We start from the raw sequence: 42,944 nt of genomic DNA, 5'->3' as shown, positions 1-42,944 counted from the left end.
TCGCCACCCATTTCCAGGCCACCCTCGACCTGGTCGAAACCCTTGACTGGCTACGCGCCGTCCCCGACCACCAAGATCTACGAGACAGAACCTAGTCCTGACGCCCGAAACGCGGAACTCTCCGCGAGCGGAGTCACGGATTCCAGTAGACGAGGACCCTGGCCTGGTCGAAGCGTCGATCCTTCAGGTCGGCACGCTGGATCACCCAGTGGATGCTCGCGCCGCCTTGTCTGCCGCCGTGAAACTCGGCCAGCAGAACCCAGTCACCGTGGTCGGGTGGCCCCCCACCACCGCGCACCGACCCGTCGTGCCCGGACCGGCCCGAGGGGTTGGCGCCCAACCACGCGGGGTTGAAACCGTTGCAGTCGGTGCCGTAGCCGCCCAACAGCAGCGGCGTCGTCCAGCCTCCGAAGGAGAAGGCGCCGTCCGGCACCTTGCCCAGGACATCCTTCCACACCTCGGTCATCTCTTCGAACGGAGGATCTCCCGGCAGCGGCGGAGACCACGGGGGCCCAGGTATCGTCTTGACGTAGGGCAGAGAGATGTCTGCGGTGAGATGCAGATCGCCCTGCGGGATCTCCGCGTAGACCTCGGCGAACTCCTCGTCGTCCGGAGGGAAGTCCGGCGGATACTGCTCCCGCTCCTCGACAGCCACGCCTGCCGGCACGTACCTCACCTCGCCCCAGCCGCTCTCCTCGGGCCAGCCGAACAGCAGCAGTTGGCCGTCGGACGGTAGTGGAAGATCGGTCACGTCTGCCGGAAGGGCAGCGCAGTCGATGGTGGCGATCAAGGGGAATTCGGGGTCCTCGGCGTCGGCCGGAAGCATCACGGGTCCACGGATGGCGCCCACGACCAGCCCGTCACCTCCCTGTGTCAGGAGGGCAGACGGGCGGGCGAGCCCCAGCCAGCGCTCCACGTCGGCGGCGGGGATGTCGCGGCGTAGCGCCTCGGCGCGGACCTGATCGAGGATCTTCACGTTTCGGGGAAGCACGGGAGCACCGTAGGTCAACCGTGCGACGTTCACGACCCGGCCGGATGCTGGCCGGCCGGAAGGCAGACGCCCCTGCAATCGATACCGCGATTTGCCGTCAGCGGGCGGTAGGTAAGAGCGACCGACCATAGCGTCCGAACCACGGAGTTCCGCGAGCGCGTGATCTGTGGGAGGCGACAGTGCAGACAACCGAAGGTCTGGTGCTACCGGGCGAGCGGGCCCCGGCCACCGTCAACGTCGACCGCTGGCGGGCGGGGCTACCACCGGAGGCGTGGCCCGACCCCCTGTCAGCGGACGGGGAGCTGTGGCGGCGCGACGTCTTCGCGGTGGCCGACGCGTACCGCGCGGGGTCCGCGAGCCCACGTCAACTGCTGACGGCAGTGCTGGCCTGGGCCTACGGCCCCATCGGGTACGGCCCGTGGCGCGCCGCCAGGTCGCTCGACGCCGACCCCGAGGGCAGACGCCTGGCGTACGCGCTGGAAGAGATGTCCACGCCCGCGCCCGACGAGGAGGCGTTGCGGACGGCGTACCGCCGCTTCCGCGACCCCGACCACGCTCGTCTGCCGTGGTTGGGGCCGGGCCTGTTCACGAAGGTTCTCTACTTCGCCGGCTACCGGCGCGGGGCGGGCGGTGTGCAGCCTCTGATCCTCGACCGCCTGGTGGCCGGCCTGCTCCCGGCCGAGGCGGGTGTCGGCCGCCGCAACGGCTGGTCATCCGAGGAGTGGCTGGCCTACCTCCGGTGGGCGGCCGAGCAGGCTCGGGTCAGGGGAGTGGAGCCGGACGCGGTGGAGATGGCAGTCGTGCCCGACCGCTGAGGTGGCTATCGGGTGGCGCGGAGGCGGGTGTCGAGGGCGTCGAGGTCGGGGACGAACCAGATCTGCCCGCCCTGGTTCGACTCGTGCACCAGCGCGCGCAACGCTGAACTCTCCGCGAGCTGCGCCGAGATGTCACCGACGACGGCCAGCCGCACCCGGTAGTTGACGAACTTCTGCATCACGTCGCCGGCGAAACGGGTGCCCAGCGAGAAGAAGCGTGCGTCGAGCCGGTTGGCCGGCACGGCGACCACCTGGGCGCCGAGGAACGCCGCGCCGATCAGGTCCAGCGCGTCCTGCTCGGTGGCCACCGGCGGGCCGTCGGGGTCGCAGACCAGCACGGGCACTCCGGCGCGTTCCTGGATCTCGTCAGGCATCGTGGACCTCCCGGTCGAGCAGGCCGTTGTCGGCGTTGAGTACGGCGTCGAGCAGGTGCAGCAACTCGGCGGTAGCGGCCGGGTCCCCCAGGATGATGATCTTCAGGCGATGGCGTTGCTCGTCGTACACGGTCTGCACCCGCAGCGGGTTGGCCTGGTCGTGGCCGGTGTTGGCGCTGGTGAGCACGAGCGTGCCGAGCCGGTCGGCGGCGGCCCTGTCGACACCGTCGACCTGGACGATGCTCGACACCTCCGCCTGCCTGGCGACGCTGGACACGGTCGGTGCCTGGCCGGTGAGCGCGTCGAGGTCGCCGGCGGTGATCCGGTACTGCTTGCCGATCCGCACCGCGCGCAGCCGGCCCGAGCGGATGTAGCCGCGCACGGTGCGCACATGCAGGTTGAGCCGGTCGGCCACCTGCTCGACTGAGTACATTTCTTCCGTCATCGCTCCCTATTCTACCCCAGTAGGGAAGTATAAGGAGCGATGGGGGCGAGGCTCCGCGAGGCGGTCCGTCGGTTAACCCGCTCGCGCTGTCGGACAGGTCCAGTACCGTCTGGGAACCATGGACGCCTTCGGCGACGCCATCATCGGGCGGGATCACCCCGCAGGTCTGCTGCGCGCCGAGGTGGATCGCGCCACCACCAGCCACGGCGGTCTCGCCCTGGTCACCGGCGAGCCGGGCATCGGCAAGACGACCCTCGTCACGTCGGCAGCCCGCGAGGCCCGCCAGCGGGGCGCGCTGGTGCTCGGCGCCGCCTGCTGGGACTCCGACAGCGCCCCCGGCTACTGGCCGTGGGTGCAGGTGCTGCGTGCCCTGCGGCGCTCCGCCGACGACTGGGCGGTGGCGCGGCAGTCCGCCGAGCCGGCCCTCGCAGCCCTGCTCGGCCAGTCCGACGCCGACGGCGAGCAGGCCGGTCGCCTCGTCGGTTGGGCAGGCGTCGACCCCGGCCCGGACGTCGCCGACCAGGAGGCGTTCGCGCTGTACGACGCGGTGACCGCCGCCCTGGTCGCCGTCTCCCAGCACCGGCCGGTGGTGGTCGTCCTCGACGACCTGCACTGGGCCGACCCGGCCTCACTGCGGTTGCTGAGCTTCGCCGCCCAGCACACCTGGTTCGAGCGACTCCTGCTGATCGGCACCTACCGCGACGCCGAGGTCGAGTCGGGCGAGCACCCCCTGCGCCCGCTGCTGATGCCGCTGGTCGCGAAGGCCACCACGATCACCCTCACCGGTTTCACCCGCGACGAGGTGGCCGCACTGATGACCCGGACCGCCGGCCGGGAGCCCGAGGCCAGCCTTGTCGACGAGGTGCACCGGCGTACCGGAGGCAACCCGTTTTTCGTCGAACAGACAGCGCGGCTGTGGCACGCCGACGACGCGGTCGGCACCATCGCACCCGGCGTACGGGAGGCGGTGCGCCGCCGCCTCGCCCAACTGCCCGCCACCGTGGTGGAGGCGCTGACCGTCGCCGCCGTACTGGGTCGCGAGTTCCACCGTCAGGTCCTCGCGGCCTGCGCGGCCGCACCCGCGGCGCAGGTCGACCGGCTGCTCGATCGGGCGGTGACCGCCCGACTGGTGGTCGCCCGGGGCGGTGGCCGCTTCGCCTTCGCCCACGACCTGGTCCGCGAAACCCTCTACGACGGGCTGACCGACGACGACCGGAGGGCCCGGCACGGTGCGGTCGTCCGGGCGGTCGACGACCTGCGGGAGCTGACCGACCGGCTGATCCCCGCCGACCTCGCCCGCCACGCCTACCTCGCCGGCCCCGCGCTCGACCGGGCCCGGGTGGCCACGCTGCTGCTCGCCGCCGGCCGGGCCGCGTTCGCCCGGCTGGCGGGCGACGAGGCGGCACTGCACTTCCGCCGAGCCCTCGAGGTGGTCGAAGACCCGGTACAACGGGTGCGGATCCTCGTCGAGTTCGCCGAGTCGCACTACCACCACGCCGACCGGGAAGAGGTCACGAGGCTGCTGGCCGAGGCCGCCAAGCTGGCCCGGTCACTCGACGACCCGGTGCTGCTGGCCCGGGTCGCGCTCATCGTCAACCGCGCCCGCCAGGTGGACACCGCCCAGTCGACCGAAGCGGCGGAGCTGGTGCGCGAGGCGTACCGCCGCTTGATCGGCGAACCGGACGCCACCGCGCCGGTCGGCGCCCTGGTCGCCGACCTGATCACCGCCAGCGAGACGATCGCCCGTCGAGGGCAGGACGACGAGGCGCTCACCTTCAGCCTCTGGGCCCGCCACGACACGACCTGGGGGCTCGGCACCGCCGCGACCCGAGCCGCGCTCACCGCCGAGATCCGGGCCGTGGCTCGGCGGACCGGCGACCGGGAAACCGAGCTGTGGGCCACCTCGCTGCGCTGGGTGGCGCTGCTGGAACTGGGCGACCCGCGCTTCGTCGAGGAGCTCGTCACCTTCGTCGACGCCGAACGGGAGGGCGACTTCGCCCGGCACCGAGTGGCGGCGGCAGTCGACGGCGGGATCATCGCGGCGTTCCGAGGCGACTTCGCCACGGCCGACGAGCGGTTCGCCTTCCTCACCGACCAGACCGACCCGAGCTACGCCGAGTTCGGCTTCATGGGCCATCACCTGCGCTGGTCCCGGCTACTGCTCCAGGGCCGGGTCACCGAGGCCGCCGCGCTCGTGGAGGGGCTCGCCCCGACCGACTACCCGTACCGGGAGCTGCTGCGAGCGATCACCGCTGCGGAGCGTGGCGACGGCGAGACGGCGCTCCGGTTGACCGTCGGCATCGAGGCCACCGCAACCCGGTACCCGCGCCCGGTGTCACCGCTCTGGCTCCGACTCCGCGCTCAGGCCGCCGCCGCGTCCGCCGACCCGAAGCGCTGCGATGCCGCGCGGGCCGCGCTCACCCCACACCGTGGGGAGTGGATGGTGGGGCTCTTCGGCTGCGACATCAGCGGCCCCGTTGACCACTGGGTGGCGCTGATCGACGCCGCCCAGGAACGCTGGGACGACGCCATCGCCGGATTCACCGCCGCCCGGGACTCCGCCGACCGGATGGGCTCCCGAACCTGGTCGCTGCTCGCCCGCACCGGCCTCGCGAACGCCCTCGCCGGCCGAGGCCACTCCGGCGACTCGACGACGTCGACAGCGTTGCGTGCCGCCGCCGTCCAGGAGGCGACCGCCCTCGGCATGACGCAGGTGCTCCACCGGCTCGCCGCCCCGACAGCCCACGACATCCACCACCCGGACCAGGCCGTCTCGCTGGGTCAGGTTGCTGGTTGGGGCCAGGCCGTCGGGTCGGGCCAGGTTGTCGCGCCAGGTCGTGCCGCGCCGGTCGCGGCTGCGTTCAAGGGGTACGAGTTTCGGCGCGACGGGCGGGTCTGGCAACTGGCGTACGACAGTGTCGTGGCGCACCTGCCCGATGCCAAGGGCCTGCATGATCTGCACCTGCTGCTCAGCCGGCCGGGCAGCGACGTGCCGGCCGTCGAACTGCTCGACCCGGCGGCCGGGCCGGAGCTGGTGGCCGCCCGGCGAATGGGCGCCGATCCGGTCCTCGACGACGAGGCGAAGGCCCGCTACCGGCGGCACCTGGCCCGCCTCGACGAGGAGATCGACCGGGCCGCCGCCCGCGACGACGACCGGAAGGTGTCCAAGCTGGACGCCGAGCGGGGTGCGTTGCTCGACGAGCTGCGTGCCGCGGCGGGCCTCGCCGGCCGGAGCCGTCGCCTGGGCGACGAGGCCGAGCGGGCCCGCAAGACGGTGACGGCGCGAATCCGCGACGCGCTCCGCAAGCTCGACGACCGGCACCCGACACTGGCGAGCCACCTGCGCGAATCGGTCTCCACCGGAACGACCTGCCGCTACCAACCCCCCAACCCGCTGCCCTGGCAGCTCTGACCTCACCCCAACCCTCCGCGATCTTGCACTTTCGGTCGCCGGTTCAGGTGGATTCGTCACCCTTGTCGGGACAGAAAGTGCAAGATCGCGGGGGCGGGGGCGGGGGCGGGGGCGCGGGCGGGGGTGGGGGGTGGGGTGGGGGTGGGGTGGGGTTAGCGGCGGTTGTACTTGTACATGGTTAGGGTGCCGAAGACCAGGACGAAGCCGGCGCTCCACAGCAGCAGCCACATCGTCGCCGACGGGTCCGAGTCGCCGCTCATCGCTCCCCGGATCGCGGCCACCAGCTGCGTCACCGGGTTGACCTTCACGAACGCCTGGAGCCAGCCGGGCATGGTGCTCGGCTCGACGAAGACGTTGCTCAGGAACGTCAGCGGGAACAGCACCATCATGCTGACCCCCATCACCGACTTCTCGCTGCGCAGGATCAGCCCGAAGAACGTCCACACCCAGGAGAACGCGAACGAGAAGACCACCAGCAGCCCGATCCCGGTGACAGCCCCGACCACTCCGCCCTCGGGGCGGAACCCGAGCACCAGCCCGAGACTCAGGATCACCACGGCGGCGAGGATGTAGCGCAGCACGTCGCCGAAGATCATGCCGACCAGGGCGGCCGGACGCCAGATGGGCAGCGTGCGGAACCTGTCGAAGATGCCCTTCTCGATGTCGGTGTTGAGGCCGACACCGGTGTACATGGTGATCATGACGACGCTGGTCACCATGATGCCGGGCAGGAAGAACTGCAGGTAGTCACGCGGGCTGCCGGCGAGGGCGCCACCGAACAGGTACGTGAACATCAGCACCATGATGATCGGGAACGCGGTCACGTCGAAGAGTTGCTCCGGCACGTGCTTGATCTTCAGCATGGCCCGCCAGCCGAAGGTGAGCGACGCGCTCAGCGCGCTCGGCCGGGGCGGTCGGGAACCGGGCGCGAGCACAGTGGCCAGCGCCTCGGCGGACGGGACGTAGACGGTCGGCGCCCGTTCGGTGGTGGTGGTCGTGGTGTCGCTCATCGGGCTGCCTCCAGCTCGTCGTCGCGCTCGTCGGTCGGCACGGCGGGGTGGTCGGTCAGGGCCAGGAAGACCTCGTCCAGGCTCGGCTGGCCGAGGGAGAAGTTGTCGACCACGATGCCGGCGCGGGCCAGGTCGCCGAGCACCCGAGCGGCCTGGGAGCTGGCGTCGAGGTCGGTGCCGGCCTCGCCGACGCGGGCGGTCAACGCCACCGGGTCGGCGGCGAGTTGCACCGGCACGTCGAGCGCCTCCCGGAGCACCCGCTCCGCCTCGGGGCGCTGAGCGGGGTCGCGCAGTCGCAGGTGGACGGTGCCCGAGCCGATCGACGACTTCAGCTCACCCGGGGTGCCCTCCGCGATCACCCGGCCGTTGTCGACGACAGCGATCCGCCCGGCGAGCTGGTCGGCCTCGTCGAGGTACTGGGTGGTCAGCAGCACCGTCGTGCCGTGCGACACCACCGCTCTGATGATCTCCCACACCTGGTTGCGGCTGCGCGGGTCGAGGCCGGTCGTCGGCTCGTCGAGGAAGAGCAGATCCGGGGTGTTCAGGATGCTGGCGGCGATGTCGATGCGTCGCCGCATCCCGCCCGAGTACTTCTTCACCTGGCGGTCGCTCGCCTCGGTCAGCCCGAACGCGGCCAGCAGGGCCGCGGCGCGGTCCCGAGCGGCCGGCTTGCGCAGGCCGAGCAGGCGAGCCAGGAGCACCAGGTTCTCCGTACCCGTCAGGTCCTCGTCGACGGAGGCGTACTGGCCGGTGAGGCTGACCCGGGAACGGACCTTGTCGGCCTCGGTGACCACGTCGTGCCCGAAGACCCGGGCCGAGCCGCCGTCGGGTCGCAGCAGGGTGGCGAGCACCCGGACCGCCGTGGTCTTGCCCGCGCCGTTCGGGCCGAGCAGACCGTAGACGGTGCCGGCGGGCACCTGGAGGTCGATGCCGGCCAGCGCCCGGGTGTCCCCGAACGAACGGGTGAGCCCCTCTGCCTCGATGGCCGGACCGGTGGTGCGTCTACTCATGATCCTTACCTTTCGTGTCGGACGTGTTCAGGAGACGTAGGGTCGAGCTGCCCGGCCCTCGCGCAGGGCCAGACCCCACCAGCGCAGCTGGTCGAGCAGGACGCCGACGTCGCGTCGCAGCTCGTCGGTGCACCGGGCGGTCGGCTCGCCGGCGAGCAGGTCGATTCCGACGACGTCGCGCACCGTCATCGCGTGCAGTGCGGTGAAGACGGTACGTAACTGGTCGACCGCGTGCAGGCCGGTGGACCGACAGCCGTACGACACGAAGCCGACCGCTTTGGCCTGCCACTCGTCGTACGCGTAGTCGATGGCTTGTTTCAAGGGTGCCGGGAAGCTGTGGTTGTACTCGGGGGTGACCACGACGAACGCGTCCGCCCGGCCCACCTCGCTGACGAACGCCCGGATGGACGCGGTCGGCTCGGCGGGGTAGGTGGCCGGGAAGTCGTACTCGGTCAGGTCAACGACCGTCACCGTCAGGTCGTCGTGCCGCGCGGCCTGCTCGACGAACCAGTGCGCCAGCCGGTCGCCGACCCGCCCCTCCCGGGTGCTGCCGACGATCACGGCGATCCGCAACGGTGCCATGGCCCACCCCCCTTCCACAGTGAAGGCGCGAGGTGACGACAGACGCCCGCTAGATCCGATCTAGCGGGCCGTGGTTCGGGGGCGAAATGTCGGTGGGATCGGCTTGACTGGGGGTCGACGATCGGGGGAGCGCAATGGCACAGGTACGCATCGAGCCGTGGCACGAGGACGACCTCGACCTGCTGCGGCAGCTCAACTCACCGGAGACCCGCAAGCACACCGGCGGCCCGGAGACCGACGAGCAGGTGCTCGCCCGGCACGACAGGTACGTGCACTTCTCGGGCGCCGAGCAGGGCTGCATGTTCACGCTGGTGCTGGCCGACGGGGTGCGGGCGGGCAGCGTCGGCTACTGGGCCCGCGAGTGGCGCGACCAGCCGGTGTACGAGCTGGGCTGGGCGGTGCTGCCCGCGTACCGGGGGCAGGGGCTGGCCACGGCGGCGGTGCGCGCGGTGCTGGACGTGGCCCGCGCCCGACGGGACCGGCACTACGCCCACGCCTACCCCTCGGTCGACAATCCCGCCTCGAACGCGGTGTGCCGCAAGGCCGGCTTCACGCTGCTCGGCGAGACCGGTTTCGAATACCCGCCGGGGCGGATGATGCGGGTCAACGACTGGCAGCTCGACCTGACCGCCCCACCGACAGTGAGCTGAGGTCGGCGGGGCGGCCGGCGGTTCGGGTCAGTTGGGCAGGTAGGCGAAGGTGTCCGGGTTCGGGCCCTGCCGGCCGGCCTCGCCCTTGTCCAGCGCGGTGATCCGCTCCATCGCCGCGTCGTCCAGCTCGAAGTCGAAGATCCGGGTGTTCTCCTCGATCCGCTTCGGGGTGGTCGACTTCGGGAAGATGATGTCGCCGCGCTGCACGTGCCAGCGGAGCACCACCTGCGCCGGGGACCGGTCGAGCTGCCCGGCGATGTCGACCACCGTCGGGTCGTCGAGCACCTTGCCCTGGGCGATGGGCGACCACGCCTCGGTGAGGATGTTGTGCGCGCGACCGTAGGCACGGACCTCGTCGTTGGTGAAGTACGGGTGCGCCTCGATCTGGTTGACCGCCGGCACGACGCTCGCCTCGGCGGCCAGCCGCTCCAGGTGCGACACCTGGAAGTTCGACACGCCGATCGAGCGGGCCCGACCGTCGCGCTGGAACTCCTCCAGCACCTTCCAGGTCGACACGTAGTCGCCGTCGTACAGGGTCGGCAACGGCCAGTGGATCAGGAACAGGTCGATGTAGTCCATCTTCAGCGCCGCGAGGGTCGAGTCGAACGCCTTGCGGGCGTCGTCGGGGCGGTGGAAGGCGTTGTTGAGCTTGCTGGTCACGTAGACCGAGCCCCGGTCGAGGCCGGACATCCGTACCGCCTCGCCGACCTCGGCCTCGTTGCCGTACATCTCAGCGGTGTCGATGTGCCGGTAGCCCACCTCGAGGGCGGTGGTCACCGCCGAGGCGGTGTCCTTCGGCTCGATCTGGAACACCCCGAAGCCGAGCTGCGGAATGGTGGTGCCGTCGTTCAGGCTGATGTCGGGAATCGTGATTGCCACTGCGGCTCCTTCGCGTCTTCGTTACCTGTCATCCATACCCGGGCGGGTGGACGATCCACCGTCCAACCGGAGGTGACGAACGCAACGGCGGACCGGATCACCCGGTCGTGTCGAACAGCACCGGCCACGGTCGTGCCGCCGGCACCGACGTCACGGGCGGCGCGGGCACCGTGGGCTCGGCGTCGGCCAGCACCTCCGCGGCGAGTTGGCCGAACATCGCCGCCGCCGGGTGCGCCGACCGGTCCGGCCAGGCCGCCGAGGTGCGCTTGGCCAGCGGCGCGTCGGTGATCGGCCGCCAGGCCATCCGGGGTTCCCGGCGGGCCACAGCCGCCGGTTCCACTGCCACCCCGCCGCCGGCCAGCACCAGCCCGCAGAGGAACTCCGGGTTGCGGGCCGGGCGCACCCGGTCCGGGCGCCAACCGTGCTGCCGGCACACGGACAGCAGGTGGTCGTGCCAGCCGGGGGCGGTGGCGCGGGGAGCGGCCACCAGATCAAGACCGGCCAGCGACGCGAGCGTCACCTCGCGGCCGCGGGCCAGCGGCGAGGTGCGCGGGAGCAGCACCCCCAGGGGTACGTCGACAGGGGCGCCGAAGCGCAGCCCGTCCGCCGCCACCGGGTGGTGGACGAGCCCCACGTCCAGGGTCCGCTCGGTGAGCATCCGCACCTGCTCGGCGGTGGTCAGCTCGTGCAGTTCCACGTCCAGGCCGGGCGCCCGGGTGGCGAGCCCGTCCAGCAGCGAGCGCAACGTCACGGCGGGCGTCTCCGGCGGCACCCCGGCCCGGAGTACGCCCAGTTCACCGGCGCGGATCTGCCCCATCAGGCTGCGGAGTCGACCCTCGCCGGCGAGCAGTTCCTCCGCCTCGCCGAGCAGCAGCTCACCGGCGGTGGTGAGGCGCACCTGGCGGCGGGACCTGTCGAACAGCTCGACGGTCAGCTCCCGTTCCAGCCGCTGGATCGACTGGCTCAGCGGCGGCTGGGCCATCCCGAGCTGTTCGGCGGCCCGGCCGAAGTGCAGTTCGTGTGCGACCACCACGAAGTGCCGCAAATGCCGGAGCAGATCCACGGCCGGGACCCTACGCCAGCGCCACCGGGGCGGCACTGGTTACCGTGCTGGCGTGGACGTGGAGGAACGCATCGGGGCCATCTTCGCCGCAGTCGGGGTGACGGCCAGCCTGCACGTCGTGGACCTGGACGCCGTCGACCTGGACGCCGTCGAGGGCGGCGGTCTTCGGGAGGTCGGGGTGCGGGCCGACGAGCAGGTGGTGATCGCCTCGATCTTCAAGATCCTGCTGGTGCTGGAGTTCGCCCGGCAGGTCGAGGCCGGTCAGCTGGACCCGACCGAGCGGGTGCTGGTCACCGCCGCCGACCGGCTCGGTGGGTGGGGTCTGGCCGGCTGCGACGACGACGCCGAGGTGTCGCTGCGCGACCTCGCGTACTTCGCCATGTCGGTCACCGACAACACGGCCGCCGACCTGCTGCTGCGCCGGGTCGGCCCGGACCTGCTGCCGATGCTCGCCGTCGAGCTGGGGCTGACCCGTACCCGCGTCCTCGGTGGCCCTCGGGAACTCGTCGAGATGATGCTCGCCGACGTGGGCGCCCGGACCGAGGCGGAGTTCGCCCGGATCTTCCCCACGCTGCCGGCGGACCGGGTGCGGGCGATGCGGGTCTTCGACCCCGCGCACACCACGTCCAGCACCGCCCGGGAGATCACCCGGCTGCTCACGCTGATCTGGCGGGACGAGGCCGGGCCGGCGGCGGCCTGCGCGATGGTCCGCACCTGGATGGCCCGGCAGATCTTCTGGACCCGGCTGGCCGCCGGTTTCCCGCCCGGCGTCCGGGTCTCCGGAAAGACCGGCACCCTGCCCGGGTTCCACCTGGAGGCCGGGGTCGCCGAATACCCCGACGGTGGCCGGTACGCCATCGCCGTCTTCGCCCGCGCCGAACAGTTGACCCCGCGCCGCATCGACGTGGACCTGGCGATGGGGGAGGCCGCCCGCACTGCCGTCGAGGCGCTGCGCGGCGACTGATTTCGCGACCCGCCGAGCGCCGCCGTACCCCTGCTGAGCAGCACCGATATCCGGGGGCGTATCGAAGTCGACGGCCCTTGATCTTGGACCACGGCCGGGTGCCGCTGGTTGGCTCGTGGTCGACACATCACCCGACCACGGGGAGTACATCCGCATGCCCAGTCTCGACCGCCGACGCTTCCTGCGCGACGCCGCCGCCACCACCGCCCTGGTCTCCGCCGGTGGCCTCGCCGCCGGCGTCGCCACCCCGGCCCGGGCCGCGCCCTCGACCGCCGCAGCCCCCGGGCCGACCGCTCGCCGCAAGGGCGCGGTCAGCTTTCGCTGGTGGGGTACTGCCGGCTGGCGCGTCGACATCGGCGACCGCACCGTCCTCGTCGACCCGTTCCTCAGCCGGATCGACACCGGGCTGTTCACCGGGGCGTTCAAGACCGACACCGCGTTGACGGTGCGCACCGACGTGATCGACCCGCGGGTCGACCGGGCCACGACGGTGCTCGTCACGCACACCCACTGGGACCACTTCATGGACGTGCCGTACATCGCCAAGCGCACCGGGGCGCGGGTGTTCGGCACGCTGACCGCGTACCACCTGGGGTTGGCCTACGACGTGCCGTCGACGCAGCTCAGCGCCGTGAAGGGTGGGGAGGTGCTGGACTTCGGCGACCACAGCGTCGAGGTGGTCGGCTCGCTGCACAGCCGCAACCCGTCGTACTCGGTGGCCTTTCCCGGGGTTCGGGTGAGCCCGCCGCCGCAGCCGGCCACCATCGCCGACCTGCCGGAGGGCGACACGCTGGGCTACCTGCTGCGGGTCGACGGCGGACCGTCGGTCTACTTCACCGGGGCCAGTGACGTCGCCGAGCGGAACCTCACCGGCCTCGCGCCCGACGTGGCGATGGTCGCCATGCAGAACGCCACCACCACCGGCGACTACCTGCCGCGGCTGCTGGCCGGGCTGGACTACCCGAAGGTCGTGGTGCCGGTGCACTACGACAACTTCGAGACGGCGTTGCAGAACCCGCCGCCGGTCGCCCCGACCGACCGCACCCGGCTCAACGAGATGATCGCGGCGGTGCGTCGGATCTCGCCGCGCAGCCGGGTGCTGGTGCCCGAGTACGAGACCGCGTACCACTTCTGAGCAGCGTCGGTGGGGGTCGCCGAGCCGCGGCCCCACCCGGTCAGGAGGCGGCCATCTCCGCCAGGGCCCGCACCGACTTCCAGTTGCGGGAGGTGGACACCACGCCGAGCTTCTTCTCCAGGTACGCGTTCGTGAACTTCGAGCGCCCGTAACCGCCGTCGACGTAGTGCAGGAACACCTCACGGCCGGTCACCGTGAACGACACGTTCTCGCCACCAGGCACGGCCAGGGCATCCGCTGTGGACTTCTCCGGTGCGGTGGCGAGGAAGGCCACCAGCAGCCGTGTCGGGTCGTCCTCCCGGTCGGCGTACGGGTTGCCGCCGGCGATCGCCGCCAACTCCCGGGCGCTGCGCACCAGCACCGGCACCGTCAACGCCAGCTCGTCGGTCAGCGCCCGCGCGATGCCGGCGGCCAGCTTCTCCGCGTCGCGCACCGAGCTGCCGAAGGCGACATTGCCGCTCTGCAGGTACGTCTCGACGTCCTCGTGCCCGAGGTCGGTGACGATCCGGCGCAGGTCGGCCATCGCCAGCCGGGTGCTGCCGACGTTCACCCCGCGCAGCAGTGCGACGTAACGGGTCATGGCTCCTCCTCGGGTGTGGACGACCGGCTCAGCGTAGGCCGCCCGGCCCCACCAGGCCCGTCTCGTACGCGACGATGACCAGTTGCGCCCGGTCGCGTACCGCCAGTTTGGTCAGCAGCCGCCCGACGTGCGTCTTGACGGTGGCCTGGCTGAGGTTGAGGTGCGCGGCCAACTCCGCGTTGGACAGGCCCCGGGCGATCAGCGCGAGGACCTCCCGTTCCCGATCGGTCACCCCGTCGAGCTGGCGGGGCAGCGGCCGGGTGGGCTCCGGCTGCCGGGCGAACTCGTCGATCAGCCGGCGGGTCACCGTCGGCGCGAGCAGTCCCTCCCCGGCGGCGACCACCCGGATCCCGGTCAGCAGGTCCGCCGGTGGGGTGTCCTTGAGCAGGAACCCGCTGGCCCCGGCGCGCAGCGCCCCGTAGACGTACTCGTCGGATGACAGCGCCCCCCGCGCGGACGATGGGCCAGCTACCGTCGATGGATGCGATTCGCGCGCCCGGTCGGGCTGCTCCTCTCCGCCGCCGCCGTCGCGCTCTGGGCGTACGGCATGACCACGTGGCAGCCGCTGACCGAGCCGCTCGGCCCGTGGTCGGAGCACCTGCCGGGCAACAACGCCTACTGGGCGCGCGACCTGCGCTTCATGGCGATCATGGCGGTGCCGCTCGGGTTGGTGCTGGCCGGGCGGGGGCAGATGCGGTGGAGCGGCCCGGCCGTGGTGCTGGGCGGCTGCTGGATCGCGGCCGACGTGGCTGTCGACCGGGCCGACCTGATCGGCGTCGACGCGACCGTGCGCCTCGCCGTCGCCGGCTACGCCGTGCTCGGCGTGGTCGCGGCGCTGCTGCTCTGGTGGGAGCGCGCCGTGCCGCCATTGTGGGAGCCCGATACGCAGTCGGCACGGGAGCGCGGCGCGACTCCGGCCACCGACCGGCGGGTGCTGACCGGCGCGGCCTGCGTGGCCGGGGTCCTGACGCTGGTGGCGGCCGGAATCGAGTCACCGACCGACCGGGAGCCGGAACTGCACCAGGGTGCGCTGGCCACGGCGGCGCTGCTGGTGGCCCTGGCCGTCGGTGCCGCGTTGGCTGCGGCTCCGGCGCGGACCCGGGTTCGCGTCGGGCTGGCGGCCGGCCTCACAGTGGTGGCCCTGCTCGGCGTCGGGTGGGTCCGTGCCACAGCGACCGGCACACGCCTCCTGCCGGAGGCCGCTCTGGGGGCGGTGCTGCTCACCGGAGTCACACTGCTGGCCTGGGACTGGCCGGGCGGTCGGCCGATCTGGCGGCACCATGCCCTGGCCGCGCTCATCGCGCTCGTGGGTCCGGTGGTGTTCCTGGTGGCCACGGCCATCCCCATGATGATCCTGATGCCGATCGGCGCGGCGTTCACCGCGCTGGCCGGCAACAGCCCGATCAACGCCGCCGACTCCGATCTACTGGTCTCCCTGGTCGGGCTGCTCGCCGGGTTGGGAATGGCGGTGCTGCTGGCGCGGCCGAGCGTCGAGGACCGTCGGCAGCTCCGCTGACTCACTCGACGACCGGCAGCACCACCTCGTTGCGGCGCAGGAACCACGGCTTCCACGGCGGGTCGAAGCGCGCGTACCGGATGGCACCTGTCGGTTGCAGCCCGGCCGCGGTCACCGACCGGCCGAGCATGGTGGCCCGCTGGCTGAACGCCTGCTCCGTCCACCGCCCGGAGAACCGCATCGCCGCCGCCAGCCGCGCCGGAACCTCGCGGATCCGCACCCGGGCGTCCACCGGCTCGGGCACTGTGGCGGCGGTGAAGCTGGCCGGCATGACGAACTGGATCAGGTACGCGCCCGGCCACTCACCCTCGATCTGCACGACCGGCACGGTCATGGCGATCTTCTCCGAGCCGCTGGCCGCCGCGAACGCCGGCGCGGCGGAGCCGATCGGGTGCCGGGCCCGATTGGCGCCACCGATGTACGCGGCCAGCGGTCGGAACGCCTCGATCGGCGCCCGGGTGAACGACGCCTGGATCTGCATCTCGGCCACCAGGTGGGCGGGGTACCGACGCAGCTCGAAACCGGGGTGTCGGGACACCACCCGGTACGGCTGCTGTTCGGTCATCGCGCGGCTCCCAGGGTCTGCTGGGACAGACGCTACCGCCCGTCCGGCTCCCGCTCGGCCGAAGTCGGCCGCTCCGGCCCGGGAGCGAGTGCCCTGGTGGTCAACCGCCAGTACTGCCGCTTGCCCTCGTCGCGCAGCACCACCCCGATCTGCCCCAGCTCGCGGCGCAACTCCCGGGCGTCGTCGCGGCGGTCCCGCTCAACGGCCCGACCCCGGGCCCGCAGCAGCGCGTCCGCGCCGGCCGGTAACCCGGGCAGGTCCGGAACCCACAGCCGGTACGCCGACCGGTGCGGGTCGTCGTCCGCCCAGCCCCAGCCGTGCTCTCGGAACGCCGCCGCCAGTTGGGCCGCCGGCAGGTCCGTCGACTCCCGGACGAGTTCCGCGCCGTCGGCGTCCAGCATCACCAGGTGCTTGTCGGCGAGGAAGACCACCCGGGTGTCGCCCCGGGCGATGGTCCGGTTCTCATCGGAGCGGCGCAGCTGGACCTGCGCCCCGTCGACGGTGACGATCAACCGTTCTGCGGTGCCGATCCCGGCGATGACCAGGCCGGCCAGGACACCCACCCCGATGGTGCCGGCGGTGGCCTGCGGCTCGGGCAGCCGGTCCAACCACTCGATGAGGTCGCCGAACGGCACCCACGGCAGCCGGGCGAGCCAGCCCGTCGCCGCCGCGAGGAGCCACCCGGCGCCCGCGCCGAGCAGCGGAAAGCCACCCCACAGGACCGCCAGTTCCAGCGGGCCGCCGCTGACCACGGTGCGCGGACGGTAGCTGGCCATCTCCATGGTCAGGACACCTCGCGGCGCAGGGTCCGGAACAGGCCGGCGGCCAGCGGGAGGACCATCCAGACCAGCAGGGAGACCGCTACCCGCCCCCACTGCCCGCCGGTGACGGCGTCGCTGCTGAACAACGGTTCCATGGTCTTGCTGGTGTCCAGCCATTCGGACGGACCGCGCAGCGGCTTGACCATCTCGCCGAGCACCCCCCACAGGGTGGGCAGCAGGAGGTAGCCGACGATCGCCAGCGGCGGGTTGAGCAGCAGCAGACCGAAGGCGGCGCCCATCAACACGCTGGTGACCTGGAGGATCCCCGCGTTGAGGAACAGCGACCAGTCGAACTGCCAGGTGCCCGCCCCGCCGGTGGCGGATGCCACCAGCGTGCCGACGGCGGCGACGGCGAGACTGGCCAGCACCGAGGCAAGCGCGGTCAGCGACACGGCGATCAGCTTCGCGGCGACCACCCGCTCCCGGCGGGGCACCAGGGCGTACGTGGTGAGGGCGGTGCGCTGCGACCACTCACTGGTGATCGACAGGATGCCCAGCACCGGCAGCAGCACCGACACCGGCAGCAGCGAGGGGACGAAGAAGTTGAGGAAGGTCTGGTCGGCGTCCTTCGCGTAGATCAGTTGCAGGGTGACGATCGCGGCGGTAACCAGGCCGATGGTGATCAGCAGCCAGCGGCCGGCCCGGGTGTCGACGAGCTTGCGCACCTCGACGGCGCTGAGACGGAGCAGCGACGGTCGGCGTACCGGGGAGTGCTGCCGGGGCGCGACGGCGCCGGCGGCGGGCGCGGTGGTGGTGGTCATCGAACGGCCTCCTTGGTCGATTCGCCGGCGGTCAGGGTGAGGAAGAGCTGTTCGAGGCCGCCGCCGCTGGCGGGTCGCAGCTCGGCCAGCGCGACGCCGGCATCGGCCGCGGCCTGGCCGACCGCCTCGGCGTCGGCCTGCACGAGCAGGCCTTCCGAGCTGTCGGCGGCGCTCAGGTTGGCCGCCTCCAGCGCCCGACGCAGCGCCGCGTCGTCGCGGGCGCGAACCACGGTGCCTCCCCCGGCCAGCAGCTCGTTCTTGTCGCCCTGGGCCACGATCCGGCCGCCCCCGATCACCACCAGCCGGTCCGCGACCGCCTCCACCTCGCGCAGCAGGTGGGAGGAGAGCAGCACGGTGCCGCCCCGGTCGGCGAAGTCACGCAGCAGCCCGCGCATCCAGAAGATCCCCTCCGGGTCCAGGCCGTTGGCCGGCTCGTCGAGGATCAACACCCGGGGGTCGCCGAGCAGCGCGTGGGCCAGCCCCAGCCGTTGGCGCATGCCCAACGAGCACGCCCGTACCCGACGCTTCGCGGCCACCGCGTTCAACCCGACCAGGTCGAGCTTCGCGGCGACCTCGCGCCGGTCCAGACCCATCGTGTACGCGGACAGCGTCAACGCCTCGCGGCCGGTGCGCCCGGCGTGCTGGGCGGAGGCGTCCAGCAGGACCCCGACCTCCCGCCCCGGGTTGGGCAGTTCCCGGTACGGGTGTCCGGAGACGGTGGCGCGGCCGGCGGTCGGCGTGGTCAGCCCGCAGATCATGCGCATGGTGGTCGACTTGCCGGCCCCGTTGGGTCCGAGGAAGCCGGTGACGGTGCCAGGCTCGCACTGGAACGACACGTCGTCCACGGCCGGGTGCGGCCCGTACCGCTTGGTCAGGTTCTCCACGGTGATCATGCGGTTGAGCCTGCCCGCGCCGCCCGGCCATCCGCTGCGGCCACCGGTCGGTGTCGTCTCGACCTTGGTCGATCATCGGATCTCGACTTTGGTAGCTGGTCGTGTCGCCCGTCGGCTGCCTAGCATGGCGTCGTGACCAGCATCGCCGTCCCGGAGCACCCCTGGCTGCTGCCAGGGGAGCTGGTGGTGCCGGCTGAGCGTGGGCGGACGCGTCCGCGCCGAACCACCCGGGACTGGATCGTGGACAGCCTCGCGTTCCTGATCTCCGTGGTCTGGGTGTTGTTCGCCACCGCCGACGCGCTGTCGCCCGACCCGGCGATCACGACCCCGCTGCCGCACGACTGGATGACCGGCGCGGATGCGCTGATCGGGCTGGTCTGCTGCGGGCTCCTCTGGTGCCGCCGCCGATGGCCGCTCGGGCTGATGGTGGCCACGACGCCGCTAACCCTGTTCTCGATGGCGTCAGCGGTCCCGCTGTTGATCTTCTACTTCACTGTGGTGGTGCACCGGCGGACCGCCATTGCGATCGCGGTCACCGGTGCCGGCCTCGTCACCAACATGGTCTTCAGTTGGCTGCGCCCGGACCCGAACATGTCGTACTGGCTCACCGCGTCCTGGGGAGTGGTGCTCAGCTTCGCGGTGCTGGCCTGGGGGATGTTCGTCCGGGCCCGGCGGCAGTTGATCGTGTCGTTGCGGGAGCGGGCCGAGCGGGCCGAGGCGGAGCAGCAACTGCGGGTCACCCAGGCCCGCCACCTCGAACGCACCCGGATCGCCCGGGAGATGCACGACGTGCTGGCCCACCGGATCTCGCTGCTCAGCCTGCACGCGGGTGCGCTGGAGTTCCGCCCGGACGCGCCGCCCGAGGAGGTGGCGCGGGCCGCCGGGGTGATCCGGGGCAGCGCACACGCCGCCCTCCAGGACCTGCGCGAGGTGATCGGGGTGCTGCGCGCCGAGGACGACGGTGCCGGCGACGCCCCCGAGCCGCCGCAGCCCACCCTCGCCGATCTGCCGGCGCTGATCGCCGAGTCGCGGTCGGCCGGGGTGCGGGTCAACGTCAGCGACAGCGTCGCCAGCCCGGGGGAGGTGCCGGCGGCGCTGGGTCGGGCCGCGTACCGGATCGTGCAGGAGGGGCTGACCAACGCCCGCAAGCACGCGGCCGGCGCGGCCGTCACCGTCGACGTGGCTGGCGGGCCGGGCGCAGGACTGACAGTGGCGATCGGCAACCGGTGGCCGGTCGGTTCACCGGCCGGCGGCACCCTGCCGGGTGCCGGCACCGGCCTGGTCGGCATCAGCGAACGGGTCACCCTGGCCGGTGGGCGGCTCGCCTACGGTCGGGACGACAGCGGTGACTTCCGGCTGGCCGCCTGGCTGCCGTGGTCGGCGTGACGAGCCCCGCCGGACCGCCGGACGCGACCGGGCCGGCCGGAGCGGCTGCGCCGCCGGTACGCGTGCTGATCGTGGACGACGACGCGTTGGTCCGGGCCGGGCTCTCGATGATCCTCGGCGGTCTGCCGGACCTGGCCGTGGTCGGCGAGGCGGCCGACGGTGGCGAGGTGCCGGCGGCCGTCGCCGCGTACGCCCCGGACGTGGTGCTGATGGACATCCGGATGCCGCGGGTCGACGGGCTGACCGCCACCGAGGCGCTGCGTGCCCAACCGCACCCGCCGGAGGTGCTGGTGCTGACCACCTTCGACGCCGACGAACAGGTGCTGCGGGCGCTCCTCGCCGGGGCGGCCGGTTTCCTGCTCAAGGACACCCCGCCGGCGGAGATCGTGCGCGCCGTACGCCGGGTCGCGGCGGGCGAGGCGACGCTCTCACCGACGGTGACCCGGACGTTGATCGCCCACGTGACCGCCGCCGCACCCGGCCCGGTCGGCCCGGACCCGCGCCGCGAACGGGCGCTGCGGCTCCTCGCCGGCCTCAGCGAGCGGGAGCGGCAGGTGGCGGTCGCGCTCGGGCGGGGCCACACCAACGCGGAGATCGCGGGGGAGCTGTTCATGAGCGTGGCGACGGTGAAGGCCTACGTCTCCCGGCTGCTGACCCGACTGGAGCTGAACAACCGGGTCCAGGTGGCCCTGCTCGTACACGACGCCGGCCTCGTCTGACGGCCGGTCCGCGCCGGCCTGTCGGCGGAGGATCTGCTTACCGTGTACCGGAATTGAACTTTCGTCCGGTGTCCGCCGTACCTATGGCCGAGGATGTCGGTGCGGTAGGTCCGCCGTACCGCTGCCGAACTGCGGGAGGCCTGCCGTGCGAGTTGGTGAGCAGTCGACGGATCCCATCGATCAGATACTGGGTGAGGTGCCGATGCCGGCACCACTGACCCCGGAGGATGTCCGGCTCGCGGTCCGGGCGGTGGTCGTGCACACCGCCGAGGAGTGGCCCACCGGGCCGCTGTGCCGCAACGACGGCGCTTCCTACCCGTGCCGGCTGCACCGCTGGGGGCGTCGGGTGTTGGAGACACACGGGCTCAACGAGCGGCAGATCGAAGCGTTGATCCGGCATGGCAATCCGTTCGTGCACGTGCCGTTTCCGTTCACGGCGACCGGGCCGTCGCGGCAACAGGCCGCGCGGGCCGTCCCCCAGGGGGTACGGCCCACCGCTACCGGCCGGCCGGTGACTCCCCCCGTCACCGCGCCGCGCTGGCCCCGGGCGAGCTGAACGCGCTGTCCCCCTCCGCCCACACGACCCGGGGCGACACGACGTCGGTCCGGCGCGGAGATTCCCCCCTCCGCGTCGGACCGACGTCGCTCTGAGCGGTCGACTCAGTTGCCGACCCCGCAGTCCGGGGCGGACCAACTCGTCGTGTTCGAGCTGTCGTCGCTGTTGTTCTCCCGGCGTGAGTCGACGTGCACGTGATCGTCGTGGTCGGGGTAGCCGGGCCCGTAGATCCCACTGAAGCCGTTGTTGCGGGCACCGCGGGCGACCTGGCACAGCGAGGACGTCCGTGAGGTCACGTCGGCCGCGTTGCCGTACAGGTGTTGGCTGTCGGACGCGCCGCCGACCTGGTTGTTGCAGGCGCGACTGCGGAAGCCACTCGACACGTGGAGCGGCTTGTCGCCGAGGCTCTTGCGCAGCGCCTCCAGCTTCCACATGGTGCGCAGCGCGTTCTGCTTGGTCTGGTTCGCCGACAGCGGGCCGCCGCTCCACCCGCTCCCGCCGCACCCGTTGTCCAACTCGCCGTAGGTGAAGTGCGCGGGCGTGCAGTCGTTGTCCTGGAGTTGGTAGAGCTTGGCGAAGGTCTGCGGGCCGGCGATGCCGTCGGCGCGCAGCCCGTACGCCTCCTGGAACCGCTTGACCGCGGCGGCGGTCTTCGGCCCGTAGCGGCCGTCGTTCTCCACGATGTCCCGGTAGCCGGCCCACCCGGCGACCCGGATCTGCAACTGGCGGACGTCATCGCCGGACCGCCCCTGGCTCAGGGTGCGGTTCCAGGTGTAACAGCCGTCCGCGTGCGCCGCCGGTGCGGCGACCACCGTGGCGATTGCGGCCCCTGGCAGTGCCAGGGCGAATGCGACGGCGACCCGCTTCAAGGTGTTTACGCGCACAGAAGTCCTCCCGATAGGAGAGCGAATGGGGTGGCTCCAGGACATCGACCGAGAAGTCCCGTGATTTCCACCCTCGCACTGATCAGTGCCGTTGGAGGTGGTTAACGAGAATTGTGCTCACAATCCGCTCTGGCTGGGTATTGCCTGGGAATTCGGTTGATTTGCGAAACAGCCATTTCCGGCCGATCACCCCTCCTGCGGCCAAGCGCACCGAACGTCGCAATCTGCCACACGCAGGGTGATGTTCCCGGGGTGATCGCGGCCGGTAACGTCAGCCCCGGGCGGCAGACTGGCGGAGGTGCACGTGGCACGCGGTGGCGTCTTCTGTGTCGAGGGTCAGTGGCACCGTGACCTCAACGAGCGGGGCTCGGTGCTGCCCACGCTCGAGCTGCTGGAGCGGCTGGGCAAGATCCGGTTCATCCACAAGGACGCGGCCACCCGCGACGAGCTGTTCTACTTCCTGGACCGTTGGCTGCTCAAGCAGTACGCCGACCACCGGGTCGGCTTCTTCGCCATGCACGGCGAGCCGAGCCGGCTCTGCCTCACCGACTGGCAGTCGGTGGAGTTGAACGAGGTGGCCGAGCTGATGGCCGGCCGCGCGGAGGGGCGGCGACTCTATTTCGGCAGCTGCTCGGTGCTGCGCGCCTCGGACGCGGTGCTACGCGAGTTCCTGGAGGTCACCGGAGCCGCCCTCATCTGCGGGTTCACCCGGGAAGTCGACTGGGTCGAATCGGCGGCTTTCGAAACCGTGCTCCTCGACGTGCTCGCCAACGGCCAGCGCCACAATGCCGCCGAGCTGCGGATGGGCTCCGCCCACTGGGCGCCGCTCGCGTCGTACCTCGGCTTTCGGGTGATCTACGCCAACGGTCGGGCCTGGCGTCCGTCCGGCCGTCCCCGGGTGCCCACCCAGGAGGCGCGCCGCGCCGCGGCCCGACCCCGCTGACCCGCCGCCGCCGCTGCGCCCGCACCCTGGTAGGAACGGGGGATGGCACGCAGCATCGCAAGGAACACCCGGGTCGACCGGGACGGCCTGCTCGACTTCCTCCGGCCGCGACACCGCGTCGTGCTGATGACCACCCGGGCGGACGGGCGACCGCAGTCCTCCCCGGTCTCCGCCGGAGTCGACGGGCAGGGGCGACTGGTCGTCTCCACCTACCCCGAGCGGGCCAAGGTGAGCAACCTCCGCCGTGACCCCCGGGTCTCGGCCTGCGTGCTCAGTGACGACTGGAACGGCCCCTGGGTGCAGATAGACGGCACCGCCGAGGTGCTCGACCTGCCCGAGGCGCTGGAGCCGCTCGTCGAATACTTCCGCAGCATCTCCGGTGAGCACCCGGACTGGGACGACTACCGGGCGGCGATGGTGCGTCAGGGCAAGTCGCTGATCCGGATCACCATCGACGCCTGGGGTCCGATCGCCACCGGTGGCTTCCCGGCCCGTCTCGCCGACTGACCCCTCGTTCGGTGGATCCACCCGCTGGTGCGCATCGACTACGGTGAGCCGAGCAAGATCCATTGACCCGAACGGGGACCCATGAACAAGCCTTCCGCCCCTCTCCGACTGCTCGCCTGGGCGGTGCCGGCCACCCTCGCGTTCGCCGTCGTCGCGCCGGCCCTGCCGGCTCAGGCCGCCCCGGCCAACACCCCGACCCCGGCCGTCGCCGGCCCTGTCGACAAGGACCTCAACGGCGACGGCGTACCCGACCTGGTGACCGTCGGCGGCACCACGACGGGCCTCGCCTCCGGCGTCTGGGCGGCGCGGGGTCGGGTCGACGCGACCACCGGCGTCGGCACCGGCCGCGTCAAGGTCCCGGCCGTGAACATCGGCGTCCACGGCACCGGGGTCACCGGCAACGACGACCCGGCCGCGGATTTCGACGGCGCCCAGGTGATCACCGGACGCTTCTTCGGCACCGCGAACCAGGACTTCCTGGCCTACTACCCGGGTGGCGTCAACGCCGGAGGCGGCAGCTTCATCGCGGGCGTCGGCGACGGCACGATGGCCAAGCCCAACGGTGGCAGCGCACAGGTCACCCTCATCCGTGAATACCTCGTCGACGATTACGACAACTCTCCGATCCAGCTCGTCAACGGGTACACGGCCGACGGCGTGGACAGCGGCATCGCGGACCTGCTGGGCATCGTCGGCGATGCGACGAACGGCTACCGCCTCACCTACTACCCGAACATCGGGGCACCCAGCCTCTACTTCCCTCGTCTGCCGCTGAACACCGCCACCCCGACCGGCGGTAGCGACTGGCAGAACTGGACCCTGGCCAGCACCGAGCTGGCCTCGGGCGCGGCGCTGGTGCTGCGCAACGCCACTACCGGTGACCTCTACCTCTGGCAGGGCGTCACCATGACCGACAACGGCGACGGGACCGGCGCGCTCGCCTACACGCAGTACCGGCTCGCCTCCGGGTGGAACACGGGCGTCGCGATCAGCAGCCTCACCGCCGCCGATCTGAACGCCGACGGCGTGGCGGACCTGTGGGCGGTCTTCCCGGACGGCACCGTTCGGGCGTACCTGATCTCGAACCTCTCGGCCACCAAGCCGGCGAAGATCCGGGCGATCCAGGCGCAGCAGCTCCGCTGACCTGCGGTGTGGGGTCCGTCAGCCGCAGGCGACGGACCCCGCACCGGTCAGTCGACCAGGGCGGCGTACACGAGCTGGCGCAGCTGGGAGCGGAGCGGGTAGGTGCTCGACGGCATCAGCTGCGTGAACAGCAGCGCGGTGATCTCCTCGGCCGGGTCGACCCAGAACGCGGTGCTGGCCACCCCACCCCAGTAGTACTCGCCGACGCTGCTGGGCACCCGGCTGGGGACCGGGTCGTCGACCACCGCGAAGCCGAGACCGAAGCCGATCCCGTCCAGTGTGGTCTCCGCGAAGCCGCCGGTGCTCAGGGTGCCCAGGTCCTGACCGCCGGGCAGGTGGTTGCGGGTCATGAAGCGCACCGTGCGCGGCCCGAGCAGCCGGACGCCGTCAAGCTCGCCGCCGCGCAGCAGCAACTGCGTGAACCGGTGGTAGTCGGCGGCGCTGGAGATCAGGCCGCCACCGCCGGAGAGCAGCGCCGGCTTGCTGAACGCGAGCGACCCCAGGCTGTCGTAGCGGACGGCCCGACCGCTGCGCGGTTCCGGTACGTAGAGCGCGGCCAGCCGGTCGGCCTCGTCGCCCTCCACCCACCAGCGGGTGTCGGTCATGCCCAGTGGGCCGAAGATCCGGTCGGCGAAGAACGCGTCGAGGCTCTGCCCGGAGATCACCTCGACGAGTCGGCCGAGCACGTCGGTGGCGACGGAGTAGCCCCACGCCGAGCCGGGCTGGAACAGCAGCGGCAGCTCGCCGAAGGCCGCGCAGGCACTGGCCAGGTCGACGTCGGCAGGCGGGTACAGGTCGTAGCCGGCGGCCCGGTAGAGCCCGTCGACCACCGAGGTCTGCATGAAGCCGTACGTCAGGCCGGCCGTGTGGGTGAGCAGGTGCCAGACCCGGATCGGCTCGAGAGCCGGCACCGTGAACGGCTTGAGCGCCGACCCCTTGGAGTAGACCCGTAGGTCGGCGAACTCGGGGAGCCAGCGGCTGATCTCGTCGGTCAGCTCGAACCGGCCCTCCTCCCACAGCATCATCGCCGCGACCGAGGTGACCGGCTTGGTCATCGAGTAGATCCGCCACAGGGTGTCGGCTTCGACCGGTGCGCCCGACTCGCGGTCGCGCAGCCCGTACGTCGAGGAGTGCGCCACCTCGCCGCGCCGGGTGACCACCACCTGCCAGCCGGCCAGCCGGCCGTCGTCGACGTACCGGCCGAAGTGCTCGTCGATCCGCGCCAGCCGCGCCCTGTCGAAACCGATCTGATCCGGGTCCTTGCTCCGAGCCACACTCACGCCGCCGAACCTACTCGCCGGTACACCGGCGCGGGAAGGGGGCCGGCACCGGCCCGCCGGCGGTCGGCTGTCGGCGGCGCCCACTAGCCTGGCCGGATGCCGGAGTTGACCGAGGACGTGACGTTCCGCAACGAGGACTGGTACGGCGAGGAGCTGACCGACCGGCACTTCGTGGGTTGCGAGTTCTTCGGGGTGGACCTGACCGAGGCGGTGAGCAGGGGTGCGGTCTTCACTGGGTGCACGTTCGGCAACGTGGCGTTCAACGCCTCCCGACATGTCGACTCCGCCTTCACCCGTTGCGTGTTCCGGCGGTGCAACTTCTTCGAGGCCGAGTTCACCGGCTGCAAGCTGGTCGGCAGCACCTTCAACGAGTGCGATCTGCGTCCCTTGACGGTGGACGGCGGTGACTGGTCCTTCGTCGCGTTGCCCGGCGCCGACCTGCGTGGCGTCCGGCTGACCGGGGTGCGCATGCGCGAGGCGGACCTCACCAGGGCCAACCTCACCGGTGCTACGGTCACCGGTGTCGATCTTTCCGGGGCGCAGTTGACGAACGTCCGGCTCGGTGGCGCCGACCTGCGGGGCAGCGATCTCACCGCGCTGGACCCGACGGTCGTCGAACGGGCCGGCGCCGTGATCGATGTCGAGCAGGCAGTGGTCGTCGCGCAACTGCTCGGCTTCCGGATCGGCTGACCCGGAAAGGGCCTCTGGTCTGCCCCGGGTGCCCGTCCGGGCGGCCGGGTTGTCCGGCAGCGTCCCATTGTGGGCTGGACACGTCCGGCAGTCCGGATCTAGCGTGTCGTCCACGCCCGGGTAAACGTGAAACTGCCCACAGTGGTTGGTGTGGTCCTCGGCGGTCCAGACGGCCGGGCGGCGGAGTTGGAGGGGTCGGTGGCGGACGAAGACCGCACGCGGGCTGGTTCGAGGGCTGGCGACACGCCGTCGAGGCACCGTCCGCGTGCCATTACCGCCGGGAAGACCCGCAGTGTGTTGCGCCGCGCCCGACAGCGGCGGCGCTGGGCGGTGGAGGGGACGGCCGTACTCGTCTGCCTGGTGGTGTTGATCTCGTATCTCGCCACCCGGTCCGGTCCGGCGCCGGACGACGGCCAGGCACGTCAGGGCGGCGTTTCCGCCCGTTCCCCTGGTTTCCCGGCCGCCGAGGGGCGCACCGGCGAGGCGGGGCCGGCGACGCCCGGCCTGCGTCCGCGCCAGCGCCCACCCTCACCGGACCCGACGCCGTCGGCCAGCGCGCCCGCACCGCCACCGCCGAAGCCCGGTGCGCCGCCACTGACGGTGAGCCGGGGCGAGATGCCCGCCATCGTCGACCTCACCGCCGTGGGCACCCGGGACTGGGTGCACTGGGGGGAGCGCGGCGGCAGGTCGACGAACCGCAAGCGTTCCGGCTCCGGCGAGATCATCGACGGGGGTGGCCCGGGCCGGCGGGTCGGTTGGGACGGCAACCAGGAGTACGTGCGCTGGGCCGACGGCACGCCGGAGCGGTCGACGGATGGCAGCTCCAACGGCGTCTACGCCTGCGGTGCCGGGAACGGGTTCAACCTCGCCGTCGCCGGCAGTGGTGAGCCGCGCACGGTCCAGCTCTACGGTGGCACCTGGATGGCTCGGGGGCGACTGGAAGCGCGGCTGTCCACCGGCGGGCCCGCCAGCATCGCCCGACTGGAAGACCCGTACACCAGTCAGAGCGCCCAGTTCACGATCCGCTTCACTCTGCCGAAGGGTGCCCGCCTGCTGTTGAACTGGACCGTCGAGAAGGTCTTCACGCAGCACTGCGGCAACGTCGGCCTCCAGGCCGTGACGGTGCGTTGACTGACTGACTGATCGCTGTGCGGTCGGCCAGCGGGACAGTTTGTCCGTCGCGGACTGTCGAACGCGTCGTAACTTTCTGCTGTCCCCATCTCACGATCCAGTGTGGAGGCAGCCGATGAGCAGCAGCACCGCCCACCGCGTCCGTCGTGCCGCTTCGTCCGGCACCGGTGAAGCGTCCGGGGAGGTTCTTCGCGACATCCCCCTGCCGCCGTACGTGACGGGCGAGGACACCCAGTTCGCCGTACGGGCGGTGGTGGTGCACGCCCCCCGACGGTGGTCCGGGGGCGTCGTCTGCCGCAATGACGCCAGCCCGCACCCGTGCCGCCTGCACCGCTGGGGCACCCGGGTGCTGGCGCTGCGCGGGCTGCGGGCCGCCGAGATCGCCGCGCTCATCGAACGCGGTGACCCGACGGCGGTGGTCCCCCCACCCGACCGTCCGGCCTGAGCCCTCGCCGGGCCGGGAGGCGCGTCCCCGCCTCCCGGCCATCGCTCAGCAGGTGATCGGTTTGACCCAGGAACACTCGACGCCCTCCGGGGTACGCGGCGTCTCCGGCACCGCCGGCGGTGCCACCCGTGCCGTCGACGCACCACCCTCGCGGAAGCCGGCAAGCGCCACGGCGATCTGGTCCTCAAGCGACTTCACCGACGCCGTCAGGTAGTTGTTGAGCAGGATGGAGAACGCCAGCAGTCGCCCATCGGCGCTGGTCACGTAGCCGGAGAGCCCGGAGACACCGGTCAGGCTGCCGGTCTTGGCGTGCACGTTGCCCGCGGCCGGAGTGCCGGCCATCCGGCTGCGCAGGGTGCCGCCGACGAACCGCTCCGGCTGACCAGCGATGGGCAGCGCCCCGTACCAGGTCGCGAACCACGGTTCGGCGCGGACGGCGCTCAGCAGGTCGACGAACTCGGCCGCCGGGATCAGGTTGCGCCGCGACAGTCCCGAGCCGTCACGCTGGCGCAGTCTTCCGGTGTCCATTCCGGTGTCGGCGACGTACTCGCTGATCGCGGTGAGACCGGCCGTCCAGGTGCCGGAGCCGGAGAGCACCCGACCGATCTCCTTGGTCAACACCTCGGCGTGCCCGTTGTTGGACAGCTTCAGGAATGGCGTCATCAGCTCGCCCAGGCTCATCGAGTCGTGGCGTGCCACCGGGTGGGCCGCCTCGGGGGTGGGCTGGCCGAGCACGGTCCGGCCGAGCACCCGGACGCCGTGTCGGTGCAGCGCCGACCGGAACACGTCGGCGGCGTAGCCGGTGGGTTCCCAGACGGTGACCCAGTCGCTGGCGGGCTCGTCGCCGACGGCGATCTGACCGGTCACCACCACGGTGTTGCCGCCGTGCCCGCGCTCGATCGAGATCGAGGTCTCGCCGTCGCTGACCGTCTGGGCGCGGTTGTCGACCGTGACGTACCCGGTGGCGGGGGTGGTGGTGACCACCGGCGGGGTGCCGGCCCGGTCGGCCGGTGCGGCGTGCACGATCACGGTGCCCGCGTCGTAGTCGGTGTCCGGGGCGACGGTGAGCGCGGAGACCTGCGCGGCGTAGTAGTAGGGCTCGTCGTCCCAGGTCCAGTCGGGGCCGAGTCGGGTGTTGTCGTAGCGGGTGTCGTCGGCGACCAGGTTTCCGGTGACCACCCGTACGCCGTCGGCGGCGACCCGCGCGGCGAGCGCGTCGTAGTCGGCGGCGAGCATTGTCGGATCGCCCCCACCGCGCAGGTAGAGGTTGCCGGAGAGCAGGCCCGCACGGCGCTTGCCGCTGGCGAGTACGTCGGTGCCGAAGCGGTGCCCCGGGCCGAGCAGCTCAAGGGCCGCGGTCGAGGTCAGCAGCTTGGTGTTGGACGCCGGGACCAGCCGGCGGTCGCCGTTGCGGTCATAGAGCGTCTGGCCCGTGCTGGTGTCGACGACGACCACCGACGCCTGCGCGCCGGCCAGCCGGGTGTCGGCGAGGATCGTGTCGATGGTGTCGTGCAGGCGGGTCGTCGCGGGGGTGGGCGATTCGGCTGTGGCACCGGGCGCGGCGGCGGTGGCCGCGGTGGCAACCAGCGCGAGCAGCGCGAGGGCCCGGGGAAAGTGACGACGATGCATCCGCTGATGCTGTCACGGAGATATTCGCCGGAGAAGGCCCTCAGGCGAAAGATATTGCCGCCCGGACTACTTCGGCCCGCCGACCGACCTTTCGTGACCACCCCAGTAGTGCTTCTGCGCCCCCATGACCATGGGCGCGACGAGCGCGGCGAGCGCCCCGCCGAGCAGTGGGAAGACGATGAACACCCAGAGCTGCCGAAGGGCTACGCCGCCCTCGAAGACCGCCGGGCCGAACGCGCGGGCCGGATTGACCGCAGCTCCGGTCAGCGTCACACCCACCAGTTGGGTCGCGGCGAGGGCCAGGCCGATGGCCAGCCCGGCGGTGCCCGGATTCTCGCTCCGGCTGGTCACCACCAGCACCACCAGCACGAAGAGGAAGGTCAGCACGACTTCCAGCACGGCTGCCCCGCCCCGGTTGATGTGCGCGCCGTAACCGTTGGTGCCCAGGGCCCCGGTCTGGTCCGCGACGTCACCCCACCGGGTGAGCGCCCAGAGCACGAAGGCCGCGACTGTCGCGCCGACGAACTGCGCGATCCAGTACGCCACCGCCCCGAGTACCGAGATCTTGCCGGAGAGCAGCACACCGAGCGTCACCGCTGGGTTGACGTGACTGCCGGAGAGGGGACCGATCGTGTAGACGAGGGCCACCATCACGAACCCGAAGGCCAGCGCCACCACCACCACGCCGCCCTGGACCCGCGCGGCGACCGCGCTTCCCACTCCGAAGAACACCAGCAGAAGCGTGCCGAGGAATTCGGCCGCGTACCGACGGAAGTCGCTCATTCACTCAGCGTAAGTGCAGCTCAGGTGGCCGAAGCCGGAATGGCCGTCTGTGACCGGCGCGACGGTCGAGGACGGGCACAGCGGTGACGTCCGGCGCGTTGTAGCCCACGTGGACACCCACTCCATGGACGTCGTGGTGATCGGTGCCGGGCAGGCCGGCCTGAGCGCCGGCTATCACCTGCACCGCACCGGGTTCGCGCCCGGCAGCGGCTTCGTCATCCTCGACGCCGACAACGGGCCCGGCGGCGCCTGGCAGCACCGCTGGCCGACGCTGGTCTTCGACCGCGTGCACGGCTTCCATGACCTGCCCGGGCTGCCGCTCCCGCCCACCGAGCCTCGGCGCCCGGCTTCCGAGCAGGTCAGCGCCTACTTCGCCGCGTACGAGAGGGCCTTCGACCTGCCGGTGCGGAGGCCGGTGCGGGTCCGAGGTGTGCACTCCCGCCCGGACGGACGACTGGACGTGCGCACCGATCGGGGCACCTGGACCGCCCGGGCCCTGATCAACGCCACCGGCACCTGGACGCGACCGTTCTGGCCGCACTACCCGGGCCGGTCGACGTTCCGGGGACGCCAGTTGCACACCGCCGACTACCGGGGGCCCGCCGAGTTCACCGGCCTGCGCGTGGTGGTGGTCGGCGGCGGCACATCGGCCGTGCAACTGCTCGGCGAGGTCTCCACAGTCGCGGCGGCCACCACCTGGGTGACCCGCCGGCCGCCGACGTTCAACGACGAGGAGTTCGGCCCGGAACTGGGTCGCGCCGCAGTGGCCCGGGTGGACCGGGTGGTCCGCTCCGGCCGGCCACCGGGAAGTGTGGTGGGCGTGACCGGGCTTCCGGTCACCCCGGAGGTACGCCGACTGCGCGAGCGCGGCGTCCTCGACCGGCTACCCATGTTCGACCGGATCACGCCCGACGGGGTGGCCTGGACGGACGGGCGGTTCGTGCCGGCGGACGTGATCCTCTGGTGCACCGGCTTCCGGGCTGCCATCGACCATCTCGCCCCGCTGGGGCTGCGCGCACCGGGCGGCGGTATCACCATGGACGGCACCCGGGTGGTCGCCGACGCTCGGGTTCACCTGGTCGGGTACGGCCCCTCGGCCAGCACGATCGGGGCCAACCGGGCCGGCCGCGCGGCGGTCAACGAGATTCGCGCCTGGCTGGCGCCGGCCGCCGCTCTCCACTGACCTGGCTCTATTTGACGGATGGTCGGCCAGCGGGCACGGTGGGAGTGACGGGGCCGTCAGCTGCCCCGATTCGATGCGACGGCGATGACCGTTCGCCCCTCTGTCGCCTCCCACGTGTGCTCGTACGCGGACCGACTGTCCGGTCCGCGCGGTATCCGACCGCGAGCCGACAATTCACGAGGAGTTCCGTCAATGCTCACCATGACCGACAACGCCGTGCTCGTCATCCGTGACCTCGCCAACCAACAGGACGTCGCCCAGGACGGCGGTGTGCGTATCGCCGCGGACACCGAGGCGGGCTCGCTCACCGTCGAGCTGGTGCCCGAACCGGTACAGGGCGATCGGGTGGTCGACAACCAGGGCGCCCGGATCTTCCTGGACGAGGACGCCGCCGAGCTGCTCGGGGACGCGTCGGTGGACGCGACGGTCGACGACGAGGGCATCATCCAGTTCGGCTTCACCGAGAAGCAGTAGACCCGGTTCCTCAGCGCAGCGATCGTCCCCGCTGCGGTGGTGGCCCCTGCCCGGGGTGCCACCGCGGCGCGCCGTCGCCCGCCGGATGCGACAGCGTGGCGAGCACGTGCGCCAGGTGGTGCGAGGTGCTCCACGCCGCCCAGTTGGCGGTCGAGCCGGCCCCGGCGCCCCGGCGGGCTCGGCGCAGCAGCTCATGGTCACCCCAGGAGAAGGCCGCACCGGTGGTCGGCCAGTGCGGTGCCGACACCAGCGTGCGACACAGGTCGGCGAACCGGTCGTCGCCCCGGCCGCCGCGTCGCGCCCAGCGGTAGACCCACCAGCTGCCGTCGTCGGTGTAGCGCACGGTCGGCAACCGGTCGCCACTGTCACCCGCGCCCGGCCCGGCCGGGTGGACGCCGTAGTCGCCGTAGTCGACCCCGGCGTCGGCCAGCCGCCGCCACAGTCGCCAGTCCCAACGGTCCAGTTGGACCGGCTCGTCGGTGGGCAGACGGGACAGCGTCGGAGGCATACCGCCCGCCGCCACCGTCACCGACCGCCAGGCGTGTCGGCGTGCCCAGTCCAGCAGGTGGCGTACCCGGGGCTCGGCGGTCCGCACATCCGCCGGGCAGCAGACGTCCCCCGCGTCCACCAGCAGGTCGCACTCCTCCGGGGCGAGGCCGGTGAACCGCCAGATCCGTCCACCGCCGTGGTGCTCGCGTCCGGCCCGGCCCGGTCTCGACCGGCCCGTAGCCGGATGAGCGCGCGCCGGCCGTACGCCCGCGCCGCCGCGCCGTGCGCGACCAACCGGTGGTCGTTCTCGGAGAGCCCGATCACCGGCACCACCGGTACGCCCCAACGGGTCAGCTCCGCCTCGGGGGTGTCGGGCAGTGCGCTGACGTCGACGGCTGGCAGCAGCCCGGACGGCATCCGGCGAATGCCGTCCATCGTGGACCGGCCGATCGCGCCGATCTCCAGGATCGGGGCGATCAGTGCGACGTACGCGGGATCGAGGTGGCTCAGGGCCTCAAGCTCGCCCCGTCGATTGGCGAGGATGGGACGGTAGACCGGTGCCGCCGCCCGGCCCCCGTGGGCGGGCACCATACTTCAATCTAGCCAGGCATACGGACATGCCCCAGGAATGTAAGCCGGAATTCGGCTGCTCGACTGTCGGTTCGGCGACTACCATCCACCGATGCCCACGCCGATTCACCGCTACCAATCCGACGAAGAGGACAGCGCGCGGTGGGGTGGGTTCCCGTTCCGCGACGGTGACATCGTGATCAGCACCCGCTCCAAGAGCGGCACCACCTGGATGCAGATGATCTGTGCGCTCCTGGTGCTCCGTACCCCGGAGTTGCCGGCGCCGCTGACAGTGCTGTCGCCGTGGCTGGACTGGTTGGGCGAGCCGCAGGCCACCGTGTACGACCGGCTGGCCGCCCAGCCACACCGGCGGTTCATCAAGACGCACACCCCGCTGGACGGGGTGCCGCTCGACCCTCGGGCGCACTACGTGGTGGTGGCCCGGCACCCGCTGGACATGGCGGTCTCCCTCTACCACCAGGGCGCGAACCTGGACCGGGCGCGCATCGCCGAGCTGACCGGCCAACCCGTCCCGGCCGGGCCGCCCCCGGAGCGGCCCTCGGTACGGGAGTGGTTGCCGAGCTGGGTCGACCGGGAGGCGGACCCCCGCGCCGAGCTGGATTCACTGCCCGGAGTGCTGATGCACCTCGGCGACGCGTGGGCCCGCCGGCACGAGCCGAACGTCGAGCTTGTGCACTACGACGATCTGCTGGCCGATCTGGGCGGGGAGATGCGCCGGCTCGCCGACCGGTGGAAACTCCCGAGCCCGGGGCCGGAGTTGGTGGAGGCGGCCACGTTCGGTCGCATGCGGGAGCGGGCCGACCGACTCGCACCGGACACGCTCGGCGTGCTGCGCGACCGGCAGGCGTTCTTTCGCCGTGGCGGCTCAGGCCAGGGGCGAGATCTTCTGAACGAGGCCGGCCTCGTCCGCTACCGGCGACGGGTCGCGGAGCTGGCCCCACCCGACCTGCTCACCTGGCTGCACCGCTAGCACACACGAGCGCGCGGCGCCGCTCCGTGATCGGAACGTCGCCGCGCTCTGGCCGTCTCCCACCACCGCAGCCGTTCGGCGGTACGTCGGCGGGGACCTGGCTCGACCGGCCGTTCGCGCCGGTCCGCTCCTCGATCCCCGGTCCGCGCGGATCCAAACCCGCCCAGCGTCAGGAATTCCACCATTCGTGAGTCCCGGCGTGGCGCACCGCCGGACGGGGTATGAGCGTGGGCATGGAGCATTTCACTATCGCGACTGTCGCCGAACAGAGCCCGGATTTCCGCCGCGTGCTGTGGACCGGTGAGCACACCCAGTTGGTCATCATGACCATCCCCGCCGATGGGGAGATCGGCGAGGAGGTGCACGAGGACATCGACCAGATCCTCACCTTCGTGAGTGGCGTCGGCGAGGCGCGGGTCGCCGGCGCGAAGCGGAAGGTCGTCGCGGGCGACCTGGTCGTGGTGCCGGCCGGCACCAAGCACAACTTCGTCAACACCGGTCCCAACCCGCTGGTGCTCTACACGGTGTACGGGCCGCCGGAGCACGCCGACAAGGCCGTGCACAAGACCAAGGAAGAGGCCGACGCGGCCGAGGCTGCGGGCGAGGACGAGCCACCGACCGAGTGATCGCCTCCGGCCTGATCCGGGCCGATGCGGGTACCCCCGGCGGGTGGAGCAGCAGCCGCAGATCTCCGACTACGGGTTCCTGTCGGACTCTCGTTCGGGTGCCCTGGTCGGCAAGGACGGCTCGATCGACTGGTGGTGCCCGCACCGGTTCGACGGGGCGTCCGTGTTCGCGCGGTTGCTCGACCCGGGAGCCGGCCACTTCCGGCTGGCGCCGGTCGGGGTCGGCGGCCCGGGTCACCGGGTGGAGCGGGCGTACCTGCCGGACACGTTGGTGCTGCGGACGGTGCACCACACCCCGCACGGCAGCGTGGCGGTCACCGACGCGCTGGCCGCCGAGGTTGGTGCCCGCGCCCACGAGCTGGGCAAGAACTCACCCGCCGTGCTGATCCGGGTCGTTCAGGGGCTCTCCGGGCGGGTGCGCATGGCGTTGGACTTCGCGCCCCGCCCGGAGTACGGCCTGCTCACGCCGTACCTGCACGAGCAGCCGGACGGCGGGGTGCTGGCCGGTGCCGGTCCGGTGGTGCTGATATTGCGCGCCGGAGGCCTGCACCTGCGGGCGGGCACCGACCGGGTGACGCACGAGTTCGAGGTTTCCGCCGGTCAGACGATCGGGTTGGACCTCGCGTTCGGCGAGGCGTACGGCGACCCGCCGGCCCGGGTGGACCCGCTGACCACCCTTGCCGAGACGACGCAGGCGTGGCGGGCGTTCCGGGAGACGCACACCTATTCCGGTCGCTACCCGGAACTCGTCAAGCACAGCGCGACGGTCCTGACCGGCCTCACGTACGCCCGCAGTGGCGCGGTCGCCGCCGCGTTGACCTCGTCGTTGCCGGAGCAGATCGGCGGCGACCGGAACTACGACTACCGCTACTCCTGGTTGCGGGACTTCTCGTTGACCATGCGGGCTCTCTGGGTGGCGGCCTGCCCCGACGAGACGTCCCGGCTGTTCACCTGGGCGACGCGCTCGATCGGCCGGTTCGGCGACGAGCCCGTGCCGGTGCTCTTCGGGCTGGAGGGGGAGCGCGACCTCTCCGAGCACCACTGCAACCACCTGCGCGGCTACCGCGACAGTCGACCCGTGCGGGTCGGCAACGACGCCTGGCGGCAGCGGCAGCTCGACGTGCCGGGTGAGGTGATGTCGGCGGTGTGGCGGCTGCGCGACTACCTGGGCACCCGGTTCGAGGACGAGCTTCTGGAGATGGTGCTCGGGTTGACCGAGCAGGTGGCCACGACGTGGCACCTGCCGGACCGGGGCATCTGGGAGACCCGCGACGAGGAGCGCCACTACCTCTCGTCCAAGGTGTCCTGCTGGTTGACCATGGACCGGGCGGTGGGGCTCGCCGACCGGCTCGGGGATCGGGCCGACCCCCGTCGCTGGGCGCGGGTACGCGACGAGATTCGCGACACAGTGCTGCGCGAGGGGTGGAACGACCGGATCGGGGCGTTCACCGGCGCGTTCGGATCGCCGGAGCTGGACGCCTCGGTGCTCGCCCTGCCGGTCACGCACTTCCTGCCGGCCAGCGACCCGCGGATGCGCTCGACGATCGCGATGGTCGAGCGCGAGCTGGGCACCGAGGACGGTCTGCTGCGGCGCTGGACGACCGACCCGGCCGGGTTCCTGCTGTGCTCGTTCTGGCTGGTGGAGTGCCTGGTGATGACGGGTGAGCCGAAGCGCGCCGAGGCGCTCTTCGAGCGGGTCGTCGGGTACTCCAACGACGTGGGACTGTTCAGCGAGCAGATCGACCTCACCACCGGCATGCAGCTGGGCAACATGCCACAGGCGCTCTCGCACATCGGGCTGATCAACGCGGCCTGGCGGATCACCGAGCCGGAGAGCTACTGATCCGGTGGGCGTTACGCCCCGGCCGGAATCCTGCAACAGACCTGCAAGCGCCAGGCATTGACGCTGATGGTTGGACAGTCCTAGCCTCGATGGAGTGGGAAAGCCCTTTCCCAGGGCTGTTGATCCCGCTTCACCCCGCTTCGGATCCGGGCGTCCGACGGGGGCGCACACGCCGATCCCGTTCAACGCAGCACGCCGTGCGAACACGTCTCGGTACGGCCGCCGAGGGATCACCACCACATGCGTCAAGGAGGACACCTGTGCAGAAAAAACGACTCTCCGCCCGCCGACCACTCCTGCTGGCGGTGGGCGCCGGGGTGACCGCGGCAGCCCTCGCCGCCGGCATGACCTCGGCCTTCGCGGCCACCGTCTTCAGCGACGACTTCACCGACGGCGACACCTCCGGCTGGTCCAAGTCCGGCGGCACCTGGACCGTCGACGGCTCGGGCGTGCTCAACCAGTCCAACGCCGGTAGCGAGCTGGCCCGCCAGTTCGCCGGCCAGAGCAGCTGGACCAACTACTCCGTGCAGGCCCGGGTGAGGCCGACGAGCTTCGGCTCGTCCAGCGCCCTGGTCGGGCTCGCCGCCCGCTCCACGAGCAGCACCAAGATGTATCGGCTGGCCCTGCTCGGCTCCGGCCGGGCCGAACTCCAGGCGGTGAACGGAAGCTCCGTCACGGCGATCGGGTCCGCCGCGCTGGGCATCGGCACCGGCACCTGGTACACGCTGCGCATCGAGACCAGCGGCAGCACCATCCGCGGCTTCGTCAACGGCACCCAGATCGCGTCCGGCAGCAACAGCCTGGCCGGTGCGGGCCGGATCGGTCTGGTCACCGCGTACGCCAGTGGCGGCTTCGACGACGTGCTTGTCGACTCGTCCGGCGGCGGCACCCCGACCACCCCGCCACCGACGACCACTGGGCCACCCACCACGCCGCCGCCGACCACCACACCTCCGCCGGCTGGCTGGCCGACGCCCACCGGCAGCCAGAAGGTGGACGCCACGATCCCGGTCTCCGGCTCGTTCGACGGTGGGCTCAAGCGCTACTACGGCATCGGTGACGGCGGGCAGAGCGAGAGTCAGGACCCGATGTTCGAGCTGGCCGCCGGCGCCACCCTGCGCAACGTGATCATCGGTGCTCCGGCCGGCGACGGCGTGCACTGCGAGGGCAACTGCACCCTGATCAACGTCTGGTGGGAGGACGTCGGCGAGGACGCCGCGACCTTCCGCGGCGGCACCACGTACACGGTCGACGGCGGTGGGGCCCGCTCGGCCAGCGACAAGGTCTTCCAGCACAACGGCTCGGGCACCGTCTACATCAGGAACTTCCGGGTGGAGAACGCCGGCAAGCTCTACCGCGCCTGCGGCAACTGCTCCACGTCGTACCAGCGGCACGTGGTGATCGACAACGTCATCGTCCGGAACACCGACGCGATCGCCGGCATCAACACCAACTGGGGCGACACCGCCCGGTTCAGCCGGATCACCATCGTCGGCGACCCGGACCGGGAGACCTCGATCTGCGTGAAGTACAAGGGCGTACCGAAGGGCAGCGAGCCGACCGAGATCGGCGAGGGCGCCGACGGCGTCAACTGCCTCTACTCGCCCTCGGACATCACCTACCAGTAGACCGGCACGACGGCGCCCCGCGCACCGCCCGGTCCGCGGGGCGCCGTCACCTCACCCCATCAGGGGTACGCCGGAGACGTCGACAGTGTCCGGATACTTCAGCCCGGCACCGGTGTTGAGCACCACCACCCGCTCGCCGGCCCGGATCCACCCGCCGGCCCGCAGTTGCTTGGCCGCGGTGAGGCAGGCCGCCCCCTCAGGGCAGAGCAGCAGCCCCTCCCGAGCGGCGAAGTCCCGCAGATCGGCCAGGATGTCCGCGTCGTCGACGGCGACCGCCGTGCCGGAGGACTCCCGCAGCGCCGCCAGGATCAGCTCGTCGCCCAGCGGGGCCGGCACCGTGATGCCGAACGCCACGGTGTGCGCGTCCGTCCACGGCTGGGCCCGATCCTCGCCGGCGGCGAAGGCCCGCACGATCGGCGCGCAGCCGGTGGACTGCACCGCCACCAGCCGGGGCAGCTTGTCGCCGATCCAGCCCAGCTCGCGCAGCTCGTGCAGGGCCTTGTGGATGCCGATCAGGCCCACCCCGCCGCCGGTCGGATAGATGATCACGTCCGGCGTCTGCCAGCCGAGCTGCTCGACGATCTCGTACCCCATCGTCTTCTTGCCCTCCAGCCGGTAGGGCTCACGCAGCGTGCCGGCGTCGAAGATCGCCCCGTTCGACTCCGCGATCAGCTCGGCCACCCGCCGACCGGCGTCGCTGATCAACCCGTCGACCAGGCGCAGGTCGGCACCGGCGGCGACGCACTCGCGCCGGCAGATGCTCGGCGCCTCCAGCGGCATGACGATCGTCGCGCCCATTCCGGCCCGCGCGGCGTACGTGGCCCAGGCCGACCCGGCGTTGCCGTTGGTGGGCATCGCGATCCGCTCGACGCCCAGCTCGCGGGCCCGGCTCACCCCGACCGCCGCGCCCCGGGCCTTGAACGAGCCGGTCGGGATCAGCCCCTCGTCCTTGACCATCAGGTCCGCGATGCCGATCTCGGTGCCGTAGGCCGGAGCCCGCAACAGCGGCGTCCAGCCCTCACCCAGCGTGGTGACGTGCCGAGGGTCGGCGACCGGCAGCAGCTCCCGGTAGCGCCACAGGTCGGCGGGGCGCAGCGGAAAGTGTTCCGGGGAGACCACGGTCGCCACAGCCGGCAGGTCGTAGCGGGCCAGCAGCGGCGACCCGCACTCGCAGAGATTCTGTAACCGGTCGGCGGCGTGTTCCTTGCCGCAGCGCGGGCAGTCCAGGTGAGTCAGGTACACGTCGCTCCTCGCCGTCACACCGCGTCGATGCTCAGCCAGTGCCGGCTGCGCCGCCCCGGCTGGTAGACCGAGTCCAGTCGCTTGGCGACCACGCCCGGCAGGCCCTGTTCCCGTCCGGCGCGCAGGGCCTCGTCGCCCGCGCCCGGGAACCACGGCGGAGTCTGCCAGTGCGTACCGGACAAGACCAGCCCATCGAGCAGCTCCCGGCGTTGCGCGTACGGCACGTCGAGGCTGCTCACCCCCTCCAACCAGAGCAGGTCGACGATCAGGTACTGGGCGCCGGCGGGGACCCGGCTGCCGGTGGCCGGCCGGACCGGGCGGACCCGCCCGGCACCGTCGATGCGGACCAGCACACCGTCGAGCACCGCCTCGGTCGGCGCGAGCGCCTCGGCCATCGCGCGCAGCCACGGATACCCGCCGGTGATCTCCTCGTCGGTCTCGGAGAGCAGCCGCAGTCGCCCACCGGAGACGTACGCCATCGCCCGCACGCCGTCCCAACGCAGCTCGTACCCCCAGGCGGCGAGGTCGCGGGGAAGCCGGGCGGCGGACGTGGCGTGCATCGGTCGGACCAGATCCGGCATCGGCGTCCAGCCCGGCGGCGCGGGGTCGGTACGGCGGACCATCCAGTCCCGTCCCCCGGTGGCGAAGAGGACGTAGCGGCCGGCGGTCCGCTCACCGGAGAGCGTCACGATCACCTCATCGTCGCGCCACTTCTCGCAGCGGTAGGTGCCCCGGTCGTGAACGAGCATCCGGCCGCCGCCGTACTCACCGGCGGGGATCTCACCGGCGAAGTCGAGGTACTCCATCGGGTGGTCCTCGGTGTGCACGGCGAGGTGGTTGCGACCTGGGTCGCGGGGTAGGCCGCGCGGGACCGCCCAGGACGCGAGCACCCCTTCGTGCTCCAGGCGCAGGTCCCAGTGCAGGCTGCGGGCGTGGTGCTGCTGGATGACGAAGCGGGCGGCGTCGGCGTCGGGGCCGACCGGGGACGGGCTCTCCGACGGCACCGGCTCGGGTGTGCGGGCCGCGTCCCGCCGTCGCCGGTACTCGTCCAGCCGGTCGGTCACACCCGCATTCTCCGGCAAAGCGGACCGGTGCGCTGGACGCCGGAGTGTCCGGTTCGCTCGGCGGTCGGGGGCGCGGCGGGGTAGAACGGACCTCATGGACCTCACCGACCAGCCCACCGCCCTGCTCCCCGGTGACGTGCGGATGCCCCTGCTCGGCTTCGGCACCTGGCAGGCCACCGGCCAGGCCGGTTACGACGCCGTGCTGGCCGCGCTCGACACCGGCTACCGGCACCTCGACACCGCCACCGTGTACGGCAACGAGCGGGAGGTCGGCCGGGCGGTACGCGAGAGCGGGCTGCGCCGGGAGGACCTCTTCATCACCACCAAGCTCCCGCCCAACCGGGTGGGTCAGGAGCGCGCCACGCTGGAGGCCAGCCTGGAGGCGCTCGGCCTCGACCACCTGGATCTCTGGCTGATCCACTGGCCGCCGTCGTCGCCGACGGACAGCATCCCGCTCTGGCGGGAGCTGATCGCAGCCCGAGACGAAAACCTCACCCGGGCGATCGGTGTCAGCAACTACAGCACCGCCCAGATCGACGAGCTGATCCAGTCCACCGAGGAGAACCCGGCGGTCAACCAGATCGAGTGGAGCCCGGCGCTGTACGACCGACAGCGGCACGCCGAGCACCGGGACCGGGGCGTGGTGCTGGAGGGCTACAGCCCGTTCAAGACCAGCGACCTCAGTCACCCGGTGCTGGTCAGGATCGCCGCCGCGCACGGTGTCTCCCCGGCGCAGGTGGTGCTGCGCTGGCACATCGACCACGAGATCGTGGCGATTCCGAAGTCGGTGACCCCCGAGCGGATCACCGCCAACTTCGACGTCTTCCACTTCTCGCTGACGGCGGAGGAGATGCGCGACATCGACGCGCTCGGCGAGGCCTGAGTCGGCGAATTCCTTCAGTACCCGACCGGAATATGAAGGGTATCGACATCGACGTACGTGACGGTATAGCGTCCCCGTCATCACGTTCGTCGATCCGTTCGTACCCGCCAGTCGCTGGAGGATCGCCATGGCCAGAACCCCGTCCATCCGTCTGCCCCGTCGTGGGGTGCTCGGCATCCCCGCCCTGGTGGTCGCCGCGCTGACCGTCGTCACCCGACCCGCCGCCGCGAGCGCCGCGCCGAAGGCCGAATGCCTCGCCGACCTGCTTCAGGACGCCTGATGGCGACGATCCCCTGGCTGGTGGACGTGCTGCGCGCCGCCGGGGTCCAGGTCGTGGTCGAGGGGGACTGGCTCAACCGGATGCGGCCCGGCTCGTTCGACCCGATCGGAGTGCTCTGGCACCACACCGCCTCGACCTCCAGCGCCAGCAACCCGCACCCGGCGCTCGGCATCTGCATCAACGGCCGGTCCGACCTGCCGGGCCCGCTGTGTCAGGCGCTCGTCGACTACAACGGTGTCTTCCACGTCATCTCCGCCGGCCGGTGCAACCACGCCGGAGTCAGCGGCGGCAGCGGACCGATCCCCGCCGGGGACGGCAACACCCTGATGATCGGGTGGGAGATCGACTACAACGGCGTCAACCAGGAGATGACCGCCGCGCAGTACAACGCGTCGCTCGCCGCCACCGCCGCGGTGCTCACCCGGCTCGGCCGGGACAGCAGCTACGCCCGAGGCCACCGGGAGACCAGCACCACCGGCAAGATCGACCCGTCCTTCATCGACCTGAACGTCATGCGCGCCGACGTGGCGGCGAGAATGGCCGGCGGCGGCACGTCCTGGTCCTCGACCGTGGACAACACCACCAGCGGCCGGTTCACCGCCAGCGCCAACTGGGGCGTGTCGTCGTACTCCAGTCAGCGCTACGGCGCCGACTACCGCTACGCGGACCCGGTCGCCGCCAGCGATGTCGCGTGGTACCGGTTCAACGTCCCGGCCACCGCCAACTACCGGGTCGAGGCCTGGTGGCCCGCGAACTCCGGCTACAACAGCGCCGCCCCGTACATCGTCGCCACCAGCGCCGGCAACCAGACCGTCCGGGTCGACCAACGGGCCACCGGCGGGCAGTGGCGTGTCCTCGGCACGTTCACGCTGCCGGCAGGCGACGCCAACCGGGTCGGCGTGAGCCGGTGGAGCAACACCACCGGCCTGGTCATCGCCGACGCCGTACGCCTCACCCGCGTCTGACCCTGATCTCCTGAATGGTGGGGGGGCGCCCCCCAGGGGGCGCCCCCCCCCTGACTTGAGGGGCGGGGGGCGGTACGCCCCTTAAGCGAGAAACAGGGAGGGGGCGCGGTGGGCCCCCACACGGTGGCCCGGTTTGCGCAGCAG

Annotated in this window: 45 protein-coding genes and 1 pseudogene; 24 read left to right on the top strand and 22 right to left on the bottom strand. The window is 71.8% G+C overall.

What is annotated here, in order from left to right; translation table 11 throughout:
• Positions 1-133: 133 nt before the first annotated feature.
• Positions 134-991: a hypothetical protein gene (locus tag ACIBEF_RS29155; protein WP_396796493.1), complete on the bottom strand. Its 858-nt coding sequence runs from the start codon at positions 989-991 to the stop codon at positions 134-136.
• 179 nt (positions 992-1,170) lie between these two features.
• Between ACIBEF_RS29155 and ACIBEF_RS29150 the strand changes: the two genes are divergently transcribed.
• Positions 1,171-1,806 carry a hypothetical protein gene (locus ACIBEF_RS29150; RefSeq protein WP_396796492.1) on the top strand — a complete coding sequence of 212 codons (636 nt, stop codon included), beginning with the start codon at positions 1,171-1,173 and terminating at the stop codon, positions 1,804-1,806.
• 5 nt (positions 1,807-1,811) lie between these two features.
• Here the strand turns inward: ACIBEF_RS29150 and ACIBEF_RS29145 are convergent, their stop codons facing one another.
• Both ACIBEF_RS29145 and ACIBEF_RS29140 read right to left on the bottom strand, forming a co-directional pair.
• A complete protein-coding gene (locus tag ACIBEF_RS29145; RefSeq protein ID WP_393223399.1) occupies positions 1,812-2,180 on the bottom strand; it encodes a DUF4180 domain-containing protein in 369 nt (122 codons plus the stop codon).
• Complete coding sequence (locus ACIBEF_RS29140) at positions 2,173-2,625, bottom strand: helix-turn-helix domain-containing protein (protein ID WP_396796491.1); 453 nt, start codon at positions 2,623-2,625, stop codon at positions 2,173-2,175. The genes ACIBEF_RS29145 and ACIBEF_RS29140 overlap by 8 nt, the downstream gene beginning before the upstream one ends.
• A gap of 118 nt (positions 2,626-2,743) precedes the next feature.
• Between ACIBEF_RS29140 and ACIBEF_RS29135 the strand changes: the two genes are divergently transcribed.
• Complete coding sequence (locus ACIBEF_RS29135; protein ID WP_396796490.1) at positions 2,744-6,037, top strand: ATP-binding protein; 3,294 nt, start codon at positions 2,744-2,746, stop codon at positions 6,035-6,037.
• Positions 6,038-6,189: 152 nt separating this feature from the next.
• On the opposite strand, the gene ACIBEF_RS29130 is transcribed toward ACIBEF_RS29135, so the two are convergent.
• From ACIBEF_RS29130 to ACIBEF_RS29120, 3 genes are read right to left on the bottom strand one after another with little or no spacing between them, the layout of a single operon-like run.
• Complete coding sequence (locus tag ACIBEF_RS29130) at positions 6,190-7,047, bottom strand: ABC transporter permease (RefSeq protein WP_357233369.1); 858 nt, start codon at positions 7,045-7,047, stop codon at positions 6,190-6,192.
• Complete coding sequence (locus ACIBEF_RS29125; RefSeq protein ID WP_396796488.1) at positions 7,044-8,057, bottom strand: ATP-binding cassette domain-containing protein; 1,014 nt, start codon at positions 8,055-8,057, stop codon at positions 7,044-7,046. Before ACIBEF_RS29125 ends, ACIBEF_RS29130 begins: the two co-directional genes overlap by 4 nt.
• Positions 8,058-8,084: 27 nt before the next feature.
• On the bottom strand, positions 8,085-8,639 hold the full coding sequence (locus ACIBEF_RS29120; protein ID WP_396796486.1) for an NADPH-dependent FMN reductase: 555 nt from the start codon (positions 8,637-8,639) through the stop codon (positions 8,085-8,087).
• 134 nt (positions 8,640-8,773) lie between these two features.
• On the opposite strand from ACIBEF_RS29120, the gene ACIBEF_RS29115 reads away from it, so the two are divergent.
• Entirely contained in the window at positions 8,774-9,289 is a 516-nt protein-coding gene (locus ACIBEF_RS29115; protein ID WP_396796485.1) for a GNAT family N-acetyltransferase, read from the top strand.
• Between the two features lie 27 nt (positions 9,290-9,316).
• Here the strand turns inward: ACIBEF_RS29115 and ACIBEF_RS29110 are convergent, their stop codons facing one another.
• Positions 9,317-10,168, bottom strand: coding sequence for an aldo/keto reductase (locus ACIBEF_RS29110; RefSeq protein ID WP_396796484.1), 852 nt, complete (start codon positions 10,166-10,168; stop codon positions 9,317-9,319).
• 97 nt (positions 10,169-10,265) lie between these two features.
• Positions 10,266-11,231: a LysR family transcriptional regulator gene (locus tag ACIBEF_RS29105; protein ID WP_396796483.1), complete on the bottom strand. Its 966-nt coding sequence runs from the start codon at positions 11,229-11,231 to the stop codon at positions 10,266-10,268.
• Positions 11,232-11,283: 52 nt separating this feature from the next.
• Here ACIBEF_RS29105 and ACIBEF_RS29100 point away from each other — a divergent pair, with 52 nt between their 5' ends.
• Entirely contained in the window at positions 11,284-12,195 is a 912-nt protein-coding gene (locus ACIBEF_RS29100) for a serine hydrolase (protein WP_396796481.1), read from the top strand.
• A gap of 154 nt (positions 12,196-12,349) precedes the next feature.
• Entirely contained in the window at positions 12,350-13,330 is a 981-nt protein-coding gene (locus tag ACIBEF_RS29095; protein ID WP_396796479.1) for an MBL fold metallo-hydrolase, read from the top strand.
• A gap of 40 nt (positions 13,331-13,370) precedes the next feature.
• Here ACIBEF_RS29095 and ACIBEF_RS29090 read toward each other — a convergent pair whose 3' ends face one another.
• Entirely contained in the window at positions 13,371-13,910 is a 540-nt protein-coding gene (locus tag ACIBEF_RS29090) for a DUF1697 domain-containing protein (protein WP_396796478.1), read from the bottom strand.
• A 28-nt stretch (positions 13,911-13,938) separates the two neighbouring features.
• Positions 13,939-14,343 (bottom strand): annotated as a pseudogene (locus ACIBEF_RS29085) (LuxR C-terminal-related transcriptional regulator); the annotation flags it as partial.
• A 48-nt stretch (positions 14,344-14,391) separates the two neighbouring features.
• Between ACIBEF_RS29085 and ACIBEF_RS29080 the strand changes: the two are divergent.
• A complete protein-coding gene (locus ACIBEF_RS29080; RefSeq protein WP_396796495.1) occupies positions 14,392-15,426 on the top strand; it encodes a hypothetical protein in 1,035 nt (344 codons plus the stop codon).
• 1 nt (position 15,427) lies between these two features.
• On the opposite strand, the gene ACIBEF_RS29075 is transcribed toward ACIBEF_RS29080, so the two are convergent.
• From ACIBEF_RS29075 to ACIBEF_RS29060, 4 genes are read right to left on the bottom strand one after another with little or no spacing between them, the layout of a single operon-like run.
• A complete protein-coding gene (locus tag ACIBEF_RS29075; protein ID WP_396796477.1) occupies positions 15,428-15,991 on the bottom strand; it encodes an SOUL family heme-binding protein in 564 nt (187 codons plus the stop codon).
• Between the two features lie 32 nt (positions 15,992-16,023).
• Positions 16,024-16,773 (bottom strand): hypothetical protein, encoded by a 750-nt coding sequence (locus tag ACIBEF_RS29070; RefSeq protein WP_396796476.1) that lies wholly within the window; start codon positions 16,771-16,773, stop codon positions 16,024-16,026.
• A 2-nt stretch (positions 16,774-16,775) separates the two neighbouring features.
• Positions 16,776-17,573, bottom strand: coding sequence for an ABC transporter permease (locus ACIBEF_RS29065; protein WP_396796475.1), 798 nt, complete (start codon positions 17,571-17,573; stop codon positions 16,776-16,778).
• Complete coding sequence (locus ACIBEF_RS29060; RefSeq protein ID WP_396796474.1) at positions 17,570-18,466, bottom strand: ABC transporter ATP-binding protein; 897 nt, start codon at positions 18,464-18,466, stop codon at positions 17,570-17,572. Before ACIBEF_RS29060 ends, ACIBEF_RS29065 begins: the two co-directional genes overlap by 4 nt.
• A 132-nt stretch (positions 18,467-18,598) precedes the next feature.
• On the opposite strand from ACIBEF_RS29060, the gene ACIBEF_RS29055 reads away from it, so the two are divergent.
• The 3 genes from ACIBEF_RS29055 to ACIBEF_RS29045 all read left to right on the top strand — a co-directional run bounded on the left by ACIBEF_RS29055 (position 18,599) and on the right by ACIBEF_RS29045 (position 21,127).
• Entirely contained in the window at positions 18,599-19,852 is a 1,254-nt protein-coding gene (locus ACIBEF_RS29055) for a sensor histidine kinase (protein WP_396796472.1), read from the top strand.
• Entirely contained in the window at positions 19,831-20,571 is a 741-nt protein-coding gene (locus tag ACIBEF_RS29050; protein WP_396796494.1) for a response regulator, read from the top strand. Before ACIBEF_RS29055 ends, ACIBEF_RS29050 begins: the two co-directional genes overlap by 22 nt.
• A 202-nt stretch (positions 20,572-20,773) precedes the next feature.
• Positions 20,774-21,127, top strand: coding sequence for a hypothetical protein (locus ACIBEF_RS29045; RefSeq protein ID WP_355005471.1), 354 nt, complete (start codon positions 20,774-20,776; stop codon positions 21,125-21,127).
• Positions 21,128-21,231: 104 nt separating this feature from the next.
• Here ACIBEF_RS29045 and ACIBEF_RS29040 read toward each other — a convergent pair whose 3' ends face one another.
• A complete protein-coding gene (locus ACIBEF_RS29040) occupies positions 21,232-22,011 on the bottom strand; it encodes a D-Ala-D-Ala carboxypeptidase family metallohydrolase (protein WP_396796471.1) in 780 nt (259 codons plus the stop codon).
• Between the two features lie 304 nt (positions 22,012-22,315).
• Between ACIBEF_RS29040 and ACIBEF_RS29035 the strand changes: the two genes are divergently transcribed.
• The 3 genes from ACIBEF_RS29035 to ACIBEF_RS29025 all read left to right on the top strand — a co-directional run bounded on the left by ACIBEF_RS29035 (position 22,316) and on the right by ACIBEF_RS29025 (position 24,604).
• Entirely contained in the window at positions 22,316-22,954 is a 639-nt protein-coding gene (locus ACIBEF_RS29035) for a DUF6642 family protein (protein ID WP_357194889.1), read from the top strand.
• A 42-nt stretch (positions 22,955-22,996) separates the two neighbouring features.
• Positions 22,997-23,461 carry a PPOX class F420-dependent oxidoreductase gene (locus ACIBEF_RS29030; RefSeq protein ID WP_357194886.1) on the top strand — a complete coding sequence of 155 codons (465 nt, stop codon included), beginning with the start codon at positions 22,997-22,999 and terminating at the stop codon, positions 23,459-23,461.
• An 81-nt stretch (positions 23,462-23,542) separates the two neighbouring features.
• Positions 23,543-24,604 carry a hypothetical protein gene (locus ACIBEF_RS29025; protein WP_396796469.1) on the top strand — a complete coding sequence of 354 codons (1,062 nt, stop codon included), beginning with the start codon at positions 23,543-23,545 and terminating at the stop codon, positions 24,602-24,604.
• A gap of 47 nt (positions 24,605-24,651) precedes the next feature.
• On the opposite strand, the gene ACIBEF_RS29020 is transcribed toward ACIBEF_RS29025, so the two are convergent.
• Complete coding sequence (locus ACIBEF_RS29020) at positions 24,652-25,884, bottom strand: serine hydrolase domain-containing protein (RefSeq protein WP_396796468.1); 1,233 nt, start codon at positions 25,882-25,884, stop codon at positions 24,652-24,654.
• Between the two features lie 96 nt (positions 25,885-25,980).
• Between ACIBEF_RS29020 and ACIBEF_RS29015 the strand changes: the two genes are divergently transcribed.
• From ACIBEF_RS29015 to ACIBEF_RS29005, 3 genes are all read left to right on the top strand, one after another.
• A complete protein-coding gene (locus ACIBEF_RS29015; protein ID WP_396796467.1) occupies positions 25,981-26,574 on the top strand; it encodes a pentapeptide repeat-containing protein in 594 nt (197 codons plus the stop codon).
• A gap of 198 nt (positions 26,575-26,772) precedes the next feature.
• Complete coding sequence (locus ACIBEF_RS29010) at positions 26,773-27,705, top strand: hypothetical protein (protein ID WP_396796465.1); 933 nt, start codon at positions 26,773-26,775, stop codon at positions 27,703-27,705.
• A 115-nt stretch (positions 27,706-27,820) separates the two neighbouring features.
• Complete coding sequence (locus tag ACIBEF_RS29005; RefSeq protein WP_030331319.1) at positions 27,821-28,150, top strand: hypothetical protein; 330 nt, start codon at positions 27,821-27,823, stop codon at positions 28,148-28,150.
• A 45-nt stretch (positions 28,151-28,195) separates the two neighbouring features.
• On the opposite strand, the gene dacB is transcribed toward ACIBEF_RS29005, so the two are convergent.
• A complete protein-coding gene (dacB, locus tag ACIBEF_RS29000) occupies positions 28,196-29,779 on the bottom strand; it encodes a D-alanyl-D-alanine carboxypeptidase/D-alanyl-D-alanine-endopeptidase (RefSeq protein WP_396796463.1) in 1,584 nt (527 codons plus the stop codon).
• A 66-nt stretch (positions 29,780-29,845) separates the two neighbouring features.
• Positions 29,846-30,562, bottom strand: a complete 717-nt coding sequence (locus tag ACIBEF_RS28995) for an MIP/aquaporin family protein (RefSeq protein ID WP_396796461.1) — start codon at positions 30,560-30,562, stop codon at positions 29,846-29,848.
• A 49-nt stretch (positions 30,563-30,611) separates the two neighbouring features.
• Here ACIBEF_RS28995 and ACIBEF_RS28990 point away from each other — a divergent pair, with 49 nt between their 5' ends.
• Together ACIBEF_RS28990 and ACIBEF_RS28985 are read left to right on the top strand one after the other, a co-directional pair.
• Positions 30,612-31,745 (top strand): NAD(P)-binding domain-containing protein, encoded by a 1,134-nt coding sequence (locus ACIBEF_RS28990; RefSeq protein WP_396796459.1) that lies wholly within the window; start codon positions 30,612-30,614, stop codon positions 31,743-31,745.
• A 192-nt stretch (positions 31,746-31,937) separates the two neighbouring features.
• Positions 31,938-32,219, top strand: a complete 282-nt coding sequence (locus ACIBEF_RS28985; protein ID WP_091393621.1) for an adhesin — start codon at positions 31,938-31,940, stop codon at positions 32,217-32,219.
• Between the two features lie 10 nt (positions 32,220-32,229).
• Here the strand turns inward: ACIBEF_RS28985 and ACIBEF_RS28980 are convergent, their stop codons facing one another.
• Together ACIBEF_RS28980 and ACIBEF_RS28975 are read right to left on the bottom strand one after the other, a co-directional pair.
• Positions 32,230-32,847 carry a hypothetical protein gene (locus ACIBEF_RS28980; RefSeq protein ID WP_396796457.1) on the bottom strand — a complete coding sequence of 206 codons (618 nt, stop codon included), beginning with the start codon at positions 32,845-32,847 and terminating at the stop codon, positions 32,230-32,232.
• Positions 32,745-33,296 carry a hypothetical protein gene (locus ACIBEF_RS28975; protein WP_396796455.1) on the bottom strand — a complete coding sequence of 184 codons (552 nt, stop codon included), beginning with the start codon at positions 33,294-33,296 and terminating at the stop codon, positions 32,745-32,747. The genes ACIBEF_RS28980 and ACIBEF_RS28975 overlap by 103 nt, the downstream gene beginning before the upstream one ends.
• A 94-nt stretch (positions 33,297-33,390) precedes the next feature.
• On the opposite strand from ACIBEF_RS28975, the gene ACIBEF_RS28970 reads away from it, so the two are divergent.
• The 4 genes from ACIBEF_RS28970 (at position 33,391) to ACIBEF_RS28955 (ending at position 38,366) form a co-directional block, all read left to right on the top strand.
• On the top strand, positions 33,391-34,269 hold the full coding sequence (locus tag ACIBEF_RS28970; protein ID WP_396796453.1) for a sulfotransferase domain-containing protein: 879 nt from the start codon (positions 33,391-33,393) through the stop codon (positions 34,267-34,269).
• Positions 34,270-34,502: 233 nt separating this feature from the next.
• Positions 34,503-34,895 carry a cupin domain-containing protein gene (locus ACIBEF_RS28965; RefSeq protein WP_355005457.1) on the top strand — a complete coding sequence of 131 codons (393 nt, stop codon included), beginning with the start codon at positions 34,503-34,505 and terminating at the stop codon, positions 34,893-34,895.
• Positions 34,896-34,938: 43 nt separating this feature from the next.
• Positions 34,939-36,738: a glycoside hydrolase family 15 protein gene (locus tag ACIBEF_RS28960; protein WP_396796450.1), complete on the top strand. Its 1,800-nt coding sequence runs from the start codon at positions 34,939-34,941 to the stop codon at positions 36,736-36,738.
• Positions 36,739-36,998: 260 nt separating this feature from the next.
• Complete coding sequence (locus ACIBEF_RS28955; protein ID WP_396796449.1) at positions 36,999-38,366, top strand: pectate lyase; 1,368 nt, start codon at positions 36,999-37,001, stop codon at positions 38,364-38,366.
• Between the two features lie 51 nt (positions 38,367-38,417).
• Here ACIBEF_RS28955 and ACIBEF_RS28950 read toward each other — a convergent pair whose 3' ends face one another.
• Together ACIBEF_RS28950 and ACIBEF_RS28945 are read right to left on the bottom strand one after the other, a co-directional pair.
• Positions 38,418-39,608, bottom strand: coding sequence for a threonine synthase (locus ACIBEF_RS28950; RefSeq protein WP_396796447.1), 1,191 nt, complete (start codon positions 39,606-39,608; stop codon positions 38,418-38,420).
• Between the two features lie 14 nt (positions 39,609-39,622).
• Positions 39,623-40,672, bottom strand: coding sequence for a DNA polymerase ligase N-terminal domain-containing protein (locus ACIBEF_RS28945; protein ID WP_396796445.1), 1,050 nt, complete (start codon positions 40,670-40,672; stop codon positions 39,623-39,625).
• Positions 40,673-40,766: 94 nt separating this feature from the next.
• Between ACIBEF_RS28945 and ACIBEF_RS28940 the strand changes: the two genes are divergently transcribed.
• The 3 genes from ACIBEF_RS28940 to ACIBEF_RS28930 all read left to right on the top strand — a co-directional run bounded on the left by ACIBEF_RS28940 (position 40,767) and on the right by ACIBEF_RS28930 (position 42,800).
• On the top strand, positions 40,767-41,555 hold the full coding sequence (locus ACIBEF_RS28940; protein ID WP_396796443.1) for an aldo/keto reductase: 789 nt from the start codon (positions 40,767-40,769) through the stop codon (positions 41,553-41,555).
• 127 nt (positions 41,556-41,682) lie between these two features.
• On the top strand, positions 41,683-41,835 hold the full coding sequence (locus tag ACIBEF_RS28935; protein WP_238666485.1) for a hypothetical protein: 153 nt from the start codon (positions 41,683-41,685) through the stop codon (positions 41,833-41,835).
• Positions 41,835-42,800 (top strand): N-acetylmuramoyl-L-alanine amidase, encoded by a 966-nt coding sequence (locus tag ACIBEF_RS28930; RefSeq protein ID WP_396796441.1) that lies wholly within the window; start codon positions 41,835-41,837, stop codon positions 42,798-42,800. Before ACIBEF_RS28935 ends, ACIBEF_RS28930 begins: the two co-directional genes overlap by 1 nt.
• The last annotated feature ends 144 nt before the right edge of the window (positions 42,801-42,944 follow it).

The organism is Micromonospora sp. NPDC050795 (genome assembly GCF_044456785.1).
Classification (GTDB): domain Bacteria; phylum Actinomycetota; class Actinomycetes; order Mycobacteriales; family Micromonosporaceae; genus Micromonospora.
This window is presented reverse-complemented; position numbering and strand designations above follow the sequence as displayed.

Coding starts and splice junctions, on each gene's coding strand:
- ACIBEF_RS28935 (WP_238666485.1), top strand. CDS start 41,683: ATGGCCAGAACCCCGTCCATCCGTCTGCCCCGTCGTGGGGTGCTCGGC.
- ACIBEF_RS29030 (WP_357194886.1), top strand. CDS start 22,997: ATGGCACGCAGCATCGCAAGGAACACCCGGGTCGACCGGGACGGCCTG.
- ACIBEF_RS29125 (WP_396796488.1), bottom strand. CDS start 8,057: ATGAGTAGACGCACCACCGGTCCGGCCATCGAGGCAGAGGGGCTCACC.
- dacB (WP_396796463.1), bottom strand. CDS start 29,779: ATGCATCGTCGTCACTTTCCCCGGGCCCTCGCGCTGCTCGCGCTGGTT.
- ACIBEF_RS29060 (WP_396796474.1), bottom strand. CDS start 18,466: ATGATCACCGTGGAGAACCTGACCAAGCGGTACGGGCCGCACCCGGCC.
- ACIBEF_RS29130 (WP_357233369.1), bottom strand. CDS start 7,047: ATGAGCGACACCACGACCACCACCACCGAACGGGCGCCGACCGTCTAC.
- ACIBEF_RS29135 (WP_396796490.1), top strand. CDS start 2,744: ATGGACGCCTTCGGCGACGCCATCATCGGGCGGGATCACCCCGCAGGT.
- ACIBEF_RS28970 (WP_396796453.1), top strand. CDS start 33,391: ATGCCCACGCCGATTCACCGCTACCAATCCGACGAAGAGGACAGCGCG.
- ACIBEF_RS29140 (WP_396796491.1), bottom strand. CDS start 2,625: ATGACGGAAGAAATGTACTCAGTCGAGCAGGTGGCCGACCGGCTCAAC.
- ACIBEF_RS28985 (WP_091393621.1), top strand. CDS start 31,938: ATGCTCACCATGACCGACAACGCCGTGCTCGTCATCCGTGACCTCGCC.
- ACIBEF_RS29065 (WP_396796475.1), bottom strand. CDS start 17,573: ATGACCACCACCACCGCGCCCGCCGCCGGCGCCGTCGCGCCCCGGCAG.
- ACIBEF_RS29045 (WP_355005471.1), top strand. CDS start 20,774: ATGCCGGCACCACTGACCCCGGAGGATGTCCGGCTCGCGGTCCGGGCG.
- ACIBEF_RS29095 (WP_396796479.1), top strand. CDS start 12,350: ATGCCCAGTCTCGACCGCCGACGCTTCCTGCGCGACGCCGCCGCCACC.
- ACIBEF_RS29005 (WP_030331319.1), top strand. CDS start 27,821: ATGAGCAGCAGCACCGCCCACCGCGTCCGTCGTGCCGCTTCGTCCGGC.
- ACIBEF_RS29075 (WP_396796477.1), bottom strand. CDS start 15,991: ATGACCGAACAGCAGCCGTACCGGGTGGTGTCCCGACACCCCGGTTTC.
- ACIBEF_RS29015 (WP_396796467.1), top strand. CDS start 25,981: ATGCCGGAGTTGACCGAGGACGTGACGTTCCGCAACGAGGACTGGTAC.
- ACIBEF_RS29025 (WP_396796469.1), top strand. CDS start 23,543: ATGAACAAGCCTTCCGCCCCTCTCCGACTGCTCGCCTGGGCGGTGCCG.
- ACIBEF_RS28965 (WP_355005457.1), top strand. CDS start 34,503: ATGGAGCATTTCACTATCGCGACTGTCGCCGAACAGAGCCCGGATTTC.
- ACIBEF_RS29115 (WP_396796485.1), top strand. CDS start 8,774: ATGGCACAGGTACGCATCGAGCCGTGGCACGAGGACGACCTCGACCTG.
- ACIBEF_RS29120 (WP_396796486.1), bottom strand. CDS start 8,639: ATGGCACCGTTGCGGATCGCCGTGATCGTCGGCAGCACCCGGGAGGGG.
- ACIBEF_RS29145 (WP_393223399.1), bottom strand. CDS start 2,180: ATGCCTGACGAGATCCAGGAACGCGCCGGAGTGCCCGTGCTGGTCTGC.
- ACIBEF_RS28940 (WP_396796443.1), top strand. CDS start 40,767: ATGGACCTCACCGACCAGCCCACCGCCCTGCTCCCCGGTGACGTGCGG.
- ACIBEF_RS29080 (WP_396796495.1), top strand. CDS start 14,392: ATGCGATTCGCGCGCCCGGTCGGGCTGCTCCTCTCCGCCGCCGCCGTC.
- ACIBEF_RS29070 (WP_396796476.1), bottom strand. CDS start 16,773: ATGGAGATGGCCAGCTACCGTCCGCGCACCGTGGTCAGCGGCGGCCCG.
- ACIBEF_RS28995 (WP_396796461.1), bottom strand. CDS start 30,562: ATGAGCGACTTCCGTCGGTACGCGGCCGAATTCCTCGGCACGCTTCTG.
- ACIBEF_RS28930 (WP_396796441.1), top strand. CDS start 41,835: ATGGCGACGATCCCCTGGCTGGTGGACGTGCTGCGCGCCGCCGGGGTC.
- ACIBEF_RS29090 (WP_396796478.1), bottom strand. CDS start 13,910: ATGACCCGTTACGTCGCACTGCTGCGCGGGGTGAACGTCGGCAGCACC.